Origin of the sequence: Paenibacillus oryzisoli, assembly GCF_050467285.1 — a bacterium.
Taxonomy (GTDB): domain Bacteria; phylum Bacillota; class Bacilli; order Paenibacillales; family NBRC-103111; genus Paenibacillus_E; species Paenibacillus_E oryzisoli_A.
On record NZ_JBCMUN010000022.1, the window covers coordinates 56,508 to 104,867 of the forward strand.

Sequence of the window (48,360 nt, forward strand, 5' to 3'; positions counted from 1 at the left end):
GCCAATCCCATCCACACCCATGCGGAGCGCTTCGTGGATCGCCTCTGTGTCCAGCGACATAAAGTTGAACGGACACATCGGAAACAGCTGTAAGTTGATGAAAGGCGCCAGCGCTTCTTTGGCCTCAAGTGCCGCTTCCACCGTACGGATCGCAACATCTCGCGAGTGCCTCAAGTTGAAATCGAGATGCGTGCGGATGTGCGTCGTGCCAAAGGACAGCGCTTGAAGCGCCGAGCGCATGATGCGGGCCTTGATCTCCTCCTTGGAGAAAGTCGGAGCCGCCTGCGAATAGTTGCGAACGGCTTCTTCGAGTGTGCCGCTTTGGTTTTCCACCGTGGTCAAGGAAAACGATTTATCCAGATGCATATGCGCGTCGACCAAACCGGGGAGCATGATGCGCCCCTCCAGATCGATCGTCGGCACCACATCGTTCGCACCATGCGACTCAGGCGTCCACGCTTCCAGTTTGATACCCCTTGGCAGGCCGGCTGCATCGGCTTCCTGCTGTTCGATAAGCGTCCACTCCCCATCCCGAATGGAGAGACGATAAAATTTCTCTTCATTATATAAGGGCAATCGGACGTTACAGAAATTGATGTTGCTCGAAGTTACAGAAGCCAATGCCGCCACCTCCCAAGTGGTAAAATATCGTAATTTTCAGTCTTTATTTTGTAGGCAAAAACTGTGTTGTGAACACTTTGTCGATCGGCTCTGCCGTTTTCAGGACGCCAACGTCGACCAGCTGCTTTTGCACTTCTTCCCAACGTTCTTTCGTCATGATGCCGGTGCCTTTGGTTACAGCGTCACCGCCGAAAACGAAGTCCATTTCTTTCGTAGAGCTGTATTTCATCATATCCAGTCCCATATCAGGGTTCTTTTGTTGAATTGCCGGGTTAATTTCTTCAGCATGATCTTTGTAGTAATCCCACCCCTTCACGGTCGCTTCCACGAACGCTTTGACTTGATCCGGGTGTTCTTGAATCATTTTCTCGGTCGTGAAGTAGACGCCGGCGTAAATGTTGTAACCCGAATCCGCGTTCAGGAGGACGCCGTACTCGACTTTTTGCTGATCCAATGTGAACGGCTCGGAAGTGACGTAGCCTTGGGTCAATGACGACTTGTCATTCACGAAGTTGACCAGTTGACCTGTGTATTTGAGCTCCTGTGCATCGTCGAGCTTGTATTTTTTCTTCATAAACTGCCAGAAGCTTGCGGTGGAGGCGACATAAACTTTTTTGCCGTGGAGGTCGGAGAAGTCCTTGATGCCGGATTCCTTATGGTAGATGAGCGCTTGCGGGCTCTTCTGCATCGACGTCGCGATCGCTACGATCGGAATGCCTTCCTGTCTCGCCACCAAAATGTCATCGCCGTTCGCCATCCCGAACTGCGCTTTGCCCGACGCCACGATCTGTGTGGCGGATACTTGCGGGCCGCCCGGCATGAGCGTCATGTCGAAGCCTGCATCTTTGTAAAAGCCTTTGGCCAGCGCCGCAAAGTTGCCGCCGTGCTCCGGTTCGGCGAACCAGTTCAGCACCGTCGTCACGGGAACCGGCGTCTTCGCTGCCGGAGCCGTCGAAGCTGTCGGAGAAGCCCCTGCTGCCGCAGACGGTGCTGCCGCCGATGGCGCCGGCGAAGAGGAAGTCGTGGAGCTGCCGCAGGCTGCCAAAAGCCCTGAAATCATAAGCACACTGAGAGAGACAACTGCCGGGCGTTTCACGCCAAATGCTTGGGAACCTTGGAATCGTTTCATCTTAAACTTCCCCTCCGATTGTGGTTTTCTCTACGATCTTGAACATCCTCTATAAGGCCGTTAACCTTGAGTCAAATATACGTTTGCAAACCTGCCATCGTCAACGAAGAGACTGACGTTTTGTATTTCCACACAATAAACGATCGTCTTTTTATGGTTTTTCCATGATTGTTCGGTCCCCACTCTTTACAATTTGACCAAAATCCGAATATTACCTACTTCGTTTATATCGTACCCACTACGACACCAAGCTCACGCAAGTATCTGCGGTACGCAATGGAGAAACGGTCGACCCGGTGATTCAGCTCCACCTGCAAATCCAGCGGCAGCAGCTCCGGCTTCTGCGTCTCAATGACCTTGGCATCCTGATCAAACACAATATCCTGAAAATGTTTGAAGTTCGCATCGTCCACGTCATAGGCATAATTGCGCGATACGAGCATGAACACGACGCACTCCTCTGCCGCAACCGGGAGCACCGTCAGCATGATCCACAGCGCCTGCCCGTTGCTCGGGTCCGCCTTCGTCAGCCGCCCTGAAAGGGGACGGTATATTTCCTTGCGGTACACATATGTTGTGCCGTCCTTTTTATCGGAGCCGGAGTGTGCGACAGGCTGGAAAATCGGAATATTTTCAATATAAATACGGTTTTCCTCCTTGATCACCTGATAATCCGGCAGTTCCGCATAGTCGGGATGCCCCAGCAAATCCTGATGCACGAACATAAGGTGGGCAAAATCGGTAAAGTTCTCGATCACGCGCGTCCCCGCTGCCTGCACCTTGTACGGTCCGCATGGAATCGGGTGATACTCCGGGTTCGCGAACTCCTCAAAATGCGGAATCGGCCCGCTCGGCTCCCCAAGGCACACCCAGATAAAGCCGTATTTCTCCTCGCAGGCGTATGTCACGGCTTTGGCCCTTGGCGGGATGCGCTCCCCTTGTGGCTGTGCAGGAATACAAACGCATTGGCCGGAGGATTCGTACTGCCAGCCATGATACGGACACACAAGAATATCGTTCTTCACCCAGCCTCGGGACAGCATCGCCCCACGATGTATGCAAAGGTCCTGCAGGGCATGGACGCCCCTGCTGCTCCGATAAATCGCCACGCGTTCGCCCAGAATGATGACCCCCGCCGGTTGCTCCTTCAGCTCTGAAGCCAAATAAACCGCATGCCAATCGTTCTCCAATACAGGATCGTGCAATCTCTCTTGTGCCATCTTCCTCATCCTCCATGAATGAAAGTTGGTGCTGCTATTTTAATCGTGGTTAGCAAAAATCGGATATGCCCCCGCCAGCTTGCTGCGGAGCGCGTCCACACGCATCTGCGCCTGGCGCAAAACGTCCTGCTCGTCGATCCACGTGCTCTTGCCGTGTTCCACAACCACTTGCCCGCCAACGATCACAAGATCGACATCGTTGCCGTTTGCATTGTAGACGAGCGCCGAAGACGCTCGGTGAACAGGGCTGATATGCGCCTTCATCATATCGACAGTCACGAGGTCGGCTTTTTTCCCCGGCTCCAGGGTGCCAAGGTCATGGCTGCGCCCGACTGCTTTGGCGCCGTTCACCGTCGCCATTCGGAGCACCTCCATCGGCGGCAGCAGCGTCGCGTCCAGCTCATTCACCTTGTGCAGGCATGCCGTGAATTTGAGCACCTCCAGGTTGTCCTGGCAGTTATTGGAGCCGGGGCCATCCGTGCCCAGAGCGACATTGATGCCCATGCGCAGCATTTCTGGCACACGCGCTACGCCCGAAGCGAGGTACATATTCGAGACGGGACAGTGCATGACCGAAGCGCCTTTGTCCCTGATCAACTCCAGTTCACCGTCATCGAGCCAAACGCCATGCACAACCTGCGTCTGCTCGCCGAGCAGACCGACATCGTCCAGCAGCTCCAAATTGCGGCGGCCGTAGCGCGCCATCGTATTCTCGATCTGCTCGCTCGTCTCCGCGACGTGAACGTGCGAGATCAGCCCGCGATCCCGGCTGAATACCGCCGCCTTTTCCAGATAACCCCGCGAGCAGCCGTACAGATTGAGCGGCCCGAGGGCAATGCGAATGCGTCCCTGCGCAGCGCCCTCCCACTCATCGAGCAGTCGGTCGGTCGCGTCGAAAATCTGTTCCTCCGTTTCACGGAAGCGAATCTCACCGGCCAAATCCGAGCAGCCCCGGGCCAAATGCCCGCGAATGCCCGAATCGACCATGGCTTGCAGCACGCTGGCGTCATTTTCCGGGAACGTGTGAATATAATGGTGATCCATGATGTACGTGGCGCCGGACTTCAAATTCTCGATACACCCGATCAGCGCCGCCAGATAAAAATCTTCCGGCTCCATCGCCAAGCTCATCGGCCAAATAATTTCCCGCAGCCACTGCGCGAGTGGGGAGCGATCCGAAACTCCGCGCATGAACGTCTGGAAAAGGTGCGTATGCCCGTTAACGATGCCGGGAATGACGACTTTGCCTGAGACGTCGTAGGCGCTGCCAGCTTCTTGGAGCAACCGTTCTTTCCTAACGCTCCCCGTCCACTCGCCGACTTCAAGGATCGTGTCGTGCTCGATGTAGACGTAGCCGGGCTTGAAAATCTCTCCTGCGGCATTCATGGTCAGAACCGTGCCGTTGTAAATGAGTTTAGTGGATATGGGGATCACCTCTTTCACGTAATATAAACTAACAAAAAATTGGTTTTCAAATATTATGTCATGTAACTTAACACGATTATAAATTCATGGTCAACAGGACGTCAATACATTCGTTAATATATTTTTTGATAATAATTACGTTTCATTCGCTTTATACCTATGTTATATTAACAATATATCAAATAAAGAACATGAACGATTACGTTTTCGATCATCACGTCGACATAAGGAGTGATATTTATGTTAGATTTACACAATCTCGATCCGATCGATCAAGAGATCATCAAACTACTCCATGAGAACAGCCGCATCTCCTATGCGAGAATCGGTGAAATGCTGAACCTTTCACGGGTTGCGATACAGAAGCGCGTTGAAAACCTCATCGAGGACGGCATTATCGAAAATTTCACAATTCGGTTGAATGCGACGAAGCTGGGCAAGGTGGTGAGCGCTTTTTTCGAAGTGGAAGTCGAGCCTCGCCATGCGGAGGCCGTCGGGAACGCGCTCGCCGAAGACCCGAATGTGGTCAGCATTTATCAGATGACCGGCATGAGTTCACTGCATATGCACGCCCTGCTGCGCGACGAGGCTGAATTGGAGCAATTTTTGTATCAGAACATTTACAAGTTGGATGGCGTTGTGCGTGTAAATACGCAGATGGTCATCAAGCGATTTAAGCAGGGGACGGGGTTGGAGTTGTAGAGGGAGGGACTCCACTTTTGGCACATTCCTTCCACTTTTTATACATAAAAAAATAGCAGCTTGCAGATTCTCTTGTACAAAAAATTTGAGTTTGTCGTTAAGTCCGAAGCGTGTGTATAGTTAACACATGTAAGGGCTTTCTTTATTGTTGTTTGAAATTGAATCCGGATGAAGGAGGTGCTGCAAAGCTGCTTTTAAGCGAAGCCCTACATGTGATGCAGGCTTAAGTTTTGCCTATAATTGAGGAGGGATCAGGATGATTAATTTAAGGAGAAAACTGTTATTCACCAGCGTTATTTTCGCATCTGTCATTGGCAGCCAGCTCGTCCCCCATGTCACACAGGCAGATACACCTGTGACGTATTATGTAAGCGTATCCACCGGGGATGACTCGTATGATGGTCTCAGCACGCAGACTGCCTTCAAATCCATCCAGCGGGCAGCCGACCTCTCGGGTCCCGGGGACAAAATTTATGTCATGAATGGCACTTACTACGATTGGCAGTCCAGTTCACTGCTAAGTATTTCACATTCAGGCACGCCTACCGCCTACATTACATTTAAAGCTTATCCAGGGCATTCCCCTCTCTTGCGCCCTGTGAACGGCGCCTGGAATGCGATCTCCATTCATGGTGCAGCGTATGTGAATATTGAAGGTTTTGAAATTGCAGGCGACACGCCGAATATTACGTTGGCTCAAGCACAAGCCAGTCACGACGCTTACAAAACGCAGGCCATCAATGCAAAGAATCCCAACTTCACCAGTAACTGCACCATCACGTGGAATGACTATGCCAAGACGAATACGAACGGCATTCAGATTACGACCGCCCCATCCGTGCCATCGAATCCGAACTCACCTCCTCTGATCCCTCAACACATCAACATACGCAATAACAAGATTCACGATATGCCGGGGGCTGGCATCGCCGGTCTGTCCGGAGATTATTTAACCATCGAGAACAATCTTGTCTACGGTACGTCCAAACGAACGTTCTTTGCAACAAGCGGGATCAGTTTGCTTAAGCTGACGAATTGGGATACTAATACCGATACGTCCTTTTATAAGAACTATGTCCGCAATAATACGGTCTATGACAATCGCTCTGAGGTTGGCTGGGCTGATAAAGAAATTGAAAAAGGCCTCTACACCCTTCCTGTCCGATGGCAACGGGATCATTATCGACTCCAATGAGGTGACGAACTATAAAGGAAAGACGCTGGTTGCCAATAATTTGTCCTATAATAACGGCGGAGCGGGTATTCACGAGGTCGACAGCAGCTATGTGGATTTCATCAACAATACAACGTCCAATAATGGCTTAGTGCCTTCGGAGAACTATCCGGAAATTTTTGCAGTACGCGGCTCCCATATCAACTACTACAATAATATCGCTTATCCGAATGGGGCAGCCACTCCCAACAAAGCGTTTAGCATGAATAGCACAACCAACGTCGCCTATGATTACAACGTGCTTAATGGCGTGGTTGATGGAGCGGCTGCACCGACACCCAATCATAATCTATATGTAAATCCGCTTTTTAAAAATCGGGCAGGCTATGATTTCCGACTCGATTCGAACTCTCCGGCACGGGACAGCGGCACGTCCAGCTTCGCCCAGGCGACGGATAATCAGTTGAACGCACGTCCGCAAGGAACAGGCTACGACCGCGGGGCCTTCGAATTCGTGACAAGCGCGCAGCTATCGCGCACAGGCTGGACCGCTTCCGCTTTTGCCACCCGCAACACATTGGTACCGGCGTATGCGATTGACGGCAGCACAACATCCTATTGGTCCTCGGGTACGAATATGGCGATAGGGCAGACATTTACCCTCGATTTAGGTCAAAGTCAGCTCGTAGGCCGCGTCTCCTTCGGCTCCGACACGTCTGGTGTCAATTTCCCGAGCGGTGTAGATATTTTCGTATCCAACAACATCACGGAGATCGGTTACCCTATGAAATCGCTCAAGAATAATACGAATCCCACGATTGATCTATCCTTTGTCACTCGTACAGGGCGCTATGTGACGTTCAAAATCAACACAGCCAAGACGGCCTGGTGGACGATCAACGAAATCAACCTCTACACCCAATAAAATACCAAAGGACTTGAAGCGCGTAGTGCCGCTCAAGTCCTTCTTCATTCCGTTCCAATGCGAACCTGCTTGCCAGTGTTATCGTTTTACTCCCAAACCATCTCTGCCCGAGCCAGCGCATCTTTCAACGCATGAATAGCTGTTACGACGCGCTTGGGATCGCTGGAATACGGCAAATACTTGGTCAAGTGAGGTTCGACGGAAAGAAAACCGGCGAAGCCTTGGGCACGCAGCAGCACAAGTAATTGATCAATCTGCCCCTCCCCCTTACCAGCAGGGACGAACTGTCTTGGCTCATTAATCGCATCTTTAACATGGATGTAGGCGGTATAGGCATTTAATTTGGGAAACGCTTCATCCGCGGGCTTCACATGGTTGATAACAAAGTTGCCTGGATCAAAGGCTAACCGCAGCGAGTCCGAAGCACAATGCTGCAAAATATCCAAGCAGCGATCATCGCTTGAGCCGTACAGTTGATTGTCGTTTTCCAGAATCATCGTTAATTCGTTGTCCTCAGCAAGTCGCAGCAACTGCTTCATCCTGCTCAGCACTTCATCCCTGACAGCATCCAGATCTTCGTCCTCCTTTACAAAATAAGAGAAGACCCGAATATAGGCTGCATTCAGCGCCTTGGCAGCACGAACCGCACGATGCATCGCCTCCAGCTGCGGGGCAAAATCATCACCGATCGGATACTTCCCGACGGGCGATGCGATAGAGGACACCGCGAATCCACGCTGGTCCAGCATTTGACGAATCGTTTGGAGCTCCTCTTCATTCAAATCGAGCACATTTTTGCCCCAGACATTCCGAACCTCGATGTAGGAGAGGCCTTCCGCTTGAAGCACATCCAATTGTTCATCCAAATCTTGTGAAATTTCATCGGCGAAACACGTCATTTTTACTTTGGACATTGCGTGACTCCTCTCCCTAACCGTTATTGGAACCAAACGAGGCTGACATATCGCTCACGACGACAGGCGCCGTTAGAACTTGTTTGACGAAGGTGGACGTTTGTATTTTCTCTTCCAAATGAGCTTGATACGCATCGCCGTCGATCGGCACCGCAACAGGACGCTTCTCGAAGGAGGACAGCATAATGCCATTGGCCAGCGTTACGGCACCGAGCCCTTCCGGACCTTCCGCGATCAGTTCCACGTCCTGTCCAAGCAAGCGATCAACTAAGCGTCGGGTTACAACCTCATGGCCTGTTGGAATCGTCGTGTCCACGTCAACTTCCTCCGGCTCCAATGTCCACGTCGCAAAGTGCTGATCTGTCTCTCTGGAGAAGGCCAGGAGGGGTTGCGGGTATTTGAAGTGCAACAATTTGCCGTTCTCCAGAATCAGCTTTCCAAGATCGCCTACAATTTCCAAGCGATTCGTTCCCGGCAACTCGGCCGTCGTGACGATTAAATGTCCAACCATGCCATTGGCATGCTCCAAATAAGCCGTTACTTCATCCTCAACCTCGATATCATGATATTTTCCAATATGGGCATGGCCGGAAATGAGCGACGGCAGGCCGAATAACCACTGGTACATATCCAGCGTATGCGGGCATTGATTGGTCAAGATGCCGCCTCCCTCACCTGCCCAGGTTGCGCGCCAGCCACCGCTGTTATAGTAAGCCTGCGAACGGAACCACTTCGTATGAATCCACGTTGCCCGGGTTAATTGCCCGAGCTCACCGCTCGCCACGATTTCTTTCAGCTTCGCATAGAAAGGAAGCGTTCTCTCTTGAAACATAATGGCAAACTGCAAGCCCGGATGGTTGAGTTTTGCTGCTTCATAGGCTTGTATCATCCGATTCGCATCGTTGACGTGCACGGCAATCGGCTTTTCGCACATCACATGAATGCCGCGTTCGAACGCTTCAATGGCGATGGCAGGATGATCATAATGTGGAACAGCGATGATGACAACGTCAAGACCGCTATGAGCAAGCAGCTCACTGGGACTAGGGTACGCTTTGGCATTATACATCTCCGCATAGCGGTTCGCCCTTTCTTGATCTACATCGCACACACCGACCAGCTCCACATTCGCCATTTCACTAACGTACTTCAAATGGAGTTGACCAATATTGCCTAATCCAACGACACCGATTTTTACCACTGGCAGAGTCACAATCGTTCCCTCCTGCAAATAAATATTGAATAACTTACTTCCATCTTATACCATTGGAATTAGCTACATCATGGATGAATTTGCCCCAAAAGTGGATTATCTTGCTCATTTGAAAAGGACGATACGACATGATTTCGAACTACCTCTCCCATATGGATGAACACGTAAACTTTCTTCATGCAACGCGAAAACCACCCTTTAATGTGCATTTCCATCTGCACAAAGGGTGTGAAATTTTCTTTTTAATTCGCGGAGATGTGAATTATTTTGTAGAGAAAACCGTGTACCCGCTGCAATATGGCGACCTCATCATTACCAATGAGCACGAAATCCACAAGCCAGCGATTCTCTCTGAAGCGATGTACGAGCGAGTGACCATTGAATTCGATCCTGCGCTCTTTGACATGTTCCAAACCGAGCAGATGGTGCCGCTGAGATGCTTCTATGACCGTCCGCTTGGCGAGAAAAATAAAATCAGCTTAAATGAAGCGGAAGCCGCCGCCTTACTTCAACGCTTTCATACGCTTGATCAGGTTACAAAGCATCCTTTTCCAGGCGATGCCCTGGTCAAGCTAGGCTGCATGCTCGAAATTATTGCGCAGGTCCAGCGTTTATACGATGCCAATCACGACAAAGAAGCCGGCCTGGACATGCCTGTGCGCTTGACGCCAATCCTCGCCTTTCTGGATCAGCATCTGGCCGAGGAATTATCCTTGGAACGGCTGGAAAAATTGTTTTTCATCAGCAAATTCCACTTGAGCCGGCTATTTAAAAAGTATACTGGCAGCACCATCCATGAATACATCGTGGTCAAACGCATCGCGCTTGCCAAGAAGCTGCTGAAGGAAGGCGCCACGGTGACGGAGGCCTGTTTGGGGTCGGGCTTTAACGATTATACAAGTTTTCTGCGCATGTTTAAGAAGAAGGTTGGCGTTCTGCCCAAACATTACGCGAAACAAAAGCATCCAAATTGGAACGAGAGCAAATAGCGCATGTTCACGCGCATCATCTATGCATTACCTAGATGCTCCCTCCATCGTTAATCGCATTCCGCGCGAATTGAACATAATAGGGCAGCGAAATCTCAGCCCCTTCCAAGAGCGGATTGTGCATTTTCTCCCATTTAAAGCTTATCCAGCCATCAAAACCATGCTCGGCAAAACTGCGGATGATTTTCTTGAGAGGCACCCGCCCCTGACCTGGCAGTACATCGGGAAAACGCCCACCACATGAAAGGACATCTGCCACATACAGTTGTCTTACGTAGGGAAGAATGCGCTCTAACTGATCAAACAGCTCCTCTTCTCGTTCCATACAATGATCCGGTGAAAAAATCATCCCCATTCGGGGATGGAAGATCCTGTCCAACAGTCGCATTAATTGACCAGCCGTAGCATGGCTTCGGTGGTTTTGCAGGAGAATGGCGACGTCAGAACGATCCTGCTCCAGCACGCTAAGCAGCAATTTAGCCATTTGTTCGTGATACCACGCCTCCGACGAATCGGCAGGCAGCTTGCAAAACACGCGTATCGCCGGCGCCCCTACAGCATTAGCCAATTCAAGCGCTTGCCGCAAATACGCTTCAAGCTCGCGCCAGGAAGTCAATTCTCCATTCGGGGCAGGATTGTAAGCAAGCAGACTGCTTGCTTGAATGCCCGTTCGCTCCAGTAGGCGCCTAATCTGCGCAAGCACTTTGTCCGATGCCCCTAGAGGTATATCCCCAGGTTGCCCCGAGATCCGTAGATCAATCCCCTGATAGCCGTATTGCCTCGCCGCTTCAATGGACTGGGCATACGTGAACCCCGGTGTCGCTAACGTCGTATAACTGAGTTTCATCCCTACACCTCCACAATCAAACGGTCATTCGTTGAAACTGCGTTTGCGCGATTTCCTGCTGTAGCGGCTCTCCCGCGACAAAGCGACGGATTTCCTCGACCATTCCCTGCGTGTACCCGGCATAGTCCAGATCGCCTGCGCAATGCGGCTGTAGAATGACATTGTCCATGGCTCTCAGCACACTGCTGAAGGGCAGCGGCTCCTCTTCAAACACATCCAGCACGGCAAAAATTCGGCCGCTGGCGAGCTCGGCAGTAAGTGCTTTTTCATCAATGAGCGCCCCTCTCGCCGTATTGATCAATACCGCTTGATCCTTCATCAAGCTGAGCATGTGCCGATTAATTAAATGGTACGTTTCTTTCGTTCTGGAAGCATGAATGGAAAGAAGGTCCCCCCACGTCATAGCTTCCTCCAACGTAGCAACCAACTCTGTACGAGGAAACGACTGCAAAGCTTCCGCTGTCAAATACGGGTCAAAAATCCGAACCGAAACTCCAAAAGGCTGCAGCAGCTCCAGCAAATAGCGGCCAACCGTCCCTAAGCCAATCAAGGAAATCCGCTTGCCAAACAGACTCCTCTTGTCATAGGGCTGCCAGCGTCCCTCTTTCATAGCTCCATCGTGCTGGGGGATGCGTCTCAGCGCAGACAGCATATAGGCCAGCGTTCCTTCGGCCACATAACGGGCCATGATTTTATTTGCACTGCATACTTGAATTCCCCGATCATACACCGCATCGGTGAGAAATGGACCTACAGATGCGCAGACGTGCGCGATCATTTTAAGATTTGGCGCGTGTCTTAACACTTCTTCATCAAACACCGGACACCCCAGCCAACTATGGGTCAAGCAAATATCAATGCCCGGCAAGCTTTCCGCAAGCTCGTCCTGCGTCATCGTTCTTCCGAACTCGTTTACCTTCACAGTTCCCATTTGTTCCAACTGTTCCATGATAGAGCGCGGGAAAAACTGATCCCGAAGCTTCCCGGCCTGCAGCGTAATCAATATATTCATCTGGCTATCTCCTTTAGTTGAAATTGCTTCTTCCTTCAGTGTAGTCGAGAATCGCGCCGATGAATTGCGTTTTTTTACGAACCGTTTCAGGTTTTTTATCGTGTTTACTTTATTTCGACTTTTCTCAGGCTGATTGCTTATAATAAAGAACATAAGATCACCATGCCGGAGGCCTCTATGTCTTCAAACCCAAATGAACATCACGTTGGCTTCACTCAAATCTATAAACATATCAACTTTTTAAAGGCACCTTTTCCTTTTACCCTTACCTTCCGAAACGCCGATACTTTGCCGGAGCATGTGCATGCGCACGATTTTTTCCAAATTTGCTACGTCATTCGAGGAACCTGCCTGCATACGATTAACGAATGCCAAGCGGTACTATGCAAAGGTGATTTTTTCTCCATTCCCCCTTATATGACGCATCGTTTAAAGAAAATCGAAGGTCACGACATTCACTTAGCTCAGATTGACTTCCTCCCCAGCTTCCTGCAAGAACAATTGACGTACTCTGCCGATCTGGAAGGTATCGTTGACTTTGCTTATCTGCACCCCTTGCTGAATTCCGCCGAACATGTGCTCCCCAAGCTGAATTTGCAGCAAGATTCCCAGCAGCAGGTTGAGCAGATGATTGCGACCATGCAGAAGGAGCTGGAGCTTCAACAACCAATGCATCAACTGGCGGTCCGCGCCGAGTTGCTGAAGCTGCTTATTGTAGCCGGCAGAGAATTTCATCATGCCATCCATGGCAAAGAAGAACATCGCCTCTTTCAAAGTAAAAAACATTCTTTGCTTGGCGCGATTACGTATATGGAAACGCACTTTGCCGAGGAGCTTGAGCTTGTCCAAGTGGCGGAGAAAGCTTATATGTCTCCCGCCTATTTCAGCAGTATTTTTAAAGCAATGACTGGCCAGAACTTCACCTATTATTTGAATGCCCTTCGGGTGAACAAAGCACAAGAGCTTTTGAAAACGACCGATATGCCCATTACCGACATTTATTTGCAATGCGGCTTTAATAACGCCAGCCATTTTATCGAGGTGTTTAAAAAGCATACCGGCCTTACGCCTTCCGCTTATCGGAAACATGCTCATTGAGATGCCCACGACTGAGTACCGCCAGGACGGTGACAGAGCGTAAGGACAGTGACAGGGCGTAAGGGCAGTGACAGGGCGTAAGGACCTCGCCGTCGACTTACACGGCCCTCCCTGCCTCTGCGGCGGGAAGATTAGGATCCCCGCGACGTCGCAAAGTGCGCTACAATAGAGTGACTGACAGATAGCTTGGGGAGCCGCTTACCCTACAAAGGAGAGCACATGCTGGGACTCGCGATTTTACTAGCTTTTAATTTGGCCGGCATCGGGCTGCAAATGAGCTTGCATATTCCGCTGCCGGGGAACGTGATTGGACTCATCTTATTTACCATCGGACTGTTTACGAAACTGATTAAGCTCGAATGGGTGGAACAGACGGCGAACTGGTTCACCGGGCATATGATGCTTTTCTTCCTGCCCTTTGTCGTCGGCACGATGGCGTTCTTCCCGCTGATCGGGAAAAATTGGCTGTCCATCGGCGCCGGCGTCATCGGCAGCACCGTGCTTGTGCTGATCGTCACAGGCTTCGTGACGTCGAAGCTGCAGCGCGGTGCGGGTACGGATGCTGGCGCTGGCAGCAAGCGCGGCCTGCGTAATGAGCAGGCGCGGACAGTGGACGGAGGGATGTCATGAGCACCGCCACCTGGCTCACGAACCCGATGTTCGGCCTCGCGCTGAGCGTGGCCGCCTATACGGCGGCGCAGGCGATTCATCGGCGGTGGCGGTTTTTGCATCCGCTTTTTGTCTGCGCCTGCTTCATCATCGTCGTGCTGCTCAGCTTTCGCATTCCTTATTCCGCCTACAAAGTCGGCGGCGACGTGCTGACGCTGCTGCTCGGACCGGCCACCGTGGCGCTCGGCGTGCCGCTGTATAAGCATTTCGCTTTGATTAAGCGAAATTTGGGTGCGATCCTCGTCTCGGTGACCCTCGGGTCCCTGACGAGCATCTTGTGCAGCGCCGCCCTCGTCGGGCTGCTCGGCGGCAGCCGCGAGATTTTGCTCAGCTTGCTGCCGAAGTCAGTCTCCTCGCCGATCGCGCTGGAAATCTCGCGCCATCTCGGCGGCTTGCCGGAGCTGACCGCCGTGCTCACGGTGCTGACCGGCCTCTGGGGCAGTATGATCGGCCGGCGCCTGCTGCTGGCGATGGGATGCGGCGACGCCCTCTCCATCGGCATCGCGGTCGGCACAGCCGCGCACGGCATCGGCACCGCCCGGCTGCTCAAGGATTCCGAGACGGAAGGCAGCATGAGCGGCTTCGCGATGGGTGCGGCGGGAATTATTACGTCGATTTTGTTTATTCCGATTTACTTGTGGTTGGGGTAGCCAACCGCCGAATTCTCGACAATAAGCACGCCAAATGGGCTTATCTCCGCCCAACAAAAAACCAGCCCCCCGCGTCCTAACGGACACTAAGGCTGGTTTTTCGGTTTTTCCAGACTACAGCTTCAAGCGGTACACCGCTTTATTCTCAAGCCCGCGTATCATCGGCGTCCACGGCTCGGATTCCGGTGTCGTCAGCAGCGCGTCCTCGACCATTTGCAGCTTCGCGTCCATTGAGTCGATGTAATGGAGCGCGACGGCCTCCGGCAGCTGCGGCAGCACTGGGCTTCCCCACTCCGGCAGGTTGTGGTGGGACAGCACGATGTGCTGAAGGCCGATGACGACATCCGACTGCAGGTCGATGCCGTGATAGATAGCGGCTTCGGTAATCCAGCTCGATACCATGGAGATGTGCCCGAGCAGCTTGCCCTGCACGCTGTAATCCGAGACGATGCCAAGCTGGGCGACCATCTCATCCGGCTTCGCAATGTCATGAAGAATGATGCCCGCTTTGATCAAATCCGGATTCAAAAACGGCCGCTGCCCGCAAATAAACTCGCCGATTTCCAGCATCCTTACGATATGATAGGCAAGTCCCGCGTAGTAGGCGTGATGGTGCGATTTGGCCGCCGGGGAGTGCTCCAGCTTATCGCCAACCTTCACGACGCAGAACGAGACGATATTGCGGATCGTCGGGTTCTCGATGCTGTCCAGCACGCGATGAATCGTCTGGATTAAGTCATACGGCGAAATCGGCGCCGAGCGAATAAAATCGGTCAGCTTCACGTCATCTTCGGGCGTCGCTTTGCGGATTTTTGCAATTTTGACTTGGAGCCGTTCGCGGTACAATTGTACTAATCCCTGTACTTTGACCAGCGTCATCGGAAAAAATGTTTCTTTGTCGGTAATGCTCGCATCCCACAGCTTAGCGGGAATTTGGCCGCTGGCGTCACAGAGGACAATGTCCAGAAAATCTTTGGCCGGCGTCGTGTTGGTTTGCTTAATTTCCAATTCCTTGATGAGATAGAACCCGACAAACTCATCGGGGGCTTGCAACTGTTTAATTAACGTCATTTAAAGTTCCTCCACCATTCAATAGGAACATTATACTACGTCTTGCTGCAATCACACCACATACTCCCGAAATACCTCGTTATAGAAGACAAATTTGCTGCATGGGTACTTGAATCCAAGAAACATGCCCGGGGGGCTGGCCTTGGGGGGAAGCAAAAAAAAAGCCGCTAGGGATGTCTTTGGCAGCTTGTGTCCTAGTGAGATTGCGCTAATTTCTTTAATTCCTCGATTGAAATACCGGTGAACTCGGAGACTGTTTCGATGTTCATGCCTTTTGCCAACATGTTTGATGCCACTTCAAGTTTGCCTTTTAGTTTCCCTTGCAACTCTCCTTCTCGCTGACCTTCTTCTCTCGCACCCTCTCGCAACGACGCTTCGTCATGCAAAGCTTTTTGCCTCATTTCATAACGTCGGCGCGCCTCTTTATCTTGACTAAGGAATTCAAGCACTGTCATTGCTTTTTCCAGTTCTGGTTCCTGCATCTTCAGCACCTCCCAGTTATCTGTATTGTCACTTTTTAGAAAAAGTAACCAATTTAACAATCCTCCGGATGTGGTTATCTGTTGTTTGTCTAGTTTTGACAATTCAAGAAAATGAATTTCAATGTCATCAATCAAAGAAATATGACTACGATCTTCTCTTAAATGAAATACGTTATGATATTGATCATTGGGAAGTATGGAAAAGTTAAGAATATTAATCGTAACACATTTCTTTAAAATTTTATAAGATTGTCCCTCTTCCAGCTGGCTGGCATATTGCTTACTCCAATAATACAAGGTTCGCTTCTCGTTGTCATATCGGTTAAACAACTGCATTTCAATGTTGATCAGTTCGCCTTCCGTCGTCTTGGCCTGAATATCAAAGATGGACTGCTTATCTTGGGGAGAATCTTTATCGGTATAGGGATTCATGAGGACAATTTCAGTTAGCGGCGGTTCGCCTGATTCTTGAAAAGTGCGATTGAGAAATGCCAGCAGCAAGTCTGTATTATCTTCGCTTCCGAATATGCGTTTAAAGACAAAATCTATCTTCGGGTCGAGCAAATCTTTCATCAACAATCAGCTCCTCATCTGACTTTATTATATCATGGAGCTTTTGTAGATTGCATGTATAGTAAACAAAATAACAACATAAGCAAACACCCCCTCTCCCAAGGAGAAGGGGTGCAACTAACGATTTACTTAGCCGCCACCGTCAGCGGCGACACCGTCCACGCGCTCGAAACGCCGCTCAGCCCCACACGCCCGAGCAGAAAAGCGTTCGGATCTGTCCATGTCAAGATCGGCGTCTTGCTGCGATCTGTGAAAACCGAGATCGATGCGCCGCGCAGCTTGACGGTCACATGCGCCGTTTCCTGTGGAGCAAGCTTCCAGGAGCCGGACGCCGCTTCCATGCTATTTTCATAGCTGTTCCGCTTCAAGGTTACTTTGTCCATCGCAAAAGCAAGCGCATAGCCCATATAAGCATCCTTCACCTGGTCTTTGTGATCCGACTCGTTCGTCGTTCGGAGCAGCACGGTCGCCATGGCACCGGACACTTGATTGAGCGTCAAGTCAAAGCTGACGGTGTAGTCGCCCCAGCCCCATTCGCCGCCGAAGCGGTTGACAAGGCCGACAGTGTTCGGCTTGACCACCAGTTGCTCCGGCACCGCTTGAGTGAGACTCGCCTCCAGGTCGCTCAGCGCAATTTCACCTTTGCCCCGGCTTATCGTCAGCCAGCCTGTCCCTTGCTTCAACTCAAAAGTGCCGAGCGACACTTTGCTCCATGCGGCGTCCCCCGCAAACAGCGCTTCGTCCAGTTTGATTTCCTTGGACGCCCCGCCGGCTTCTACCCGCAATGTCCCGCCGGCCGATGCCTGAGATACGTTCACAGCGAGCAGGTAGCTTCCGTCTTCGCGCACGTTGACTGGGAAGGATACGCTGTCGCCCGTGCCGGAGAGCAACACGGCATCGCTGTCGTCCGGCGCAAAGCCGGAACGAACCGCAGCTTGGCCGCTCAGCGTGCCATGCACCGCGTCCATTGTCCCCGGCAGCGGCTTGATCGCTTCACGGTCACTACTGCCATTCGCCTCGCCCGAGAAGGCGGTGTAATGCAGCTCCGGCTTCAAGCCTTGCGACCATTGGTAGCCGATGCGTCCCGCGCTGCCAAGCAAATCGCCCTGCTCGATTTGGAGCAAACCGTCCCAATACAGCTTCGTCCCCGAGCTGTCCGACTCGATGCGAACGGTATGCAGCTTCGTCAGATCTGTTCCTGTTGGAAGCGGCTTGGTTGCCAATTCCGTCTCTTTCCCATCAACGCTAGCTATAAGCACCAGCGCCTTCGCAGCAGGTCGAACACGAGCCGCACGATAATTCCGACTATCCGCATAAGCAAAGACAACATCAAACGTCGAAGCTGCTCCACCTTCGGCACCAGTCACAAAGTTGAGCTCCGCCGTATACCGGTCACCCGTCCCAGTTCGAGCGAGCCATCCTTGCCCTTCTCCCTGCGCTTGTCCTTGCCCCTGCCCGCTTCCTTCAATTCTCTCCCACCGTTCAGCCGATGGCGTCGCCCCAGGAACATCCCGGAACACCGGCATTTTTGGCGCCTCTTGCGGCGCCCCATGCGTCGGGCCGAGAACGGACATTTTGTCCCCGTTGAAAACAAGCCGGTCGATATTCATTTTGCGCAAGGGAGGCCCTTCCGCAGATCGGCCGACCAGATTGTGATAGACGATATAATAGGCGTCCAAATCCGGCCCGAGTACAGTCGCGCTATGGCCCAGACCGTTAAAGTCATTCGCAGTCGAAATCAGGATCGGGTTGTTTTCAGGAATCTTATACGTCCCTACCGGAGATTCATGATTCACGCCATAGTTGACGCGATACCCTTTACTAAACACATGGTTCCCGGTATACGTAATGTAATAACGCCCGTTCCGCTTAATAATCATGGAGCCTTCGGTCCAATGACCCAGCGAAGCGTTCAACTGTTGGTCCGGCCCGATGGTATACGGATCAGGCATCGAATTCGCCATGATCCCTCCCAGTTTGGCATGGGTAAAATACCACTTGGCATCGTCGTCGATAAAAACGGAACCGTCTATCGTGAAGCCGAGGTTATCCGTCTTCTTCACAAACGGCCCGGTCGGCTTGTCGCTTTGCAGCACGTAATGCCCCTTGCCCGCCGGCGACGTGTACATGTAGAAAGCACCGTTCCAATACACAACCTCCGGCGCATAGGCGCCTTCGCTAATGGGCTCCTCCGTCACCAAACCTTCGTATCGCCAATGAACCAAATCGTCGGAGCTCCAGGCTTTAATCCCAACACGTCGATCTTTCGTGCTGCAGTACAGATAATACTTGCCGTCAAAGCGAAGAATGTAAGGATCGCCAATACCGTAATCCTCCCATTCTCCCTCTAGCGTAAACGGATTCTGATACGTAGCCCCAAGTGTAACTTCCACGCGCTTCACCTCCTCTTGTCCACGCAGCGTAACTTGCGGGACCATGGCTAACAGCAGCAGTACAATGCCGCATGCGGCCACAATAAGCCAGCGCGCATTCGGATTAGATGTCACCTCATGATTCATGAGGCGCAATGACTTCCAAAGCATAGACAGAAGAAGGACGCAACAAGCACGTCACGACAGAATGCTCCACCGACACTTCATGGATGCTGCTGACCACATCCTCTGGATGCTCGGCAGCGTTAAAGCTCTCAAAATGATCGCCCGTAATTTCCGTCAGTCGAGCCGTGCCCGACAAAGCAAATTCGCCGATGTTCACATCCGTTACCTGCTCTTCCAAGCTCCGGTTTACGATAAAGACCGTCAGTTTATTCCGATCCTTATTGATACTCGCCACAACATCCAAGACCGGCAGCTCGTCAAGCTTTGGACCCGTCGCCGGACCCTTCACCCCGAAGCTCGCACAATCGGTTTTACTTTCCACGACAAACCCTAAATCTCGATTCGCATACATCTGCATAACATAATACGTCGGCGACCCGTAAACCTTCAGCGCGTTCTCCGTTCTGTCGGCAGACTTGCCCCGGAACTGGTCGGCATAGTAGTCGCCGACACGGATACAGCCGCCAAGCCAGCCGTTGACAAGGTCGGAGAAGCTGCCGATTTCGATCAAGTCGCTGCTCCGGATAAATTCGTTCAGATTCGCCGCATTCGCTGCTGCAGCCTCCAGTGTATGTTCATTCGGCAGTCCTTTGCGAATCGTGTTCGGGTAATACATCGTGTTGTACTCCGTTATCGCCAGCTTCACATGCGCGTACCGCTCGGACGAACCGATCAACGTTCTGGCATGACTTACGGTCTCGCGCGTCCATTCCGGATACGATACGATGGCCTTGAATCGTTCTTCACCCGGTGTCTTGTGATTCATCCCGAAACGCGGGCAGCCATGGTATAAATGCAGTGTCAGATAGTCGATGTGCTCGGCGGCGCGTGCAAGTACCGTGGCGTTCCATCCCTCTGTCTTGTCATCCCCGCAGGCGAGCAGGCGAATACCCGGATCCGCTGTTTTCATAGCCACAGCAAATCGAACATAACGCTCAGCAAACTGCTCGGCGTTGCAATGCCCCACCTGCCACGGCCCCCATACTTCGTTACCGATCTCCCAGTACTTTACGCCATACGGTTCCGGATGCCCATTGGCAGCACGCAGACGACCCATCGGCGTCGTCGCGTCGCCGTTGCAGTACTCGATCCACTCGGCCGCCTCTTCCGGCGTGCCCGAGCCGTCGTTCACGCAGATCAGAGGCTCTACATTCAGTTCACGACAAAAAGCAATAAACTCGTCCGTACCAAAATATTTGCTCGTCCATCCGCCCCAGGCCTCATTCACCAGACACGGACGTTCATATACAGGCCCGATCGCCTGCTGCCAATGATAGGCGGAGATATAATTGCCCGCCAGCCGCATCATCCCGGCATTTAAGGAGCGGGTCATCTCCATCACTTCCCGGCGAACGTTACCGGCGCTACCCGATGGCAGCAAGGAAATATGGTCCAGCCACAGCATCCCGGTGGACACGTGATCCAGCCAGCGCGGATGCTCAGCAGGAACATACAGTCGGAATTCCGCCTGTTCGCACGCCTGCTCCACCTGAAGGCGAACATCATACGCTCGCCAGTCGTGACTCTCCAGATCAATGCGAACTTGACCCAACACCTCGCCGGTTCGCTGATTCACAATCTCTGCCAGCACGTACTTAATATCAACGGACGCTCTGGCATAGAGTGATAAGGCGTAGCCACTCTGATCCTGCTTGACGGCAACGGCTTGAGACACCCCCGCATAAGCGTTGTCGTCGCTGTATATACGCAGCATTTGGCTGTGCCCCGAATGATACGCAGCCGCTGGCTCAAGGCCATAGACCGTGCTCTTGCCGTTCGTATAGGGCCGCCAGCTTCCCGACAGTCCCCGATACGCGACATCCTCGCTTTCAAAATCCATATCTCTTAGCGGATACGCCAGCATCGCCTCCATATGGTCGCGAATATCTTCAACGAAGTGACCGAATAGATAGGGATTGATTGCAGTCGTACAGCTTGATTTCGTATTCACTTGAATTGTTGCTTTGGATTGCACCATGATGTTAACGCACCCTTCCACCTTGTTATCCTTTCAAAGAACCGATCATAACGCCCTTCACAAAATGGCGCTGAACAAACGGATACATCACCAGCACCGGTAAGCTGGAAATAATGATGACAACGTATTTAATGCTCTCCGCCAATAGCACTTTATGCTCCAAGCCCACACTGCTGTCAGCCGCATCGGCCTGACTCACCATTAGCACCTCGCGCAGCACAAGCTGAAGCGGGTACATATCCTTGCTCCGAATGTAGATTAACGCATTGAAATACGAGTTCCAGTGACCAACCGCATAGAACAGCACCATCACCGCAATAATCGGCTTCGACAGCGGGAGAATGACGTGCGTCAGCAGCTTCCAGTTGGAACAGCCGTCGATATTGGCCGCTTCTTGAATTTCCCAAGGAATGTTGGATTGAAAATAAGTTCGCATGACAATCAGATTATAGGTGGCGATCGCGCCGGGAATCACAAGCGCCCACATCGTGTCCACCATGCCTAAATTTTTCACGAGGAGATACGACGGAATCAGTCCCCCGCTGAAAAACATTGTTAGCGTAATGAAGAACATAATGATGCCTCTTCCAGGCAAATCGGGCCTGGAGAGTGGATAAGCAGCCAAGGTCGTCATCAGCAAGTTGATCACCGTGCCGACCAGCGTGTAAAGGATCGTATTACCATAACCGTTCCAAATCTGTTCATTTTCAAATACGTTTCGGTAGGCGTCTAACGTAATTTGCTTAGGCAGCAGCAGCACCTCGCCATTTAATACAAGCGCAGGATCGCTGAATGAGGCACTCACGATAAAAATGAGCGGATACAGCACCACCACCACGATGAGCGCCGCCAATACGTTCACGACAAGATCAAAAACTTTTTCATCGGATGTACGCTTTTGCAGCGTTCCACTAACCATTCGGATTTCCCTCCTTTACCATAAGCTGGTTTCCGCCTTCTTGCGGGCAAAGCGATTCACTAGGAGCAGCAGTACCAGGTTCACCAGCGAGTTGAACAGGCCGATCGCCGCCGTGTAGCTGTATTCGCCTTTTAAAATACCGGTCGTGTACACAAAGGTCGATATGACATCGCTGGATTCCAGATTCAAGTTATTTTGCATGAGCAAGATTTTTTCGAAGCCGACATTCATAAAATGTCCGACATCCAGGATAAGCAAAATCACGATGACCGGCAAAATTCCCGGCAAAGAGACATGCCAAATACGCCGCAGCCGGGACGCACCGTCCATTTTAGCGGCTTCATACAACTGCGGATTGACTCCGCTTAAGGCTGCAATGTAAATAATCGATTGCCAACCCATGTTTTGCCAAATATTTGAAGAGATAAAGATCGGTTTAAACCAGCCTGCCGAATCCAGGAATCGAACCGGATCTCCGCCAAACGCTTCAATGATCGCATTGATCGGGCCGCCACGCGGAGATAGGAATACCATAATCATCCCGACCATCACGACAATGGAGATAAAATGCGGGATATACGTAATATTCTGAACAATCTTACTAAACTTCTTGTTGCGTATTTCTGTCACCAGCAAGGCCAGCAGAACAGGGATCGGAAAGGCGAACAGCAGAGAAAACAGATTAATCGAGATCGTGTTCCATAAGAGCCGCCAGAAGTAATACGAATCTACGAATCTTTTAAAATGGTCGAGACCGACCCAAGCGCTACCGCTAATGCCTTTCGCCGGGCTGAAGTTTTTGAACGCAATCTGAAGCCCGTAAAGCGGGCCATAGTTAAACACTAAATACCAAGCAATCGGGAGCAGCAGCATCAGATACAGATCGTACCGACTGCTCACCGCTTTCCAGAGGCGCGAGCGCCTCGATCGAGATCGAGACGCTGTGCCTGCTGCATGTGCCGTACTGTTCATGTGCAGCCCTCCAGCCGTGATGCGTTATTATTTTTGCTGTTTCATTTTGTCGTAGGCATCTTGGTAAATTTTCTGCAGCTCGTCAATTTTCATTTTCTTCAACGTGGATTGGAATTCATCCCATTTGTCGAAGCTGAGCGCGCCCGCAATGAACTTCGTGCTTTGTTCTTCGTAATATTTATCAATGTCGTTGCGCAAAATATTCACTTGCTGCGCTGTTTGCTCATCGAACATCGGAGCCGCATAGCGGATTTTCGGCATGTACGGATCAAGCTTTTTCTGCGCTTCTTGCACTTGAGGCGGGTTGATATACGAAGCCACCTTCTCGCTGATCAGGTGCGGAGCGCCGCCGCCGGCATACGGTGTGATTTTGCCTTGATTGCCGGAAGCAAGGAAGGAGTCCAAGTAGTAAGGAACGCCATCGCGCAGTTCATAGTGCTCGCCTTTACGACCGAAGCGCAGCAGCGTAGAACCTTCATCTCCATAGAAGTAATCGACCCAGCGGAGCGTTGCTTCCGGATTTTTATTCACAGACGTAATGGCGAAAGCGCCAAAATCCCTCGGGACAGGAGCAGCAAGCTGCAATTGGTCGCCATGCGGGCCTTTCACAGGCGAGATTCCAATGTACTGTTCATTGACTTTCGTATCCAACATCGGATTGTTCGTCTGGTCAAAGAAGAAGCCCGTGTTACCCGAACCTTGTTTGGCCAAATATTGCGCTTCCTTCTGTGTAAACAGCTCTTGATCCAGCAGTTTCTCGGAGTATAGCTTATTCAGGTACATCAGCAGTTCTTTGTTCCGGTCGCTGCCCATCCAGATATTGACTTTCTCGTTCTCCAGATTAATGTTGTAGCCTAATTGGAAATCAAGACCGAAGGAGCCCCCCATGATGGGCACGATGCTTAGACCGTTGCGCGCTGTCATCGGAATTTCATCGGGCTTGCCGTTGCCGTTCGGATCTTTCTCTTTGAACGCTTTCAGTACCTCGTACAATTCATCCGTTGTTTGCGGCTCTTTCAGGTTCAATTTCTTGAGCCATGCTTGGTTCATCCAGCGTTTGTCGGTTCTGGCAGCGTTTACAGATACAATGCCGGGAAGCGCGTAGATATGACCTTCAGGGGTCGTCATCGACGAGCGGATCTCGGGATACGTATCCATCAGCTTCTTGATGTTCGGCGCATATTTATCAATCAAACCCTCAAGCGGAATGAGCTGCCCGCCGGCGCCGTAACGGGTAACCTCGAGCGGGGTCAAACCTGAGCGATACATGACATCCGGAAGCTCATTTGAAGCAAATAACAGGTTCTTTTTCTCAGCAAAACCGTCTGTTGGCGCTTCGATCCACTCCACTTGGACATTGCTCATTTTCTCGTAGTCCTGGAACACCGGCATATCTTTGAACGGGCCGTTAACCGGCGCAACGCGCGTAAACATTTTCAGCTTCAACGGCTCTTTGACAATTGGAAACCCTGCTGTCGACACCGCATCTGTCGGTTCGCTCTCTGTTTTATCTTTCGTCTCTTTACTTGACGTATCCGAGCTGCATGCCGATAAAGTCATGCTGGATACGACCAGCGTTGAAAGAAGTACTGTCCCCCATTTTCTTTTCATTCGATCTTCCTCCGATTCACAAGTTATGTCCACCTTAGCAGGTAAGCGTTTTCTAAGGGGTGATTTCATTATAAGTAATCGCTTTCTTCCCGTGATTCAACATCTATGACATTCCATTCTACAATTTTGACTGTTTGAGGAGATCGATGTAAGCTTGCGGCGTCGTCCCGGTTATTGTTTTGAATACTTTGAAAAAGTAGGTATAGCTGACAAAGCCAACCTCGCTGCTGATTTGCTTCAAAGCGAGAGCGCCCGCTTCCATGTGCAGGCAGCTCTTCTGAATGCGCAGCCGGTTCAAATACTCTGTGAACGTCATCCCCGTCTCTTCCTTAAACAGCCTACTTAAATAAGATGGATTCAAATTGAGCGCGCCTGCCACGCTGTCCAGCGAAATATTGGCAGCATAATGATCGGTGATATACTGCACGGCTTTGGCAATATGTCGCGAATACGGTCCGCCTACTTGCTGCTTTTTAATGACTTCCGTTACCCGCGTGTAGTAGGCTATCATCCACTCGGCAAGCTCAGACACGGTACGCAGACGCGCAATCTCATTGCGGGAGGGGACCAGCTCGTGCTCTTCCGGGGAAATGTGGGCAAATTGCCGCTTCAAGGTCATTTCCATCCCATGCAGCAATTCGCTCACCATCATTTGAACTTTGATTGCGTAGGCTGGCAGCGTGCGTACTTCCGCAAACATCATGGTCAGAAGTTGCACAATTTTATCGAGATCGAGCTGCTCCAAATAGAGAAGAAGCTGCTTGCGTTCCTCATGAAACAACGTTTCTCGCAGCATCGGCGCATGCAAACCTTGAGCATACATGGCGGTCATTTCCTGGTCCGCTTTCCGGTAACTGACGGCAACTTGGCGAAGGCTTCCACATAAAGATCCAACGGTAAAAATGCAGTGCAAATTCAGAAACTTCTCCAGCGTATGCGACAGCGCACTCATGGCTTGCTTCATTTGTGTCATGACGGCACGCTCGCTTCGCTCTGTGAAAGAGAACAGAACAATGAACCGTCCCTCGCCCACATATCCGACCGTTCGCTTCTGAACGTCACCAACGGCGAGCTGCATAACTTCGGTTGCTTTGTGTACGAACTCGTTTTTTTGAACATCGGTCAATCGTTCAGTCACCAGCAGGAACGGAACGATCTGCACGACGGCCGTTCCATAAGTAACAGCACCCGCATACACGCCGCTCTGACGGACGAATTCCTGCAAAGCGTCACCCGCCTCTTGCCCCTCTCTGGTGACATTCGCGACATGCTCGCGCAGCATGACTGGGCTAAGACTTTCCATCATCCGCGTCTGCGCACTCCGGGCTTCATGCTCACGCTCTTCGCTTTGCAGTTCCTGTACCGCTTTATTCAGCAGCGACACCAGCGCTTCTCCATTCAGTCGATGCTTGAGCAAATAGTCCATCGCCCCGTTCATCAGACACGAACGCACATAGTCGTAATCGTCAAAGGAGCTTAGCATGATCATTTTAACTTTAGCAAAACGCTCTTTGATCCGGCGGCACAGTTCCACGCCATCCATGTTGGGCATGCTGACATCGATAATGGCAATGTGAGGGAGATGCTGCTCCATCATGGCAAGCGCCATTTCCCCATGCTGTGCCTCACCGCAAATAACAAAGCCATGCTCCTCCCACGAAAGCATGCTCTTCACATCGTTGCGCGCCAACGCTTCATCATCTACAAGCAAAACTTCGTACATGCTTTAGCCCTCCTGTTCATGGGGTTCCAATCTCGGAAACCGGATTTGCACGGTCGTATAAGCCTCCGGCTCGCTTTCGAGAAACACGCCGTACGGCACGCCGAACAGCCGAACGATGCGCTCATGCACGTTGCGAACGCCCATGCCGCTGAAGCGCGTGTTTTTTTGTTCTTCAAACAAAGCATCAATCTGCTCCCTGGTCATGCCTTTGCCGTTATCCCGAACCTCAATGCGCAGCTCATTCGACTCGGCATAAATGCGGATCTGCACCAGTCCTTCGTGCGCCGAAGAGGAAATGCCATGAATAATCGCATTTTCCACAAGCGGTTGAAGCATCAGCTTGAGCACGCGAAGCTGCAGCAGCGCCTCATCCTCGACTTCGATATGCAAGTGAATCGGCTCGACATATTTATATTTTTCAATCGTCACATAGCTCCGCACGTACTGCAATTCCTCTTGCAGGGTAAGAAATTCGTTCGAATGACCGAGGACGCCGCGCATCAGCTCGACCAGCGATTCGGACACCTCGACAATATTCGGAACCCCGTTCAGCTTGGCCAAATATTTGACTGTATTCAAGGTGTTGTACAGAAAATGCGGACGAATCTGCGCCTGCAGCACCGCGAGCTCCGCTTCTCGCTTCTCTTTTTCCTTCTTCACAACGTCGTCGAGTAAGCGCTTTAGTTCACCGACCATACTTTTGAAAACGAGATGCAGCTGCCCAATCTCATCCTTGGAATGAATCTCAGTCGTCGTCAGCGTCATGTTCCCTTCCATCACATGCATCATCATCGAGCGCAGCCGACGAATATTGCGAGTTATTCGCGAGGAAACCTGCTGCGTGGCGATGACAATAATGATAAATACAATCAAGGCAACGGTCGCGATGATATTGCGAATACGCGCCGTTTCGGTCAGCAGCGAATTCATCGGCACGAGCGCCAGCGTCGACCACCCGGTATAGTCCGATTTCCGGATCACGACCAGATAGGACGTTTGCTGAATGATGCGTTCCACGGAGCCTTCCGTATCGCGAAATTCATCGGCCAATTTAAGAATGGTCTCCTGTGGAAGCGAGCTTGTATCCGGCTGGTAAATGAATTCGTCCTTCCTGTCGAGCACATACAGCATGCTGTCCGGCGTCGGTTTAACATCAAATATTTTTTTTATAAAATCATCGTTCAAATTGAACATGACCATTCCGATCAGACTACGATTATACCGCAGTTCGCGCCCGGTTACGATCGAGTTATCAGTGCCTGACTGGTGAAAATAAGCGTGGTCCGATCCGTTCTGGAGCAGATCGTTCATCATGGGAGTTCCCAGCACACTTCGATCAAGCCATGGCGAGCCGACGAAAAAAACTTTCTCGTTCAAGCCGATCACGGCAGCGCGCGAGATGTAAGGTTTGTAAGCGATAAGAGCGGATAGAAACTCTTCGATCCGTTTCTGTTCCTGAAACCACTCGTAGCTGGGTTCTTCCGTTTTACTCGTGAGCGTATCCAGTACCGTCTTGTTCGTAGCGACAACGGTGTTCAGACGGCTGACCTCTTCCAACCGCAGGTTAAGCGATTCATCCGCCTGCCGGATGCTTTCCGTCACGGACGTAATCGCGTTGTTTTTGACCGTTTCCCGCATGTACAAGTAGACGATACTCGTAACGGCGGCAATGCCGATGAGCGTGACGAGACTGAAGGCGACGAAGATTTTGCCCTGAATGCTGAACGTAGGTGAAAATAACTTCTTGAGCGAGGCTAGCTTCATGGGAATCTCCTCTCCGATTCATAGAAAAAAAAGCATGAACCTTGCCCGACCTGCGCGCTTGATTCATGCTTCTAATATTACCTACTCCAAGGCGTAATGCATAGCCCCTGCGCATCTTCTTCCGCATGAAGAAGCACGATGCCGGGACGCGTCCGAAACGGAGCCGTTCTGTCGTTCCCAAACAGCGTTGCTTGCAGCCTGCCTTCCCGGTCGACAAACATCGTGCCGTGACCGCCATGGGGAACCGCCAGCCTTCTCGGCGTGTAGGGCCCGTAGATGTGATCGGCAACGGCATACATAAGATCATACGTCCCGTCCACACGCTTGTCGCCGTGCCAGTCCGCCGCCCCCAGAATATATTTGCCTTGATATTTCACGATAAAAGCACCTTCGTAGCCGACCCGCCGGCCGTCCACAGGAACCAGCTTGCGCGGATCTTCCGCAAAGCCGGTCATATCTTTCTTCATGCGGGCGATTTTGCCATCCTGCCAGACAAAATACACCTCTCCATCCTCATCCTGAAACAAGGAGGAGTCAATATCCGTATTCGTCATCCGGCCCATATCGATGTACGGACCTTCCGCGTGGCCCGATACGCTCTTAATGAGCCCTGTGCCGCCGCCTTTCAGTGAATATGTGATCCAGAACGTATCGTAGAGATAAATCATCTCCGGCGCCCAGAGGCAAGGTTCTGGATAAATATTGTTTTCCCAGGTGCCGTTCTCGGTCAAATCCCACACCTTCGCCAGATGGTGCCATTCCTTCAAATCCGAGGAGTGCCACAGATGCAGCTGATCGTTGCGATCCCAGAAGTCGCGACGGGGCTGATCCGACGTGCCCGTCATGTAGTACGTCCCGTCGGGACCTACGCTGATATGCGGATCCCGAATCGGAAAATCCGCGACAGGCTGCAAGCCGCCGACCGCACCTTTTTCCAGGATGACGCCAGGGCTTGGGCGCAAAAATCCAGGACTCGGCGTCTCCATCGGCACCACAGCCGGGAAATGCTCGACCTGCGAGTAGCTGCCGCAGCCGGTGAAGGCCGCGTAGAGCCCGCCCTCGCGGCCCTCAAACAGCGTGATCTGCCCGCCGTGCGGCAGCGCGAGATATCTCCGGCTGTACGGCCCGTAGATGGAGCGGCTGACTGCGACGAACGTATCCACGCTGTCGCTGCCCATGCGGGCAAGCGGATCGGCGCAGGTCATGTAGTAATACCCGTCCCGCTTGTACAGAAAAGCGCCATAGGCGCCGACCTGTCGATTGCCGGTATACGATGGATGATCCTCCCGCCCGGGCATTGTCCACGGCTGCACCTCCACCGGGCGCGGTTCCTCAACCAGGCCGCTCATGTCGGCTTTCATGCGCGCGATTCGGCCGTTCCCGTAGACCCAGTAGACGACGCCATCATCGTCCTGGAATAACGAGGCATCCTGGCCGTCTGCGGTCATTTGGCCCATATCCTCATAAGGGCCTTCCGCCTTGCCGGTCGCGCTTCGCAGGAGGCCTGTCCCGCCTTGCCGAACGCCGTAGGTCAGCCAGTAGGTGCCTTGCACATTATGAAGCTCCGGCGCGCAAATGCCGTAGGAGGATTCCCCTTCCTTTTGCCAAGAACCGTCCTCAGTGATGCTCCACACCTTGACCGGCTCTCCCCACGTCTGCAAATCGTGTGAAGACCAGATCTGGACCTGCGCACCGTCCAGTGTTCCGGTCAAATAATACAGGTGATCCGGGCCTGCGCACACGCTTGCGTCTTGCAAGGGTACATCTAAGATGGGCTCTATCGTTACGGCTTCAGCCGAATAGCTTGTACACGCCGACCATTCCGTTTCAGGATGCGGAGGGTGCTGAATAAAATCGGACTTCATTGTCATTCTCCTTTTCACCGAGACAAGTTGAAAACGCTCTCCCCTTAGTATAACGCGCCAGGAACTCGTGCTTAATAGGAATTTCGGATGAAAAGGTGAGGAAAACGGACATGATGCCAAGTTTGCATATCCATGGATTGCCGTGAAGCCCGCCCCTTTTCCGGGTGCAGCGCTCATGCTACAATGAAGAAAATTGCCCGACATACAAAGGAAGCGAAAAGCGCCATGAACCAGTTCAGTAAACACGGTCCCATCTATCATCTGCCGCCGATTGGAGAACCGCCCCCGCTCAGCGTGCAATTCCTGGGCATCAATTACTGTGAACACGACTATCGTAACGTTCGGGAGCTTGCCAGCATCACGGTCATCGGATATGTACTTTCCGGACAAGGCTGTTTGAAAGTGAATGCGCAATCCTATATCGCAGGAGAAGGCGATATTTTCATTTTGCCCGCCGGCTGCTCTCACGATGTTGCACCTGATGCCCGGCATGAGGAGCAGTGGAGCTACATTTGGCTCAATGTGAGCGGCAGCTGGATCTTGAAGCTGCTGGACGCGTACCAGCTGTCGGCCCAGCTTGTGACGCCCGAGAGCGGACTGGGCCCACTGTTCCACGAAGCCATTGAAGGCGCGGTGCACCGCTCTTTGAACGAGATGCAGGCCGAACTCCAGGTGATGCTCATGCGCATCATCGTCACACTCTCGGATCTCCAACGCCAAAGAGGCGCCCAGCTGTCACCCGCTGTACAAGCGATTCAGCACTATTTGGACAATCACATTATGCAGGGGTTCGATCCCCTTCAGCTCGCCGAACAAGTCGGCATGTCCGCACGGCACATGAACCGTCTCTTTAGGAAGGAAGTCGGTACGACCGTTTATCACTACATCCTCGGCAAAAAAATGGAGTCCGCCAAGCTCATGCTGCTGGACACCCCGCTGACGATCAGCGAGATCGGATACCGGCTCGGCTATAACGATCCGCATTATTTCTCGAATCTGTTCCAGAGCAAGATCGGCGTGCGGCCGAGCGAGTTTCGGAAACGGCTAGGGGATGCGCGCTAAAATAAAGAAACCCCGGCAAATGATTGCCAGGGTTCTTTGCACATGCGCTCAGCAGTAAACGAGCACGATTTATTTGACCAACTGCCCCGCCGCTTCAAGCGCCGGGCGAGGGTCGTTGCACGTCACCAGCGTGACGCCGCACGATTTCGCATAAGCGACTTCCTCAGCGGTATCCGGGCAGTAGCCCCACGCGAGCAGCCCCTTCTGCTGAGCCGCACGCACTTTCTCCGCCGTCAGCGCCTTCATCGGGAAGGCGATCGCCCACATTTTCGAATACGTGCCGTTCTCGCTGTGATCGAAGTTCGACATTGCCCCCGCTTCGAAGCCCTGTGTTTTCGCCCCATACGCGTCATACAGATAGTCCAGAACAGCCGCATCGAAGGAGGTGAATACGCAGCGTGACAGGTGACCGAATTTTTCCAGCGTCATGATCGCCTGATCCGTCACCTCTCTCGCCGTCCGGCTCGGCTTGATCTCAACATTGAGCAGCAGCTCGGGATAATCCGAAAGCAGCTCGCAGAGCTCATCCAGGGTCGGCACCTGCAAACCGGCATAAGCTTTGTCGAACCAGCCGCCGGCATCAAGATTTTGCAGCTCATCCAACGTGTACTCACCAACCGGGCCTGTACCGTTTGTCGTGCGGTCCACCGTTTCATCGTGCAGTACGACGACGACGCCATCCTTCGTCAAGCGAAGATCGAACTCCAGCATGCCGACGCCCAGCGCCAGCGCCTCCTTGAAGGAGAGCAGCGTATTCTCCGGATACGCCGATTTGAAGCCGCGATGCCCGGCAATGACGAGGGATTGCGATTGTTCAAGCTTTTGAATCATGAGACGTCCCTTCCCTTCCAGCAGTTTATTTGGACAAGCTCATGTAAGGATGGAGCGCTCATTGTAGGCGCGCAGCAAAGTGTAGCGGGCAGGCCGCACCAGATGCCCTTCGAGCAGACTGCTGGTCAGCAGTTGCGGGTCGATTCCCAGCTCCTCGGTCGTGGCCGGTCCGCCGACTTCACGGAGCAGATCTTGCAGCTGCACCTCTACCGGGATGCTGTGGATGAGCTGCGCGATCTCGTTCCAGCGGCTCGCTATGTTCGGCATGCCGCTCCAGTGCTCCGCCCCTTCCGCCGTGAGCCGATGGTACAGCCGGCTGATCTGCGCGCAAGCGACGCCGACCTTGGCGCCATGGAGCAGCTGTTTCCGGCCTTGCTGGATGTAAGCCATTTCCCAGTAATGGGACAAATGGTGTTCCGAGCCGGAAGCGGGGTGCGACTGTCCGAACCGGAGCATAGCGAGTCCGGACTGGGTTAAGGCCGACATGAGCGTGTGGATGCCTTCGGCGTCCTTGCGCGCGATGGACCCCACTTGGCTGATGCAGGTAGCCAGCGCCTGCCTGGTGGTGTCTGCCGACGCCTGCAGATAAGGCTCCTCGGCGACGAGCGCGCCGAACTGCCAATCGAACAGGGACGTCGCTTTCCCCAGCATGTCGCCGAAGCCTGCGGCGATTAACGGCGAAGGCGCCTGGACCAGCACGTCCAGGTCGGCAAACATCGCCTCCGGCCCGACGGCCGGAACCGTGATCTTGCGCCCGCGCGTGATGATCGGGGCGCCCAGGGAGTTGAAGCCGTCCACGGAGGGCGCCGTCGGCACGGAGAGGAACGGGATGCGCGTCGTGAAGGCGCAGTAGCGGACGATGTCGTGGATCGTCCCGCCGCCGACGGCGACGAGCAGATCCGGCTGCATGCGCTGAATATCGAGCAGCAGCTCGATCAGCGCCGCCTCGTCCGCCAGCACGTCGCCGGCGCGGCCGGGCTGGATGTGCGCCGCGTGCACAGAGACGCGGCGTTCCGTCAAAAGGCGGCACAGGCGCTCGCCTGCCGCCGCATAGGTGTTCGCATCCGCCGCCAGCAGCACGCTGCGGTAAGGGCGCTCGGCGATGTAGGCCGCCGCGCTTGGCAGGGCGCCGGCTTTAATACAGATGACATCGACACCAGGATGATGGGGATGATGCTCGCCATTTTGAAGATGTGCGGATGGTTGGGTGTTCGGTTGCTCCATGTTCAATAGGTTCACTGCCTCGTCTCGTTATTAAACATTCCTGCGCATTTTACGCGCGTTCCTGTTTGATCATGCTCATTTATACGCTAACTATAGCGAAGAGATGCTCTCCTAACATTAATCTGATATGAAGAAGTTGTAAATCTATTCAGAAATATTTCGCCACATCGTAACTACCCAGGCACCCGGAGACATGAAGAGACTTACCCGTGTTCGTGGAATGCGAGTTGAACAAGAGCTTGCCCAGAGGCTGATTTTCCGAACTGAGCATGGGGACAGGGAGCCGAGATGGCTTTCGGATTGAGCATCAAGCCTGCAAGAAGGCAGGAAATTTCCTCTCTGCTTCCTAATTTCGACGAAATACCTGCAAAAAGGCAGGCTTCCGGGGTGAGACCTCCATTTTGACAGAGCTTTGGCCTAAAAAACTGCTTTATCGCAGGCATTTTGCGAAAAAAGGTATTTTTGTGAAAAATGCCTGTCTTTTTGCAGGAATTCCCCTGTCGTCTTCCTCTTCCTCCTCTTCGACGAGTACCCAAGTAGTAACGCAATTTCCAGGATTATAAATTGTGTTCCCATACCGTGTCGAAATAGTTCAGGTAGATGATTGCAAGTAATGGACTAATCACGCCCCCTTGAGGGCTTCCGAGGTCAGTTTCGTAAAACTGTTCATCTTTAACGACTCCTGCTTTCAGCTATTTCCGTATGAGTTTGAGTATCCTTCTTTCGCTTATTCTTTGCTTCACAAGCTTCATCAACTTCTCATGCAAAATAAATTGTGTCTAGTTTAGCTAGGCGCGCCATGTTGAAAAAGGGTTTCCGCTAGCAGAGACGGCACGTCTCTGCGCGAAAACCCTCTTCACCTGCTTCGGAGCTTGGTGGGATCAAGCACCTCATCGCTAACGGTTGCCCTGGCGCCTATTTGGCGCCTTACGCCACTTTTCCAGAGTTAACGGTTGCAACAGCGGCTATTTGAGCCAAATCGGCCAGATTTCGCTAGATTTTTAGCAAATAAGCGCGGCGGCAACCGTTACGATGTGAAATGGCGTATTGGAAGCCAAATAAGCCCTATGGCAACCGCTACATCTCTTCCCCAACGCTGCTCCCTATTTAGAAATGCTGCAGCATGCCCTCTTTAGCTTCTTCTACGGCTGGGAGAACTTCCGTCCAATACGCTTGGACGTCCAATTTGTTCAGCAGCGGCTCAAGATCGTGCGCAACTTCATCCCTGCAAACCAAAACCGCCTTCGGAACGACATTGAACTTTTCGACAATTTCCAAAAACTTCTCCACCAACATAGCAGACGCACCTGATTTCTCCGATAGTCCGTACTGGATAATTTGACCGGTCTGTTGATCCACAATCAAGCACATTTTCGGATAAAAAGGCCTGTCCCCTTCCTCAATTGGCATAGGCGCGAAGAAACAGTCAATTTCCCATTCGCCGACGATGCCTTTTAACGATTTTTTAGCATTCGTGAGTCTAATCTCATCAAGCGGACGCGGCTCCTCATCCGAATCCTCTTTCGGCAGCTCCGGCTCCAGCCAGGCCTCAGACCAGATCGGATGCTCCACATCGCGATTGGAAGTTCGCGTGAGAAACGTCCCCAATTTGCCTTGGAGAATGCCATCGGGATCGTGCCTATGCGCCTCCACCACTTCAGCGGCCTGCCGCAAAGCGATAGTGAGGAATAACGCATCCTCTTCCCGCCAAATCGGCCACGGCACATAGCCCGGTTCATATAACCGGAACGTTGGCCAAGCATGAGCTCCGCGGAACTTGAGCCCAAGCTCCTTAATCTGCCGCAGCTCCGCAGGGTACAGCTCTGCGCGATTTTCGAAGGAAAGCATCAGGCAATGCTGCGAAAACATCGGATCTTCTTCCTTCTCGCCGGTCAGCATGCCGATGATGGTTCCCAACCCTTCCGGTCCCAAATACACGGCCAGACCGTACATCTCGCCTCCATTTCCCAAGATGCAGCAATAGCCGACCTCCCCGGTCCGCGGGTTCTCGACACCAAATAAATGACTGTTCGAAAAATATTTCCAACACTCCGCTTTTTTAAATGCGGCGGCCGCCTCGTACAGGTCTTCCCACGTTTTCAAAGCCGTGTCCGTTCTGCTCATGAGATTCCCTCCATTCCTAAGTTTCGTCGATAAGTTTAAGTGTAAAACCGATATCTGCCAACCACTCGATCATGCGCGTACGATTGCGCTCATGTACAAACGCGTAATACCTTTCGAGCTCTTGCCGGTCGTCTGAAAGCGTATCTTTAAATCGACGAAATACTCTTTTTCCTCCATTCAAGGCTCTGTACAGTTCCTCTTGCAATCTTGCATTCGATATCGTCTCGGCAAAATCAACCATATCATCGAAACCATCACGCGATTCTCTTTCGGGAATTCGAAAATAAATGTCACCAAACCCTTCTTCAACCTGCTCCTCCAGCTCTTCAAATTCCGGATCTTTTTCATCAGAACGAAGTGTGACAATCTCGCCAGTCTCCACATTCAAATAATTTTGGAACACTTCTATATACATATCATAGGTATCGACCAATTCAGTGAACTGTTGCTGGGTTAACGTTAATTCGCTCTCCATGCTCTTCCTCCCCTATTCAGCTTCATTTTCTTAATTATACCAAAATGTTATGCACTCGCAGAAACCATCCGAAATCAATTCCCGTTTGTTACATGCAAAAACCCGACAAGTCTCCTCGACCTGTCGGGTTCCTCTCTGCCGCTTCCCTTACTGGGCCGCCGCCGTGTTCAACGCCTGCTCCTCCAGCTTGGCACGCATCTCTTCCTTGCGTTTCGCACGCTCCTCCGGCTTCAGCCGCGGGCAGGTGTAGCAGTAGTAGCCGCCCTCCGTCCGATGATACATGCAGCAGGCAGTCTTCATGCGTATCTGCTCATCCGGCTGCCCCGGCGCGGCGGGATAATCGACGGTGCGGAACGTCACATCGAGCGGATTGCGCGCACGTCCGAACGGCTCGCCGCCCAGCTCATGCAACGCAAACTTATAATCTTCCCCAAACTTCTGCGCGACGCTTTCGTGATTGGGCATCTTCTGCAGCGCTTCGTGAAAATAAGGAAATTTCATCGGAAACAGTCTCCACAGCTGCGTAATGTCCATGTCTGCGGCCGCGGCTATCACTTCAACGATCGGCCTCATGACGTTCCCATACCAGTGATGCAGCTGCTGTTCCCGCCATAAGCTGCGCTGCCCGGAGAGAGGTCCTTCCAACTCGACGATCTCGCTTAGGACATAGCGGAACTCCACGTAGCCCCGTTCATGCTGATAAATTTGCAGCGTCCATCGTTCCGGCGACAAATCAATCAGCGCATCATGCGCCAACATATAGTGAACGGCTGTATTCAAATTGCCTAATCTGCCGTTCAGATACGCCGCTGCTGCTGCCGGCTCCAAAGCCTTCATAAGCGGTGCATAGGCAGCTATCGCTTCCTTCATTCCGTCAAGACGCACTAGCTGTCTGCCCTCGATTTCATGCAACGGTGCTTCATGCGGCTCCGACGTAACGCCAAACTGACGAGCTAATAGCTCCACAATCTCAGCTCTCATTTCATTTCCCCCTTGCGCTGTGCTAACCAACCGATCTCATGCCATAATCTTATCTTATCACATATGAGAATAATTATCATCCTCAATGAAAATAAAATCTTGATCACAAAGAAAGGAGCTGGCCACGAATTCTCCGTGACACAACTCCTAACTGGGCATATGATCCTAAGCGCCAGGCACGACGACCAACCCGTTCAGCTCGTCTGAACCGTCTTTATACGTAAGTCCGGTAACCATCCACTTGCCGTCCTTCATGCCGACGGTCACCTTTACCGTTCCCTCTCCGGCGCTGCCCGTCGAGGTTTTCAATTGAAAGCCGACATCATAACTAACGCTGCCATTGTCCGCTTGAACGCCATCGGATACTTGATAGCTGTCTATCCACGGGCTGGACACGCCCGTCACCCAATTGAGATCCTCATACGTCTTCACCGTTTCGCTCCGCAGTTCCGGGGAAAGCAAAGCGTATTGGGCTGCACCGTTGCGGTTCTTCACCTCTTTGGCCCAAGTTTTCACCGCTTGATCAGCGGATTCCGCAGCCAAAGCGGTTTGCAGTAAATCAATTTGCCGCTGCATCGATGCGCGATCGGATTGGTTGACAGTAACCGTTTGTTCAGCTTCGTTCCACTGCACATCGGCCCCCAGCGCTTCAGAAACCGCCCGGATCGGTACCATCGTGCTGCCGTCAATGATTTGAGGCGGCACTTCAGGGGTAATCACATTGCCGTTAACGATGAGCTTGAGCCCGCTTGCTGAATACGCAACACCACTAAACATGGCCAACGCTACGACTGTACTTAATAACACCACCGATTTCTTTTTCATCATATACACCTCTTTTAATATGACTGATTGAAATGAACAATCTTCACACAATTAGACGAACCAGCACGAGGTAAGGTTGCATGCCAACTCTTCTTCACTCTCCTTCCATCCACGCCGCTGCCAAATCCATGGCCTTCTTAAAACGGATTCTTCCCTCTGTCACCAAAGCTTGCTTTGCTTTGTCATATTCGCCTTCGAGCATCCATTTGGCGTTCTGATCTTTAATGACACCGAACTGCTCCCAAGCGTCACCAAGCATTTCGCAATATCGGCGATCCTTCTCCGTAGTTGCTTTAGCCTCCAGCTGCCCGAAACAACGTGCCAACTGCGCTTCATTCGCTATCTTTTGCCGATACCATGCCTGAATTCTATCGATCTCACGCGATTCGATCATGGAAACCATGACGGCTCGAATGGCCATCGCCGCTTCAATCCATTGATCCACTTCCTGCTGCAGCGGGTGACTGTCCTCCGGAGGCGGCAGCCTGAATTGGGACACCGAAGACCGCAAAGATAAACTTTGCAGCACCGACTCTTGAATGTTAGCGTTAATATCCAGCAAGTTTTGCTGCTGAATTTCGGCCGAGGCCAATACTTCCTCACTGCCGGCCGCAACTTGTTGAATCATCGCCGACGTTTGGTTGACGGAATCCGCAATCGATAAGGTGCTGCTCGTAATGCCGGCCAGGCTTCCGTCGACTTCTTTCATCTCACCAACGATCTGTCCGAGGAACGTCTCGACTTTCTGATAGTTGCCAACAGCTGTTTCCAAGGTATGCACCCCTGTCCCAATGGCAGCATCGATCTTGTGTATCGACACACTCAGCACTTCGGCGCTGTTCGCCACTGTACGGATCACATCTTGAATGCCTGAAGTTCCCTGTTTCGTTTGAACGGCCAATTTCGTAATTTCCTGTGCGACAACCGCGAATCCTTTGCCATGCTCGCCTGCACGCGCCGCTTCAATATTTGCATTCAGCGCGAGCAGTTGAGTCTGAGCGCTGATTTCTTCAATCACGCTTGTCATGGCAGCAATTTTCGCAATTGCCTCGCTTAGACGACTCATTCGCTCTTGCACTTGGATGCTTTCATCAGAAATGCAGCGCATGTGCTCCACTGCGGACAGCATGTCGTTCGATCCCCTGATCACATCACTCGATAGTATTTCCGAGGAACGGACAATTTCACCGTTTTTTCCTGTTACATCCTGCAAAAAATGGTGAATTCGCTTCATTTCATCCGCAATGTCGAAGACGTATTCGGAGGCATCCTGCATCCCGACAGCCATTTCGCGAATGGTGCTGGTCACGCCATCCACTTGTTCAGAAATCATCGCCGATCTCGTACTCGTATCCTCCATCTTGCGATGGAGCGCTTTGGAAGAATGATCGACCACACGCACTAGCGATTTTAGACTTCGGATCGTTCGATTTACAATCGGTTGCAGACCGGACCTTGGATGGACGGACGCGCTGTATTTGCTTACTCGGAAGTCTCCGTCCGCCAATTGGCTCAGACTGCTTTCAATGTGATGATACTCGCCTGCATGCATGAGTTTAATCATAGGACAGACCTCCATAAATGGGATAAAAAAAGGCCACAGAACACCCCTCAGAAACCGGGATGCCATGCGGCTCCTTTGCCGTTATAGCAATAAAAAACGGATAAATATTGGCAGCAGCTATCACATCGTTGTGGTAGTGAGACCATTATAGTCGACACCCAAATTTCATGTCAATATACATAACATAAAATTAACATCGAAATCACCACATATCCCGTCGTCTCTTGAATATATTTAGTAACAAGCCTTATTTCCTCATGTCTGCATCGCGTCCCGCTTACCATAAACGTTAAGGAGGTGTCCCCATGACAGAGCCCTTATTTATCGTTTCCAAAGAGGATTGGTCGCTGCATCGCAAAGGATACCAGGATCAAACCCGGCATCAGGAGAAAGTAAAGGAAGCCATTAAACAGAACCTCCCCGATCTGGTGACGGACGAGAGCATCATCATGTCCAATGGCAAACAAGTTGTGAAGGTGCCGATCAAAAGTCTGGATGAATACCGGTTTCGGTACAATTTTAACAAAGGGAAGCATGTTGGACAGGGGGACGGCGAATCGCAGGTAGGAGATGTGCTGGGCACCGATCCGCAGCCGGCGCAAGGCCCCGGCAAAGGCGAAGGTGCAGGCGATCAGGCCGGTGAGGATTATTATGAAGCGGAAGTGAGCATGGAAGAGCTGCAGGCTATGCTGTTCTCCGAACTCGAGCTTCCGAATCTGCAGAAAAAAGAGAAGAAAAATATGACGACGACGGAAGTCATTTTTAACGATATTCGTAAAAAAGGAATCATGTCCAACATCGACAAGAAGCGGACGATTCTAGAGAATATGCGTCGCAACTCCCGCACTTCCGCGCCGGGCATTCATCACATTTCCCCGGACGATCTCCGGTTCAAGACGTGGGAAGAAGTCGAGAAGCCGCATTCCAATGCGCTGATCATTGCGATGATGGATACCTCGGGGTCCATGGGCTCTTTTGAAAAGTACATAGCCCGCAGCTTCTTCTTCTGGATGACCCGCTTCCTGCGCACCAAGTACGAGAACGTCGAGATTGTGTTCATCGCCCACCATACGGAGGCGAAAGAGGTCACGGAAGAGGAATTTTTCACCAAAGGCGAAAGCGGCGGCACCATCTGCTCCTCGGCGTACCAGACGGCGCTCGATATTATCGACAAGCGCTATCCGCCGTCGCAGTTCAATATCTACCCGTTCCATTTCTCGGATGGCGACAACCTGACCTCGGACAACGAGCGCTGCGTCAAGCTCATTACCCAGCTCATGGAGCGCTGCAATATGTTCGGCTACGGCGAAGTCAACCAGTATAACCGCAGCTCAACGCTGATGTCGGCGTTCCGCCACATTAACAATCCGAAGTTCATGCATTATGTCATTCGGGAAAAAGGTGAAGTCTACAAAGCGCTCAAAACCTTCTTTACCAAGCAGGAGAGCGTACCAGCCCAATGAATGCCTACCCTTTATCTCCCCCTCACCGATTCATGCTATAATGTGGACATGAATCGGTGAGAGGGGAGTGTGGAGGGCTTGCAGGTTGCCTTTCGAACAGCAGAAGACTTAAGCTCGGCCGTGGATGCCGTGTTTCGCGAAATTCCCGTGCTGCTGTATCACAAACTCGACGCTGTCGCCCCCTATCCCGGGTTCCAAAGCCATAATGGGATTGAAATGTATTATGTCGAAAGCGGTCAAGGCTTGTATTTGGTCGGGGATGAAACCTATATACTGGAGCCTGGCACACTTATGATCATCCGCCCTTTTACCTTGCACAAAGTGTTGCAAACCGATGCGAATTTTAATATTTGCCGCAGTGTGCTCATGTGGAAAGAAGAATTCCTGCTGGAGGGCTGGCCGTCCCAAGAGCCTTTTCCGTTAGCGCACATGCCGGCGGACTGCTGCCGCGTAGCTTTTGAACCGGGGCAACGAAGCCGGATTAGCGGTATTTTAAGCCATATTAACGCGGAATGGACCGAGAGGCAGCCTGGCTATTTGCCGGTGATCCGCTGCCTGATCCAAGAGCTGCTCCTGCTCGCCTACCGCCGTCATCAGCTGGCGGAGCAAGAACTGACGCTGCCTCCTGCAGCGCAGCTCCCGCAGGAAATTTCCTACCTGGTGCAGTTCATCTCCGGACATTTTCAAAGCGAGCTCACACTGGAGGAACTGAGCAAGCTGGTGCATATGAATCCTTCTTATCTCAGCTCGCTGTTTCACAAGCATGTCGGACTTACGATCACCCGGTTCATTGCCGTCAAACGCATTCATTACGCCAAGAAGCTGCTTCGGGAGACGGAAATGCCGATCGCCGACATTGCCTACCAAAGCGGGTTCAACCACCCTACCTATTTCACCAAAACGTTTAAAAAGCAGGAGCCGATGACGCCAGCGGCTTATCGCAAAGCACATGGTTCTGTTGGAAGAGGGTAACCATGTCTGAAAAGATGCCAAACAAGCCAAAGAACCCATGCTTTTCGCGCATGAGCTCTTTGGCTTGTTTCGGTTGCGGCGGCACCTATCTGTCTATCGCCGCCATACTTCCGGATTCAGCAGATTCTCCGGCCGTTCCCCGCGCAGCACCGCCGCCATATTGGCTGCCGCCTTCATCGCCATGGCCGACCGCGTCTGCACGGTGGCGCTGCCGATATGGGGCACCGTCACCACCTGCGGCATGCTCAGGAAGGGATGCCCCTGCGGCAGCGGCTCTTGCTCGAAGACGTCGAGGCCGGCCCCGGCAATCCGCTTCTCCTGAAGCGCCTCAATCAGCGCCCTCTCATCCACCACACCGCCTCGCGCCGTGTTGATCAGGATCGCATCCTTCTTCATCAGGCCGAGTTCCCGCGCCCCGATCATGCCCGACGTCTCAGGCGTCAGCGGAGCTTGCAGCAGCACATAGTCGGAGCGCTGCAGCAGCTCGTCCAGACCCGCGTACTCCAGCCCTTGCTGTTTCTCATTCGAGATTCGCGTGCGATTGTTGTACAGCACTTTCATTTGAAAGCCGGAGGCTCGCCGGGCAATCGCCTGCCCAATTCGGCCCAGCCCAACAATGCCCAGCGTCGCGCCAAAAATGTCCTTCCCCAGCATCAGGCTGGGAAGCCAGCCGTGCCACTGCCCACTTTTGACATAGTGATCCGCTTCGGGAATACGCCGAGCCGTGGACATCAGCAGTCCAAAAGCCAAATCCGCCGTTGTCTCCGACAGCACATCCGGCGTGTTCGTCGCCGCTATGCCTCTAGCCGTCAGCGCGTCCAAGTCCAGATTATCGTACCCGACCGCGATGTTGCACACCGCCTTGAGCTTGGGAGCCCGCTCCAGTTGGGTTGCGCGGATTTTGTTGCGGGAGTAGGCCATCAGACCGTCGGCCCGCTCCAACCCTTGATAAAACGGCTCGTCCCCCAGCATCTCCTCCACATCCCTGTAATCGACATCCGCATAATCGCTCAAGTAGCGGATAACCGCCTCGGCATTCGGAATCCGGCTAGGGATAAATACAATCGGTCTGCTCATCTGCTAGTCCTCCCTCACTTCTACTGCCGCGCTGCCTACCACTCGGCAATCGAACCGTCCTTGTGCCGCCATACCGGATTGCGCCAGCGGTGGCCTTGCTCCGCCATTTGCTTCACATAGGCTTCGTTGACCGTAATGCCAAGCCCCGGCCCTTGCGGAATTTGCACGTAGCCGTCCTTATAACTGAATACCGCCGCATCTTCCAGGTAATCCAGTAAGTCGTTCCCCTGATTATAATGTATCCCCAGGCTTTGCTCCTGAATGCAAGCGTTGTACGCCGTCGCGTCAACCTGCAGACAAGCGGCAAGTGCAATCGGGCCCAGCGGGCAGTGCGGCGCAAACGCCACGTCGTAAGCCTCCGCCATCGCCGCGATTTTCTTGCATTCCGTGATGCCTCCGGCATGGGACAGATCCGGCTGAATGATGTCGACATACCCCTCGGACAACAGCTGCTTAAAATCCCACCGCGAAAACATCCGCTCCCCCGTCGCGATCGGCGTGCTCGTATGATTGGCGATTTCCCGCAGCGCTTCATTGTTCTCAGGCAGCACCGGCTCCTCAATGAACATGAGCTTGAACGGCTCCAACTCCTTGGCGAGCACCTTCGCCATCGGTTTATGTACACGGCCATGGAAATCGACGCCGATGCCAAAATCCGTCCCCACTGCCTCCCGGATCGCGGCTACCCGCTCCAGCACGCTTTCAATTTTGGCATGGGAATCGATATATTGTAATTCTTCAGTCGCATTCATTTTAATCGCGGTAAAGCCCGCCTGCTTTTTCTCAAGCGCCGCCTGGCCCACATCCGCCGGACGGTCGCCTCCGATCCAGGAATAGACCCGCATAGAATCGCGGCACGCACCGCCCATCAACTGGTGAATCGGCGCCCCGTGGTACTTTCCTTTGATATCCCACAAGGCCTGATCAATGCCGGCGATCGCGCTCATCAAGATCGGACCTCCCCGGTAAAAACCGGAACGGTACATCAGTTGCCAGTGGTCCTCAATGTTTAGCGGGTTTTTGCCGATCAAGCCGTCCATCATTTCCCGGGCGGCAGCCTGCACGGTATGCGCCTTGCCTTCAATGACCGGCTCTCCCCAGCCAACAAGACCCTCATCCGTTTCTATTTTCACAAATAACCACCGCGGCGGTACAATATACGTCTCATATCCGGTAATTTTCATACAGCTTGCTCCCTTCGGGTTGACTGATTCATGTGGATGCACAAAAAGCGTACCATACGACAAGACCTAATCCCTGTACATATTTTAGCAGTTTGTTGTACGAAATTTAGATGTTCGGCACATCCAAATCATATCCCCCTCCCCCGGCTCATACAATGTTACGAACCTGAATTTATTCATCCTACAGCCACCCGGGGTCTGTATTCGGTCGATACATGGAATCTAAGGAGGGAACCGACTTGCACCAGGATGAGATCCAAGCATTAGAGCGAGCCATTGATGAAATTACCGAAATAGCCAAAGGCTTTGGGCTCGACTTCTATCCGATGCGCTACGAAATTTGCCCGGCTGAAATCATTTACACGTTCGGGGCCTACGGCATGCCCACGCGGTACAGCCACTGGAGCTTCGGCAAAAATTTTCACCGAATGAAGACGCAGTACGATTTTGGCCTTAGTAAAATTTATGAGCTCGTCATCAACTCCGACCCTTGTTACGCGTTCCTGCTCGATGGCAATTCCCTTATTCAAAACAAACTGATCGTCGCTCACGTGCTTGCGCACTGCGACTTCTTTAAGAACAACGCCCGGTTCGCCAAAACGAACCGCAACATGGTCGAAAGCATGTCGGCCACCGCCGAACGCATTCGCCAATACGAGCTGGAATATGGCATCGATGAGGTTGAGCAATTTATCGACGCCGTGCTCGCGATTCAGGAGCACATCGACCCGGTGCTGACGCTGACCTACCGTCAAGCGCGCAAGCGCCAGGAGCAGAACCGGGCCGCCGCGCCCCATCAGAAGATAGAGAACACCTTCGGTTACGAGGACCTCTGGGAGCTTGATAACCGGAACAAGCCGAAAGCCGGACCGGATAGGGACGAAACCAAGCGCTTCCCGCCGCAGCCCGAGAAAGACCTGCTCCTGTTCATCGAAGAGCACGCGCCGTACTTGGAGAATTGGCAGCGCGATATTTTGACCATGCTGCGCGATGAGATGCTCTATTTTTGGCCGCAGATGGAAACCAAAATTATGAACGAAGGCTGGGCCTCCTACTGGCATCAGCGCATCCTGCGGGAACTCGATCTCACCGAAGAGGAGACGATCGAGTATTCCAAGCTCAACTCGTCCGTCGTCGTGCCGTCACGGCATACGCTCAACCCGTACTACCTCGGAGTCAAAATTTTTGAAGACATCGAGAAGCGCTGGGATAACCCGACGGAAGAGGAACAGCGTCTGTTCGGACGCAAGCCGGGACAGGGCCGCAGCAAAATGTTTGAGGTGCGCGAATACGAGTCGGATACCTCGTTCATCCGCAACTATTTGAATAAACCGCTGGTCGAAGAGCTGGATTTATACGTGTTTGAGAAGAAAGGGCCGGAATGGAAAATCACGGATAAAACGTGGGAGAACGTGCGGGACCAATTGTTCTACTCGCGTGTCAACGGCGGGTTCCCTTACATTTTGGTGGAGGATGGAGATTATCAGCGGAACGGCGAATTGTACCTGAAGCACGCGTACGAGGGCGTTGAACTGGATCTCAAATATTTGGAGCGGACGCTCCCTTACATTCACAAACTCTGGGGCAAGCCCGTGCATATGCACACGATCGTGGAGGATAAACCGGTGCTGTTCACGTTTGATGGGAAGAAGCATCATCGGCGGTTTTTATAGGGAGATGGAGGGGCATGGTCCAGGGGATCATGCTTTTTTATTTATGAAAAAATTCAGATCCCCTCTTGAACCTTACGTAACGTAATGGATTATAGTGAACACAACAGCAGGACAACACACAGGACAACGTCCAAAAATCGCACAAGATGAATTCGAAATTGGAGGAGAAGCGGTCATGAGAAAACTCGTATTGTTTATGCATGTGTCACTGGATGGGTATGCGTCAGATTCGAACGGGGGACTGGGTTGGATACCATACAATGAGGAATTTGAGAAATACGCCGAAGAGGTCGTAGCCGAAGTCGGCTCACCCGTTTACGGACGTACGACGTATCAGTTAATGGAAGGTTATTGGCCAACGGTGTTGAATGATCCAAATGCATCGCAGCACGATTTGGAGCATGCTAAATGGGTGCAGGATGTTCAGAAAATCGTCATTTCCAGCACGATGGACAAGGCCGAATGGAACAATACGATACTGATCAAGGACAATATCGCAGAGGAAATCAAGGCGCTCAAGGAGCAGTCTGGCCAAAATCTCGTTATCTTCGGCAGCCCGGGAGCTGCAAAAACGCTGCTCGAGCTCGGGCTGATCGACGAATTCCTGCTGACGATTTGTCCGGTCATCCTGGGCAGCGGGAAATCCGTATTCGACGGCGGGATCGAGAAAATCAGGCTAAAGCTGCTGTCCAGCCGAACGTTCAATTCAGGCATTATCGCGACCCGTTATGCGTTGGAGAAGTAGATGTAGAGGACTTATTTTGGAGTAGCAAGCGAACCTCGACCTCCCTAACTTAACTCAGCGTAACTAACTGAATAAATAGTGCGTTCTTGTCCGTTTTCCCCTCCTCCCGTATACTGGCATCAAACACCGGTATGAGAGGATGAATGAACCATGAAGTATAGAAATTTAGGGCGCAGCGGGTTAAAAGTAAGTGAAATTTCGTTAGGCAGCTGGCTGACCTACGGCACCGCTGCCGAGCAAAAAGCTGCAGATGCCTGCGTGGCCAAAGCCTTCGAAAGCGGCATCAACTTCTTTGATACCGCCAATGCGTATAACCGCGGCGAAGGCGAAAAAGCGATGGGCGCCGCGCTGCGCAGCTACGACCGCTCCTCCTACGTGCTGTCCACGAAGGTGTACTTCCCGATGGGCGACGGCCCGAACGATCGCGGCCTGTCCCGCAAGCACATCGTCGAGCAGTGCAACGCGAGCCTGAAACGGCTCGGCGTCGACTACATCGACGTCTACTTCTGCCACCGCTACGATGTGAACACGCCGCTGGAGGAAACGCTCTGGGCACTCGACGATCTCGTCACGCAGGGCAAAATCCTCTACCCCGCTGTCAGCGAATGGACAGGGGCGCAAATTACTGAGGCGGCTGCGATCGCCGATCGTCTGCGCTTCCGGCCGCTGATTTCAAATCAGCCGATCTACAACATGTTTGAGCGCTACATTGAGCGCGAGGTATTGCCTATATCAGAAAAGAAAGGCCTCGGTCAAGTCGTCTTCTCGCCTCTGGCACAAGGCATTCTGACCGGCAAATACAAGCCGGGTCAAGAGCTGCCGACCGACAGCCGCGCAGCGAACAGCCGGGTGAACAGCGTCATCAAGAGCTACTTGAACGACGCTGTGCTTAAGACCGTGGAAGATTTAAGCCAGCTGGCTCAGAACCTTGGCATCTCCGTCGCCCAGCTCGCCCTCGCCTGGGTGCTGCGTCAGCCGGGTGTCAGCACGGCGCTGATCGGCGCAACGAAGCCGGAGCAGATCGAAGAAAACGTCAAGGCGATTGACGTTGAACTGAACGCCGATACACTGGCGCAGATTGAAGAGATTTTGAAACAAGTGGCGAGCTTCTCGCCGACGAGATAGAAGACTAAGAATGCCTAACGTTAACAAAGCCTGCGAATCTCGCAGGCTTCGTCGTTTTATTTTTCCACTCTCGGCTTGGTCGGATCGCAATTCGGCACTTCCACCTGCGCGCTTTGGGAAAGCTTTAACAAATAGTAGCATTCTTCCCGATACATATGATCCGGCACGAGCGGGTTCAACCGGCTCAAGAGCTCCGAGCTTAGGTCGATCTCATCCAGTTCCTTCAGAAACGCCATAAAAACCCGCATTTCTGCATTCACATCGTCATGGAACCTCGCAAGCGCCGGGAATTCGCGCCTCATCGTTCTTGTAAATCCCGTCAGTTCAATCGCTTTCAAGTAGAAAGCATTGAAGTGCCGCTCAAACTGCCTGCTCTTCTTGAGCAAACGCTTCTCGACCGCATCAAGCTCCATTGCGATTGCAGCCGCATGACCGCCCGCATCCAGGAGCCACAGCAAGTCGTGGTGCAGCGCCTCATAGATCGGGACCGGTTTCCCTTCGAGCAAAGCTGTCAATACCCGCACATATTCTTCCAGCTCATTGACCATATGATTGATGAATGTAGGGGTAAGGCCGATTTGAACTTTGCCAACCAGCATGCGGTCTAACAGACCTAGCTTGAACGTCCGCAAACTGACCGTGAGCGTATACGCCTGCTGATTAATTGCAGCCAGCGCGCCGCTCGACTCAGTTGACCTGGCCTGGGCCAGAAGCTGATCAAATTGCGTGATAAATTGCTGCGCGAGTTGAATGTCCGCGACTTCTTTCGGCGGCAGTGCGTTCTCAATAAACCGGGCATGGTCCCCCAAAATTTGCAGCCAAAATCGATGCTCGAACCAGGCGGACGCTGTCATCGCTGACCATCACTCCTTTCCTATCCTCCTCCCAACTATATGTAGCACCGTCACCGTTCAGTAGAGTAAGACGGGGG

Annotated in this window: 41 protein-coding genes and 1 pseudogene (1 of these 42 cut by a window edge); 13 read left to right on the top strand and 29 right to left on the bottom strand. The window is 52.4% G+C overall.

Going from position 1 to position 48,360, the window contains the following annotated elements:
• From ABE504_RS29645 to ABE504_RS29660, 4 genes are all read right to left on the bottom strand, one after another.
• A protein-coding gene (locus tag ABE504_RS29645) for an amidohydrolase family protein (protein ID WP_430095880.1) crosses the window boundary here: on the bottom strand, nt 1–621 show its 5' portion. 768 nt of this gene lie to the left of the window's left edge; only the first 621 of its 1,389 coding nucleotides appear in the window; it begins with the start codon at nt 619–621; the stop codon falls past the left edge of the window.
• 43 nt (nt 622–664) lie between these two features.
• Complete coding sequence (locus ABE504_RS29650) at nt 665–1,750, bottom strand: ABC transporter substrate-binding protein (RefSeq protein ID WP_430095883.1); 1,086 nt, start codon at nt 1,748–1,750, stop codon at nt 665–667.
• Between the two features lie 224 nt (nt 1,751–1,974).
• Entirely contained in the window at nt 1,975–2,970 is a 996-nt protein-coding gene (locus ABE504_RS29655) for a Rieske 2Fe-2S domain-containing protein (RefSeq protein ID WP_430095886.1), read from the bottom strand.
• 39 nt (nt 2,971–3,009) lie between these two features.
• The gene (locus tag ABE504_RS29660) at nt 3,010–4,404 is read right to left on the bottom strand and encodes an amidohydrolase family protein (RefSeq protein ID WP_430095889.1); all 1,395 of its coding nucleotides are present in this window, start codon (nt 4,402–4,404) and stop codon (nt 3,010–3,012) included.
• Nucleotides 4,405–4,635: 231 nt separating this feature from the next.
• Here ABE504_RS29660 and ABE504_RS29665 point away from each other — a divergent pair, with 231 nt between their 5' ends.
• The 3 genes from ABE504_RS29665 (at nt 4,636) to ABE504_RS29675 (ending at nt 7,196) form a co-directional block, all read left to right on the top strand.
• Nucleotides 4,636–5,097: an Lrp/AsnC family transcriptional regulator gene (locus ABE504_RS29665; RefSeq protein ID WP_430095891.1), complete on the top strand. Its 462-nt coding sequence runs from the start codon at nt 4,636–4,638 to the stop codon at nt 5,095–5,097.
• 256 nt (nt 5,098–5,353) lie between these two features.
• On the top strand, nt 5,354–6,292 hold the full coding sequence (locus ABE504_RS29670; protein WP_430095894.1) for a right-handed parallel beta-helix repeat-containing protein: 939 nt from the start codon (nt 5,354–5,356) through the stop codon (nt 6,290–6,292).
• Complete coding sequence (locus tag ABE504_RS29675) at nt 6,231–7,196, top strand: choice-of-anchor Q domain-containing protein (RefSeq protein ID WP_430095897.1); 966 nt, start codon at nt 6,231–6,233, stop codon at nt 7,194–7,196. Before ABE504_RS29670 ends, ABE504_RS29675 begins: the two co-directional genes overlap by 62 nt.
• Nucleotides 7,197–7,282: 86 nt before the next feature.
• On the opposite strand, the gene ABE504_RS29680 is transcribed toward ABE504_RS29675, so the two are convergent.
• Nucleotides 7,283–8,110, bottom strand: a complete 828-nt coding sequence (locus tag ABE504_RS29680; RefSeq protein ID WP_430095900.1) for a sugar phosphate isomerase/epimerase family protein — start codon at nt 8,108–8,110, stop codon at nt 7,283–7,285.
• 16 nt (nt 8,111–8,126) lie between these two features.
• Nucleotides 8,127–9,323, bottom strand: a complete 1,197-nt coding sequence (locus tag ABE504_RS29685) for a Gfo/Idh/MocA family protein (RefSeq protein WP_430095902.1) — start codon at nt 9,321–9,323, stop codon at nt 8,127–8,129.
• Between the two features lie 128 nt (nt 9,324–9,451).
• Here ABE504_RS29685 and ABE504_RS29690 point away from each other — a divergent pair, with 128 nt between their 5' ends.
• Entirely contained in the window at nt 9,452–10,312 is an 861-nt protein-coding gene (locus tag ABE504_RS29690; RefSeq protein WP_430095905.1) for a helix-turn-helix domain-containing protein, read from the top strand.
• A gap of 31 nt (nt 10,313–10,343) precedes the next feature.
• On the opposite strand, the gene ABE504_RS29695 is transcribed toward ABE504_RS29690, so the two are convergent.
• Nucleotides 10,344–11,159 (bottom strand): sugar phosphate isomerase/epimerase family protein, encoded by an 816-nt coding sequence (locus tag ABE504_RS29695; RefSeq protein WP_430095908.1) that lies wholly within the window; start codon nt 11,157–11,159, stop codon nt 10,344–10,346.
• Between the two features lie 16 nt (nt 11,160–11,175).
• Nucleotides 11,176–12,171, bottom strand: coding sequence for a hydroxyacid dehydrogenase (locus ABE504_RS29700; RefSeq protein WP_430095911.1), 996 nt, complete (start codon nt 12,169–12,171; stop codon nt 11,176–11,178).
• A 177-nt stretch (nt 12,172–12,348) separates the two neighbouring features.
• Here ABE504_RS29700 and ABE504_RS29705 point away from each other — a divergent pair, with 177 nt between their 5' ends.
• The 3 genes from ABE504_RS29705 to ABE504_RS29715 all read left to right on the top strand — a co-directional run bounded on the left by ABE504_RS29705 (nt 12,349) and on the right by ABE504_RS29715 (nt 14,588).
• Complete coding sequence (locus ABE504_RS29705) at nt 12,349–13,269, top strand: helix-turn-helix domain-containing protein (protein ID WP_430095914.1); 921 nt, start codon at nt 12,349–12,351, stop codon at nt 13,267–13,269.
• Nucleotides 13,270–13,488: 219 nt separating this feature from the next.
• Nucleotides 13,489–13,899 (top strand): CidA/LrgA family protein, encoded by a 411-nt coding sequence (locus ABE504_RS29710; RefSeq protein ID WP_430095917.1) that lies wholly within the window; start codon nt 13,489–13,491, stop codon nt 13,897–13,899.
• Nucleotides 13,896–14,588 (top strand): LrgB family protein, encoded by a 693-nt coding sequence (locus tag ABE504_RS29715; RefSeq protein WP_430095920.1) that lies wholly within the window; start codon nt 13,896–13,898, stop codon nt 14,586–14,588. Before ABE504_RS29710 ends, ABE504_RS29715 begins: the two co-directional genes overlap by 4 nt.
• Nucleotides 14,589–14,702: 114 nt before the next feature.
• On the opposite strand, the gene ABE504_RS29720 is transcribed toward ABE504_RS29715, so the two are convergent.
• From ABE504_RS29720 to ABE504_RS29765, 10 genes are all read right to left on the bottom strand, one after another.
• Complete coding sequence (locus ABE504_RS29720) at nt 14,703–15,659, bottom strand: 3'-5' exoribonuclease YhaM family protein (RefSeq protein WP_430095923.1); 957 nt, start codon at nt 15,657–15,659, stop codon at nt 14,703–14,705.
• Nucleotides 15,660–15,853: 194 nt separating this feature from the next.
• Nucleotides 15,854–16,714, bottom strand: coding sequence for an Rpn family recombination-promoting nuclease/putative transposase (locus tag ABE504_RS29725; RefSeq protein ID WP_430095925.1), 861 nt, complete (start codon nt 16,712–16,714; stop codon nt 15,854–15,856).
• Between the two features lie 125 nt (nt 16,715–16,839).
• Nucleotides 16,840–19,233, bottom strand: coding sequence for a family 43 glycosylhydrolase (locus ABE504_RS29730; protein ID WP_430095928.1), 2,394 nt, complete (start codon nt 19,231–19,233; stop codon nt 16,840–16,842).
• Nucleotides 19,223–21,250, bottom strand: coding sequence for an alpha-L-arabinofuranosidase C-terminal domain-containing protein (locus ABE504_RS29735; protein ID WP_430095931.1), 2,028 nt, complete (start codon nt 21,248–21,250; stop codon nt 19,223–19,225). The genes ABE504_RS29730 and ABE504_RS29735 overlap by 11 nt, the downstream gene beginning before the upstream one ends.
• Before the next feature lie 25 nt (nt 21,251–21,275).
• Entirely contained in the window at nt 21,276–22,169 is an 894-nt protein-coding gene (locus tag ABE504_RS29740; RefSeq protein ID WP_430095934.1) for a carbohydrate ABC transporter permease, read from the bottom strand.
• A gap of 15 nt (nt 22,170–22,184) precedes the next feature.
• Nucleotides 22,185–23,141, bottom strand: coding sequence for an ABC transporter permease (locus ABE504_RS29745; RefSeq protein ID WP_430095937.1), 957 nt, complete (start codon nt 23,139–23,141; stop codon nt 22,185–22,187).
• 27 nt (nt 23,142–23,168) lie between these two features.
• Nucleotides 23,169–24,752, bottom strand: a complete 1,584-nt coding sequence (locus tag ABE504_RS29750) for an extracellular solute-binding protein (protein WP_430095939.1) — start codon at nt 24,750–24,752, stop codon at nt 23,169–23,171.
• Nucleotides 24,753–24,870: 118 nt separating this feature from the next.
• Nucleotides 24,871–26,475, bottom strand: coding sequence for a response regulator transcription factor (locus tag ABE504_RS29755; protein ID WP_430095942.1), 1,605 nt, complete (start codon nt 26,473–26,475; stop codon nt 24,871–24,873).
• A 3-nt stretch (nt 26,476–26,478) separates the two neighbouring features.
• Nucleotides 26,479–28,239, bottom strand: coding sequence for a cache domain-containing sensor histidine kinase (locus tag ABE504_RS29760; RefSeq protein WP_430095944.1), 1,761 nt, complete (start codon nt 28,237–28,239; stop codon nt 26,479–26,481).
• A 77-nt stretch (nt 28,240–28,316) separates the two neighbouring features.
• On the bottom strand, nt 28,317–30,104 hold the full coding sequence (locus tag ABE504_RS29765) for a family 43 glycosylhydrolase (protein WP_430095946.1): 1,788 nt from the start codon (nt 30,102–30,104) through the stop codon (nt 28,317–28,319).
• Between the two features lie 225 nt (nt 30,105–30,329).
• On the opposite strand from ABE504_RS29765, the gene ABE504_RS29770 reads away from it, so the two are divergent.
• Nucleotides 30,330–31,166, top strand: coding sequence for an AraC family transcriptional regulator (locus ABE504_RS29770; protein WP_430095949.1), 837 nt, complete (start codon nt 30,330–30,332; stop codon nt 31,164–31,166).
• Between the two features lie 69 nt (nt 31,167–31,235).
• Here ABE504_RS29770 and ABE504_RS29775 read toward each other — a convergent pair whose 3' ends face one another.
• From ABE504_RS29775 to ABE504_RS29810, 8 genes and pseudogenes are all read right to left on the bottom strand, one after another.
• Nucleotides 31,236–31,997 carry a glycerophosphodiester phosphodiesterase family protein gene (locus ABE504_RS29775; protein ID WP_430095951.1) on the bottom strand — a complete coding sequence of 254 codons (762 nt, stop codon included), beginning with the start codon at nt 31,995–31,997 and terminating at the stop codon, nt 31,236–31,238.
• A gap of 39 nt (nt 31,998–32,036) precedes the next feature.
• Nucleotides 32,037–33,221, bottom strand: coding sequence for a sn-glycerol-1-phosphate dehydrogenase (locus ABE504_RS29780; protein ID WP_430095998.1), 1,185 nt, complete (start codon nt 33,219–33,221; stop codon nt 32,037–32,039).
• A 569-nt stretch (nt 33,222–33,790) separates the two neighbouring features.
• Nucleotides 33,791–33,991: pseudogene (locus ABE504_RS29785) on the bottom strand (group II intron reverse transcriptase/maturase); the annotation flags it as partial.
• Between the two features lie 337 nt (nt 33,992–34,328).
• On the bottom strand, nt 34,329–35,345 hold the full coding sequence (locus ABE504_RS29790) for a DUF7309 domain-containing protein (protein WP_430095953.1): 1,017 nt from the start codon (nt 35,343–35,345) through the stop codon (nt 34,329–34,331).
• Nucleotides 35,346–35,361: 16 nt separating this feature from the next.
• A complete protein-coding gene (locus ABE504_RS29795; protein WP_430095955.1) occupies nt 35,362–35,820 on the bottom strand; it encodes a UPF0158 family protein in 459 nt (152 codons plus the stop codon).
• Nucleotides 35,821–35,967: 147 nt separating this feature from the next.
• On the bottom strand, nt 35,968–36,801 hold the full coding sequence (locus ABE504_RS29800; RefSeq protein ID WP_430095957.1) for a hypothetical protein: 834 nt from the start codon (nt 36,799–36,801) through the stop codon (nt 35,968–35,970).
• Between the two features lie 165 nt (nt 36,802–36,966).
• Nucleotides 36,967–37,626 carry a copper amine oxidase N-terminal domain-containing protein gene (locus ABE504_RS29805; protein ID WP_430095960.1) on the bottom strand — a complete coding sequence of 220 codons (660 nt, stop codon included), beginning with the start codon at nt 37,624–37,626 and terminating at the stop codon, nt 36,967–36,969.
• Between the two features lie 94 nt (nt 37,627–37,720).
• Entirely contained in the window at nt 37,721–39,190 is a 1,470-nt protein-coding gene (locus ABE504_RS29810; protein WP_430095962.1) for a methyl-accepting chemotaxis protein, read from the bottom strand.
• Between the two features lie 305 nt (nt 39,191–39,495).
• Between ABE504_RS29810 and yhbH the strand changes: the two genes are divergently transcribed.
• Nucleotides 39,496–40,653, top strand: a complete 1,158-nt coding sequence (gene yhbH / locus ABE504_RS29815; RefSeq protein ID WP_430095965.1) for a sporulation protein YhbH — start codon at nt 39,496–39,498, stop codon at nt 40,651–40,653.
• Nucleotides 40,654–40,731: 78 nt separating this feature from the next.
• Nucleotides 40,732–41,625: an AraC family transcriptional regulator gene (locus tag ABE504_RS29820; RefSeq protein ID WP_430095967.1), complete on the top strand. Its 894-nt coding sequence runs from the start codon at nt 40,732–40,734 to the stop codon at nt 41,623–41,625.
• A gap of 93 nt (nt 41,626–41,718) precedes the next feature.
• Here ABE504_RS29820 and ABE504_RS29825 read toward each other — a convergent pair whose 3' ends face one another.
• The gene (locus ABE504_RS29825; protein ID WP_430095970.1) at nt 41,719–42,702 is read right to left on the bottom strand and encodes a 2-hydroxyacid dehydrogenase; all 984 of its coding nucleotides are present in this window, start codon (nt 42,700–42,702) and stop codon (nt 41,719–41,721) included.
• Nucleotides 42,703–42,737: 35 nt separating this feature from the next.
• Nucleotides 42,738–43,886 (bottom strand): galactonate dehydratase, encoded by a 1,149-nt coding sequence (dgoD, locus tag ABE504_RS29830; protein ID WP_430095972.1) that lies wholly within the window; start codon nt 43,884–43,886, stop codon nt 42,738–42,740.
• Between the two features lie 239 nt (nt 43,887–44,125).
• Here dgoD and ABE504_RS29835 point away from each other — a divergent pair, with 239 nt between their 5' ends.
• The 3 genes from ABE504_RS29835 to ABE504_RS29845 all read left to right on the top strand — a co-directional run bounded on the left by ABE504_RS29835 (nt 44,126) and on the right by ABE504_RS29845 (nt 47,429).
• Nucleotides 44,126–45,559, top strand: a complete 1,434-nt coding sequence (locus tag ABE504_RS29835; RefSeq protein ID WP_430095975.1) for a SpoVR family protein — start codon at nt 44,126–44,128, stop codon at nt 45,557–45,559.
• Nucleotides 45,560–45,734: 175 nt separating this feature from the next.
• Complete coding sequence (locus tag ABE504_RS29840; RefSeq protein ID WP_430095979.1) at nt 45,735–46,304, top strand: dihydrofolate reductase family protein; 570 nt, start codon at nt 45,735–45,737, stop codon at nt 46,302–46,304.
• Between the two features lie 150 nt (nt 46,305–46,454).
• A complete protein-coding gene (locus tag ABE504_RS29845; RefSeq protein WP_430095982.1) occupies nt 46,455–47,429 on the top strand; it encodes an aldo/keto reductase family protein in 975 nt (324 codons plus the stop codon).
• A gap of 56 nt (nt 47,430–47,485) precedes the next feature.
• Here ABE504_RS29845 and ABE504_RS29850 read toward each other — a convergent pair whose 3' ends face one another.
• A complete protein-coding gene (locus tag ABE504_RS29850; RefSeq protein ID WP_430095985.1) occupies nt 47,486–48,283 on the bottom strand; it encodes a DUF2935 domain-containing protein in 798 nt (265 codons plus the stop codon).
• Nucleotides 48,284–48,360 lie beyond the last annotated feature (77 nt).

What these genes read in the sequence shown, in the direction of transcription:
- ABE504_RS29650 (WP_430095883.1), bottom strand. Translation starts at nt 1,750, where the DNA reads ATGAAACGATTCCAAGGTTCCCAAGCATTTGGCGTGAAACGCCCGGCA.
- ABE504_RS29655 (WP_430095886.1), bottom strand. Translation starts at nt 2,970, where the DNA reads ATGGCACAAGAGAGATTGCACGATCCTGTATTGGAGAACGATTGGCAT.
- ABE504_RS29665 (WP_430095891.1), top strand. Translation starts at nt 4,636, where the DNA reads ATGTTAGATTTACACAATCTCGATCCGATCGATCAAGAGATCATCAAA.
- ABE504_RS29670 (WP_430095894.1), top strand. Translation starts at nt 5,354, where the DNA reads ATGATTAATTTAAGGAGAAAACTGTTATTCACCAGCGTTATTTTCGCA.
- ABE504_RS29680 (WP_430095900.1), bottom strand. Translation starts at nt 8,110, where the DNA reads ATGTCCAAAGTAAAAATGACGTGTTTCGCCGATGAAATTTCACAAGAT.
- ABE504_RS29690 (WP_430095905.1), top strand. Translation starts at nt 9,452, where the DNA reads ATGATTTCGAACTACCTCTCCCATATGGATGAACACGTAAACTTTCTT.
- ABE504_RS29695 (WP_430095908.1), bottom strand. Translation starts at nt 11,159, where the DNA reads ATGAAACTCAGTTATACGACGTTAGCGACACCGGGGTTCACGTATGCC.
- ABE504_RS29700 (WP_430095911.1), bottom strand. Translation starts at nt 12,171, where the DNA reads ATGAATATATTGATTACGCTGCAGGCCGGGAAGCTTCGGGATCAGTTT.
- ABE504_RS29705 (WP_430095914.1), top strand. Translation starts at nt 12,349, where the DNA reads ATGTCTTCAAACCCAAATGAACATCACGTTGGCTTCACTCAAATCTAT.
- ABE504_RS29710 (WP_430095917.1), top strand. Translation starts at nt 13,489, where the DNA reads ATGCTGGGACTCGCGATTTTACTAGCTTTTAATTTGGCCGGCATCGGG.
- ABE504_RS29715 (WP_430095920.1), top strand. Translation starts at nt 13,896, where the DNA reads ATGAGCACCGCCACCTGGCTCACGAACCCGATGTTCGGCCTCGCGCTG.
- ABE504_RS29720 (WP_430095923.1), bottom strand. Translation starts at nt 15,659, where the DNA reads ATGACGTTAATTAAACAGTTGCAAGCCCCCGATGAGTTTGTCGGGTTC.
- ABE504_RS29725 (WP_430095925.1), bottom strand. Translation starts at nt 16,714, where the DNA reads ATGAAAGATTTGCTCGACCCGAAGATAGATTTTGTCTTTAAACGCATA.
- ABE504_RS29730 (WP_430095928.1), bottom strand. Translation starts at nt 19,233, where the DNA reads ATGAATCATGAGGTGACATCTAATCCGAATGCGCGCTGGCTTATTGTG.
- ABE504_RS29735 (WP_430095931.1), bottom strand. Translation starts at nt 21,250, where the DNA reads ATGGTGCAATCCAAAGCAACAATTCAAGTGAATACGAAATCAAGCTGT.
- ABE504_RS29740 (WP_430095934.1), bottom strand. Translation starts at nt 22,169, where the DNA reads ATGGTTAGTGGAACGCTGCAAAAGCGTACATCCGATGAAAAAGTTTTT.
- ABE504_RS29745 (WP_430095937.1), bottom strand. Translation starts at nt 23,141, where the DNA reads ATGAACAGTACGGCACATGCAGCAGGCACAGCGTCTCGATCTCGATCG.
- ABE504_RS29750 (WP_430095939.1), bottom strand. Translation starts at nt 24,752, where the DNA reads ATGAAAAGAAAATGGGGGACAGTACTTCTTTCAACGCTGGTCGTATCC.
- ABE504_RS29755 (WP_430095942.1), bottom strand. Translation starts at nt 26,475, where the DNA reads ATGTACGAAGTTTTGCTTGTAGATGATGAAGCGTTGGCGCGCAACGAT.
- ABE504_RS29760 (WP_430095944.1), bottom strand. Translation starts at nt 28,239, where the DNA reads ATGAAGCTAGCCTCGCTCAAGAAGTTATTTTCACCTACGTTCAGCATT.
- ABE504_RS29765 (WP_430095946.1), bottom strand. Translation starts at nt 30,104, where the DNA reads ATGAAGTCCGATTTTATTCAGCACCCTCCGCATCCTGAAACGGAATGG.
- ABE504_RS29770 (WP_430095949.1), top strand. Translation starts at nt 30,330, where the DNA reads ATGAACCAGTTCAGTAAACACGGTCCCATCTATCATCTGCCGCCGATT.
- ABE504_RS29775 (WP_430095951.1), bottom strand. Translation starts at nt 31,997, where the DNA reads ATGATTCAAAAGCTTGAACAATCGCAATCCCTCGTCATTGCCGGGCAT.
- ABE504_RS29780 (WP_430095998.1), bottom strand. Translation starts at nt 33,221, where the DNA reads ATGGAGCAACCGAACACCCAACCATCCGCACATCTTCAAAATGGCGAG.
- ABE504_RS29790 (WP_430095953.1), bottom strand. Translation starts at nt 35,345, where the DNA reads ATGAGCAGAACGGACACGGCTTTGAAAACGTGGGAAGACCTGTACGAG.
- ABE504_RS29795 (WP_430095955.1), bottom strand. Translation starts at nt 35,820, where the DNA reads ATGGAGAGCGAATTAACGTTAACCCAGCAACAGTTCACTGAATTGGTC.
- ABE504_RS29800 (WP_430095957.1), bottom strand. Translation starts at nt 36,801, where the DNA reads ATGAGAGCTGAGATTGTGGAGCTATTAGCTCGTCAGTTTGGCGTTACG.
- ABE504_RS29805 (WP_430095960.1), bottom strand. Translation starts at nt 37,626, where the DNA reads ATGAAAAAGAAATCGGTGGTGTTATTAAGTACAGTCGTAGCGTTGGCC.
- ABE504_RS29810 (WP_430095962.1), bottom strand. Translation starts at nt 39,190, where the DNA reads ATGATTAAACTCATGCATGCAGGCGAGTATCATCACATTGAAAGCAGT.
- yhbH (WP_430095965.1), top strand. Translation starts at nt 39,496, where the DNA reads ATGACAGAGCCCTTATTTATCGTTTCCAAAGAGGATTGGTCGCTGCAT.
- ABE504_RS29825 (WP_430095970.1), bottom strand. Translation starts at nt 42,702, where the DNA reads ATGAGCAGACCGATTGTATTTATCCCTAGCCGGATTCCGAATGCCGAG.
- dgoD (WP_430095972.1), bottom strand. Translation starts at nt 43,886, where the DNA reads ATGAAAATTACCGGATATGAGACGTATATTGTACCGCCGCGGTGGTTA.
- ABE504_RS29840 (WP_430095979.1), top strand. Translation starts at nt 45,735, where the DNA reads ATGAGAAAACTCGTATTGTTTATGCATGTGTCACTGGATGGGTATGCG.
- ABE504_RS29845 (WP_430095982.1), top strand. Translation starts at nt 46,455, where the DNA reads ATGAAGTATAGAAATTTAGGGCGCAGCGGGTTAAAAGTAAGTGAAATT.
- ABE504_RS29850 (WP_430095985.1), bottom strand. Translation starts at nt 48,283, where the DNA reads ATGACAGCGTCCGCCTGGTTCGAGCATCGATTTTGGCTGCAAATTTTG.